The organism is Streptomyces sp. NPDC030840 (assembly GCF_055572015.1).
Window position 1 is genome coordinate 599,506 of record NZ_JBVIEE010000003.1, and the last position, 57,671, is coordinate 657,176.

45 protein-coding genes, 1 tRNA gene and 1 pseudogene (2 of these 47 only partly in view) are annotated in these 57,671 nt (G+C 70.6%); 20 read left to right on the top strand and 27 right to left on the bottom strand.

The genetic code is table 11. From position 1 onward, the window contains the following. The 3 genes in view from ACZ49J_RS10030 to ACZ49J_RS10040 are tightly spaced (each overlapping or abutting the next) and all read left to right on the top strand, a layout consistent with a single transcriptional unit that may run on beyond the window. Positions 1–1,430 carry the 3' portion of an MMPL family transporter gene (locus ACZ49J_RS10030; RefSeq protein ID WP_467447110.1) on the top strand. Its footprint begins 775 nt before the window's first position, so only the last 1,430 of its 2,205 coding nucleotides appear in the window; the start codon falls outside the window, past its left edge; the stop codon is at positions 1,428–1,430. Then, positions 1,427–2,341: a hypothetical protein gene (locus tag ACZ49J_RS10035; RefSeq protein WP_467447112.1), complete on the top strand. Its 915-nt coding sequence runs from the start codon at positions 1,427–1,429 to the stop codon at positions 2,339–2,341. The genes ACZ49J_RS10030 and ACZ49J_RS10035 overlap by 4 nt, the downstream gene beginning before the upstream one ends. Then, positions 2,338–3,555, top strand: a complete 1,218-nt coding sequence (locus ACZ49J_RS10040) for a lactonase family protein (protein ID WP_467447113.1) — start codon at positions 2,338–2,340, stop codon at positions 3,553–3,555. Before ACZ49J_RS10035 ends, ACZ49J_RS10040 begins: the two co-directional genes overlap by 4 nt. 317 nt (positions 3,556–3,872) lie before the next feature. Here ACZ49J_RS10040 and ACZ49J_RS10045 read toward each other — a convergent pair whose 3' ends face one another. The 6 genes from ACZ49J_RS10045 to ACZ49J_RS10070 form a co-directional block, all read right to left on the bottom strand. Then, positions 3,873–4,571 carry a 4'-phosphopantetheinyl transferase family protein gene (locus ACZ49J_RS10045; protein WP_467447114.1) on the bottom strand — a complete coding sequence of 233 codons (699 nt, stop codon included), beginning with the start codon at positions 4,569–4,571 and terminating at the stop codon, positions 3,873–3,875. Then, positions 4,568–5,398: an AfsR/SARP family transcriptional regulator gene (locus ACZ49J_RS10050; RefSeq protein ID WP_467447115.1), complete on the bottom strand. Its 831-nt coding sequence runs from the start codon at positions 5,396–5,398 to the stop codon at positions 4,568–4,570. The genes ACZ49J_RS10045 and ACZ49J_RS10050 overlap by 4 nt, the downstream gene beginning before the upstream one ends. Before the next feature lie 18 nt (positions 5,399–5,416). Next, positions 5,417–6,238 (bottom strand): UbiA family prenyltransferase, encoded by an 822-nt coding sequence (locus tag ACZ49J_RS10055; RefSeq protein WP_467447117.1) that lies wholly within the window; start codon positions 6,236–6,238, stop codon positions 5,417–5,419. A 274-nt stretch (positions 6,239–6,512) separates the two neighbouring features. Continuing rightward, positions 6,513–7,202, bottom strand: coding sequence for a response regulator (locus ACZ49J_RS10060; protein WP_467447118.1), 690 nt, complete (start codon positions 7,200–7,202; stop codon positions 6,513–6,515). Further along, complete coding sequence (locus ACZ49J_RS10065) at positions 7,168–8,304, bottom strand: sensor histidine kinase (protein WP_467447119.1); 1,137 nt, start codon at positions 8,302–8,304, stop codon at positions 7,168–7,170. Before ACZ49J_RS10065 ends, ACZ49J_RS10060 begins: the two co-directional genes overlap by 35 nt. A gap of 273 nt (positions 8,305–8,577) precedes the next feature. Continuing rightward, the gene (locus ACZ49J_RS10070) at positions 8,578–9,219 is read right to left on the bottom strand and encodes a MerR family transcriptional regulator (RefSeq protein ID WP_467447120.1); all 642 of its coding nucleotides are present in this window, start codon (positions 9,217–9,219) and stop codon (positions 8,578–8,580) included. A 353-nt stretch (positions 9,220–9,572) separates the two neighbouring features. Here ACZ49J_RS10070 and ACZ49J_RS10075 point away from each other — a divergent pair, with 353 nt between their 5' ends. Next, entirely contained in the window at positions 9,573–9,710 is a 138-nt protein-coding gene (locus ACZ49J_RS10075; RefSeq protein WP_467447121.1) for a hypothetical protein, read from the top strand. A 417-nt stretch (positions 9,711–10,127) separates the two neighbouring features. Continuing rightward, on the top strand, positions 10,128–11,993 hold the full coding sequence (locus ACZ49J_RS10080) for an alpha/beta fold hydrolase (RefSeq protein ID WP_467447122.1): 1,866 nt from the start codon (positions 10,128–10,130) through the stop codon (positions 11,991–11,993). Between the two features lie 523 nt (positions 11,994–12,516). On the opposite strand, the gene ACZ49J_RS10085 is transcribed toward ACZ49J_RS10080, so the two are convergent. The 4 genes and pseudogenes from ACZ49J_RS10085 to ACZ49J_RS10100 all read right to left on the bottom strand — a co-directional run bounded on the left by ACZ49J_RS10085 (position 12,517) and on the right by ACZ49J_RS10100 (position 18,397). After that, positions 12,517–14,352 (bottom strand): PA domain-containing protein, encoded by a 1,836-nt coding sequence (locus ACZ49J_RS10085; protein ID WP_468348610.1) that lies wholly within the window; start codon positions 14,350–14,352, stop codon positions 12,517–12,519. A 459-nt stretch (positions 14,353–14,811) separates the two neighbouring features. Further along, complete coding sequence (locus ACZ49J_RS10090; protein ID WP_467447124.1) at positions 14,812–16,275, bottom strand: hypothetical protein; 1,464 nt, start codon at positions 16,273–16,275, stop codon at positions 14,812–14,814. An 845-nt stretch (positions 16,276–17,120) separates the two neighbouring features. Further along, positions 17,121–17,272: pseudogene (locus ACZ49J_RS10095) on the bottom strand (IS5/IS1182 family transposase); the annotation flags it as partial. Positions 17,273–17,443: 171 nt separating this feature from the next. Then, a complete protein-coding gene (locus tag ACZ49J_RS10100) occupies positions 17,444–18,397 on the bottom strand; it encodes a LysR family transcriptional regulator (RefSeq protein WP_467447125.1) in 954 nt (317 codons plus the stop codon). A 171-nt stretch (positions 18,398–18,568) separates the two neighbouring features. Between ACZ49J_RS10100 and ACZ49J_RS10105 the strand changes: the two genes are divergently transcribed. From ACZ49J_RS10105 to ACZ49J_RS10125, 5 genes are all read left to right on the top strand, one after another. Next, positions 18,569–19,690, top strand: coding sequence for a PrpF domain-containing protein (locus tag ACZ49J_RS10105; protein WP_467447126.1), 1,122 nt, complete (start codon positions 18,569–18,571; stop codon positions 19,688–19,690). Positions 19,691–19,799: 109 nt separating this feature from the next. Next, positions 19,800–21,053: an SLC13 family permease gene (locus ACZ49J_RS10110; protein WP_467447128.1), complete on the top strand. Its 1,254-nt coding sequence runs from the start codon at positions 19,800–19,802 to the stop codon at positions 21,051–21,053. A gap of 67 nt (positions 21,054–21,120) precedes the next feature. After that, positions 21,121–21,657: a transposase gene (locus ACZ49J_RS10115; RefSeq protein WP_467447215.1), complete on the top strand. Its 537-nt coding sequence runs from the start codon at positions 21,121–21,123 to the stop codon at positions 21,655–21,657. Positions 21,658–22,188: 531 nt separating this feature from the next. Further along, positions 22,189–23,610, top strand: a complete 1,422-nt coding sequence (locus ACZ49J_RS10120; RefSeq protein WP_467447129.1) for a non-reducing end alpha-L-arabinofuranosidase family hydrolase — start codon at positions 22,189–22,191, stop codon at positions 23,608–23,610. Between the two features lie 994 nt (positions 23,611–24,604). Next, positions 24,605–26,005: a M1 family metallopeptidase gene (locus tag ACZ49J_RS10125; RefSeq protein WP_467447130.1), complete on the top strand. Its 1,401-nt coding sequence runs from the start codon at positions 24,605–24,607 to the stop codon at positions 26,003–26,005. Positions 26,006–26,023: 18 nt separating this feature from the next. Here ACZ49J_RS10125 and ACZ49J_RS10130 read toward each other — a convergent pair whose 3' ends face one another. Beyond that, positions 26,024–26,197, bottom strand: coding sequence for a hypothetical protein (locus tag ACZ49J_RS10130; protein WP_467447223.1), 174 nt, complete (start codon positions 26,195–26,197; stop codon positions 26,024–26,026). A 655-nt stretch (positions 26,198–26,852) separates the two neighbouring features. Between ACZ49J_RS10130 and ACZ49J_RS10135 the strand changes: the two genes are divergently transcribed. Then, complete coding sequence (locus ACZ49J_RS10135) at positions 26,853–27,944, top strand: SGNH/GDSL hydrolase family protein (protein WP_467447217.1); 1,092 nt, start codon at positions 26,853–26,855, stop codon at positions 27,942–27,944. Positions 27,945–28,061: 117 nt separating this feature from the next. On the opposite strand, the gene ACZ49J_RS10140 is transcribed toward ACZ49J_RS10135, so the two are convergent. Beyond that, a complete protein-coding gene (locus tag ACZ49J_RS10140) occupies positions 28,062–28,418 on the bottom strand; it encodes a helix-turn-helix domain-containing protein (protein WP_467447131.1) in 357 nt (118 codons plus the stop codon). A 647-nt stretch (positions 28,419–29,065) separates the two neighbouring features. Between ACZ49J_RS10140 and ACZ49J_RS10145 the strand changes: the two genes are divergently transcribed. The 4 genes from ACZ49J_RS10145 (at position 29,066) to ACZ49J_RS10160 (ending at position 33,153) form a co-directional block, all read left to right on the top strand. Continuing rightward, positions 29,066–30,361 (top strand): cation:proton antiporter, encoded by a 1,296-nt coding sequence (locus tag ACZ49J_RS10145; protein WP_467447132.1) that lies wholly within the window; start codon positions 29,066–29,068, stop codon positions 30,359–30,361. Positions 30,362–30,546: 185 nt separating this feature from the next. Continuing rightward, the gene (locus tag ACZ49J_RS10150) at positions 30,547–30,768 is read left to right on the top strand and encodes a hypothetical protein (protein ID WP_467447133.1); all 222 of its coding nucleotides are present in this window, start codon (positions 30,547–30,549) and stop codon (positions 30,766–30,768) included. A gap of 276 nt (positions 30,769–31,044) precedes the next feature. Continuing rightward, positions 31,045–32,850, top strand: a complete 1,806-nt coding sequence (locus ACZ49J_RS10155; RefSeq protein WP_467447134.1) for an ABC transporter ATP-binding protein — start codon at positions 31,045–31,047, stop codon at positions 32,848–32,850. A 108-nt stretch (positions 32,851–32,958) separates the two neighbouring features. Then, the gene (locus ACZ49J_RS10160) at positions 32,959–33,153 is read left to right on the top strand and encodes a hypothetical protein (RefSeq protein WP_468348620.1); all 195 of its coding nucleotides are present in this window, start codon (positions 32,959–32,961) and stop codon (positions 33,151–33,153) included. A 483-nt stretch (positions 33,154–33,636) separates the two neighbouring features. Here ACZ49J_RS10160 and ACZ49J_RS10165 read toward each other — a convergent pair whose 3' ends face one another. Together ACZ49J_RS10165 and ACZ49J_RS10170 are read right to left on the bottom strand one after the other, a co-directional pair. After that, the gene (locus ACZ49J_RS10165) at positions 33,637–34,776 is read right to left on the bottom strand and encodes a DUF418 domain-containing protein (RefSeq protein WP_467447136.1); all 1,140 of its coding nucleotides are present in this window, start codon (positions 34,774–34,776) and stop codon (positions 33,637–33,639) included. Between the two features lie 244 nt (positions 34,777–35,020). Continuing rightward, positions 35,021–35,548 carry a hypothetical protein gene (locus ACZ49J_RS10170; protein WP_467447137.1) on the bottom strand — a complete coding sequence of 176 codons (528 nt, stop codon included), beginning with the start codon at positions 35,546–35,548 and terminating at the stop codon, positions 35,021–35,023. Between the two features lie 353 nt (positions 35,549–35,901). Between ACZ49J_RS10170 and ACZ49J_RS10175 the strand changes: the two genes are divergently transcribed. Then, positions 35,902–36,405 (top strand): response regulator transcription factor, encoded by a 504-nt coding sequence (locus tag ACZ49J_RS10175; RefSeq protein ID WP_467447218.1) that lies wholly within the window; start codon positions 35,902–35,904, stop codon positions 36,403–36,405. Positions 36,406–36,465: 60 nt separating this feature from the next. Here ACZ49J_RS10175 and ACZ49J_RS10180 read toward each other — a convergent pair. Further along, a tRNA-Gly gene (locus ACZ49J_RS10180) sits at positions 36,466–36,539 on the bottom strand. A 701-nt stretch (positions 36,540–37,240) separates the two neighbouring features. On the opposite strand from ACZ49J_RS10180, the gene dcd reads away from it, so the two are divergent. Together dcd and ACZ49J_RS10190 are read left to right on the top strand one after the other, a co-directional pair. After that, entirely contained in the window at positions 37,241–37,816 is a 576-nt protein-coding gene (dcd, locus tag ACZ49J_RS10185) for a dCTP deaminase (protein WP_467447138.1), read from the top strand. A gap of 19 nt (positions 37,817–37,835) precedes the next feature. Next, a complete protein-coding gene (locus ACZ49J_RS10190; RefSeq protein WP_467447139.1) occupies positions 37,836–38,366 on the top strand; it encodes a phosphoribosyltransferase in 531 nt (176 codons plus the stop codon). Positions 38,367–38,686: 320 nt separating this feature from the next. Here ACZ49J_RS10190 and ACZ49J_RS10195 read toward each other — a convergent pair whose 3' ends face one another. From ACZ49J_RS10195 to ACZ49J_RS10210, 4 genes are all read right to left on the bottom strand, one after another. After that, entirely contained in the window at positions 38,687–39,700 is a 1,014-nt protein-coding gene (locus ACZ49J_RS10195; RefSeq protein WP_467447140.1) for a Yip1 family protein, read from the bottom strand. A gap of 25 nt (positions 39,701–39,725) precedes the next feature. Further along, a complete protein-coding gene (locus ACZ49J_RS10200; protein WP_467447141.1) occupies positions 39,726–41,189 on the bottom strand; it encodes an FG-GAP repeat protein in 1,464 nt (487 codons plus the stop codon). A gap of 108 nt (positions 41,190–41,297) precedes the next feature. Further along, on the bottom strand, positions 41,298–41,693 hold the full coding sequence (locus ACZ49J_RS10205; protein WP_467447142.1) for a nuclear transport factor 2 family protein: 396 nt from the start codon (positions 41,691–41,693) through the stop codon (positions 41,298–41,300). 82 nt (positions 41,694–41,775) lie between these two features. Continuing rightward, positions 41,776–45,780: an nSTAND1 domain-containing NTPase gene (locus ACZ49J_RS10210; protein WP_467447143.1), complete on the bottom strand. Its 4,005-nt coding sequence runs from the start codon at positions 45,778–45,780 to the stop codon at positions 41,776–41,778. Between the two features lie 220 nt (positions 45,781–46,000). On the opposite strand from ACZ49J_RS10210, the gene ACZ49J_RS10215 reads away from it, so the two are divergent. Beyond that, complete coding sequence (locus tag ACZ49J_RS10215; RefSeq protein ID WP_467447144.1) at positions 46,001–46,822, top strand: hypothetical protein; 822 nt, start codon at positions 46,001–46,003, stop codon at positions 46,820–46,822. A 32-nt stretch (positions 46,823–46,854) separates the two neighbouring features. Continuing rightward, a complete protein-coding gene (locus ACZ49J_RS10220; RefSeq protein WP_467447145.1) occupies positions 46,855–48,159 on the top strand; it encodes a copper amine oxidase in 1,305 nt (434 codons plus the stop codon). A 225-nt stretch (positions 48,160–48,384) separates the two neighbouring features. Here the strand turns inward: ACZ49J_RS10220 and ACZ49J_RS10225 are convergent, their stop codons facing one another. The 8 genes from ACZ49J_RS10225 to ACZ49J_RS10260 all read right to left on the bottom strand — a co-directional run. Continuing rightward, positions 48,385–49,815, bottom strand: coding sequence for an FG-GAP-like repeat-containing protein (locus ACZ49J_RS10225; RefSeq protein ID WP_467447146.1), 1,431 nt, complete (start codon positions 49,813–49,815; stop codon positions 48,385–48,387). A gap of 205 nt (positions 49,816–50,020) precedes the next feature. Then, complete coding sequence (locus ACZ49J_RS10230; RefSeq protein WP_467447147.1) at positions 50,021–51,499, bottom strand: VCBS repeat-containing protein; 1,479 nt, start codon at positions 51,497–51,499, stop codon at positions 50,021–50,023. A gap of 241 nt (positions 51,500–51,740) precedes the next feature. Next, positions 51,741–53,195 (bottom strand): FG-GAP-like repeat-containing protein, encoded by a 1,455-nt coding sequence (locus ACZ49J_RS10235; RefSeq protein WP_467447148.1) that lies wholly within the window; start codon positions 53,193–53,195, stop codon positions 51,741–51,743. Positions 53,196–53,260: 65 nt separating this feature from the next. Next, positions 53,261–53,410, bottom strand: a complete 150-nt coding sequence (locus ACZ49J_RS10240) for a hypothetical protein (RefSeq protein WP_467447150.1) — start codon at positions 53,408–53,410, stop codon at positions 53,261–53,263. Between the two features lie 205 nt (positions 53,411–53,615). Beyond that, positions 53,616–55,088: an FG-GAP repeat protein gene (locus ACZ49J_RS10245; protein WP_467447151.1), complete on the bottom strand. Its 1,473-nt coding sequence runs from the start codon at positions 55,086–55,088 to the stop codon at positions 53,616–53,618. A gap of 60 nt (positions 55,089–55,148) precedes the next feature. Continuing rightward, positions 55,149–55,550, bottom strand: coding sequence for a hypothetical protein (locus tag ACZ49J_RS10250; protein ID WP_467447152.1), 402 nt, complete (start codon positions 55,548–55,550; stop codon positions 55,149–55,151). A gap of 91 nt (positions 55,551–55,641) precedes the next feature. Continuing rightward, complete coding sequence (locus ACZ49J_RS10255; protein WP_467447153.1) at positions 55,642–56,964, bottom strand: FG-GAP repeat domain-containing protein; 1,323 nt, start codon at positions 56,962–56,964, stop codon at positions 55,642–55,644. Positions 56,965–57,047: 83 nt separating this feature from the next. Beyond that, positions 57,048–57,671 carry the 3' end of an FG-GAP and VCBS repeat-containing protein gene (locus tag ACZ49J_RS10260; RefSeq protein ID WP_467447154.1) on the bottom strand. 855 nt of this gene lie beyond the right edge of the window, so 624 of the gene's 1,479 nt are visible here — the last part of the coding sequence; its start codon lies beyond the right edge, outside the window; the stop codon is at positions 57,048–57,050.

Sequence of the window (57,671 nt, forward strand, 5' to 3'; positions counted from 1 at the left end):
AGGAACTCGACGGCGGCGCGGACGTCGAGACGGCGGTGCGCCGCGCGACAGCGATCGCGGGTCGTACGGTCGCCTTCTCGGGGCTCGCGGTCGTGATCTCCTTCGCGGGCCTCATCCTGTTCCCGTCGCGTTTCCTGTCGTCCATGGGCTACGCGGCGGTGGCCGTGGTCTCCTTCGCCGTGATCGGCTCGCTGACCCTGCTGCCCGCCCTGCTCAGCTACACCGGGCGCCGTATCGACAAGTGGCGCATCCCGCTGCCGGGCCGCCGGCGGGCCACCGCGCCGGGCTCCGCCACGCAGGGGCGCTGGTACCGCACCGCCCACGCCGTCATGCGCAGGCCGCTGCTGTCCTCGCTGGCGATCGTCGTGGCCCTGGCCGGCCTCGGAGCCCCGCTGCTCGGTGCCAACTGGGCGCGTCCCGGTGAGTGGGTGCTCCCCTCGGACGCGGACGCGAAGGTCGTCAGCAAGTCCCTGGCGGCCGACTTCGACACCGACCCCGGTCGCATCATGACGTCGGTCGTCCGCTTCGACGGCCCGGCCGAACGGAGCGAAGTGGCCTCCTACGCCCAGCGGTTGGCGGATGTCGACGGCGTGGTCTCGGCGACGCCGACGGCCTTCGAGGGCAACGACGCGCGCGTGACCGTCCACTACGGCCCCGAGCCCATGTCGAAGGCGGCGCAGGAGATGGTGCACGACGTGCGTGCCGTCACCCCGCCACGCGACGCCGAGACGCTCGTCACCGGCATGCCGGCGTCCCGGGTGGACATCGTCGGCATGATCGGCGAGCGGCTTCCCTGGATGGCCCTGTTCGTGGCCGTCGTCTCCTTCCTGGTGCTGTTCCTCGCCTTCGGCTCCCTGCTGCTGCCGCTGAAGTCCGTGCTGCTGAACCTTCTCTCGCTGCTCGCGGCCTTCGGGGCGATCAAGTGGATCTTCCAGGACGGACATCTGTCGGGCCTCCTGGGCTTCGAGCCGATCGGCGCGGTGGACGCCAACTTCCCGGTCCTCGTCCTGGCGATCGCCTTCGGCCTGGCCATGGACTACGAGGTGTTCCTGCTCTCCCGCGTCCGCGAGGAGTGGGAGCGCGGCGGCGACCCGATCGAGTCGGTGGCCGTCGGCGTCCAGCACACGGCGAAGATCATCACCAGCGCGGCCCTGCTGCTCGTCGTGGTGGTCGGCGGCTTCATGACCTCGTCGATCCTGTTCATGAAGATGATCGGCGTCGGCCTGGTCATCGCCGTGGTCGTCGACGCCACCGTCGTCCGAGCGCTGCTCGTGCCCGCGACCATGGCCCTGCTCGGCCGGTGGGCCTGGTGGGCCCCGGCCCCGCTGGCCCGCTGGTGGTCCCGCAACGGCCTGCGCGAGTCCGCCGCCGACATGTCGCACCGGCCGGCCGGCACCGGGGCGGCCGCGCACTCCGAGGCCGTGCGGTGACCACCGCCCGGTCGGCCGGGGCTCCCACGGACGAGAGCCCCGGCACCCGTCGCGACGGCACGGAGGCCGACACCCCCCTGAACACGCCGCGCCCCGGCCCCCCACACCCCCCGCCGGGGATCCGGGGCGCGGCGTCCCGCGTGGAACCCGCCACCACCTCGGCCGCCGACGCCGAGCGGACCGGGCTCGCCGCTGCCGTCGCCGCCTGTGTGACAGCTGTACTCGCCGCCCTCTTCGGTGACTGGGGGAGCTGGTCCGCTCCCCTCGGCGACGGCCTGCCGGGCTTCCCCCTGCCCTGGGGCGTCACCGCGGGCCCGCCGCTGCTGCTGGTCTCGCTGGCCGGCGTGTTCGTCGCCTGGGCCGGAGCGCCCTCCTTCGCGCGGACCTGGGCGCACACGGCCGCCGCACTGGCAGCCGCCACCGGCCTGTTGGCGCTCCCGAGGAACCCCGCAGGAGCCGAGGGACTGTGGGCCGCGCTGTCGGAGGCCGCGCACGCGGGATTCTTCGGTGTCGCCGCCGGGTGGGTACCCGCTCTCGCCGGTCTCGCCGTCACTCGACGCCGGGGCCCGCGCATGACGGGCCTGTCGCCCTACGTCTGGACAACCGCACTGACCGTCGCGGTTCCCTTCGTCCTTCTCACCGCCGGTGTCGCATGGTCGAACGCCGAGCCGGAGTCCGTGTGTTCGGCCGCCGGGTGCGCCACAGCCCGCAGCGGGCTCCAGTTCACCGGCGAGATCACGCTACGGCTGCTGCTCCCCGCCTGGGCCGGAGGCCTCGCCATCCTCGCCGCCGCCCGCCGCATCGAGCGGATACGAGGCCTGCGCACCGTGTGGCAGGTCCTGGCGGCCCTGGCAGTGGCCGGACTCATCGTTCTCCTCTCACCCGGGCTGGTCTTCGGAGCCGACGTATGAACGACACGACATCCGCCGCGGCACGTCCGCGCCCGCTGCCCGACCGCCGCCGAGTCCTCACCCTGGCGGGAGCCGGATGCCTGGCCGCCGTCGGCTGGACGGGCACGTCCGCTGTCGCGGGCGCGGCCCCCGGACCGCACGCGCGCCACGCCTACATCGGGGGCTTCACCATCGGTGAGTACGGGCTGCCCGGCCTACCCGGCATCGGTATCGCCTCCGTGGCCGCCGACGGGCGCCTGAGACTCGTCGGCTGGCAGCGGGACATCGAGAACCCCTCGTTCCTCACGCTCTCACCAAACCGCCGGCACCTGTACGCCGTCAGCCAGCTCCCCGGGGGCGCCACCGGAGCGATTCACGCCTATCGGATCGTCGGCGACCGGCTTCGGCCCGTCGGGAGCCCTCGATCCAGCGGCGGTGCGGCACCCGTGCACCTCGCGGTCCACCCCGGTGGCCGGTTCCTGCTCACGACCAACTACGACTCGGGGCACATCGCCGTTCTGCCGGTGCGGGCGGACGGCTCTCTCGCCGCCGCCGTGCAGGTCGTCCGCCACGAGGGCAGCGGCCCGCACCCCGTGGAGCAGCGCGGGCCCCACCCCCACATGATCGCCTTCGACCCCTCGGGGAGGAGAGTCATCGTCCCCGACAAGGGCGACGACCACATCTACGTCTACGCGTTCGACACGAACACCGGACGCCTGCGGCTCAGCGACAGAACCCGGCTCGGAAGCGGCATCGGCCCGCGGCACCTGGTGTTCCATCCCCGGGGCCATCTGGCCTACGTCACCAACGAACTCGGCCACACCGTGACCGTCCTCACCTACGACGCCGGCACCGGGGACTTCCGTCCCGTTGCCCACGCCGCGGTCGCACCGGCCGGTCTCGACCCGCGCAACGCCCCCTCCGCGGTGCACGTCACGAGCGACGGCACCTTTCTGGTCACCGCGGACCGGGGGCTCGACACCGTCGAGTCGTTCCGTCTGGAGAACGCCGGCCGCGGCCTCACCCTCGTCGAGTCGCAGCCCGTCACCGCCCTCGCCCCCGGGACCCGCTGGCCCCGGGACATCGCCCTCGACCGCTCCGACCGGTACGTGTACGCGGCGAACCAGGCCGGCCAGTCGGTCAGCGGTTTCCGGCTCGACCCCTCCACCGGCAGACTCTCCCCGATCGCACCCCCGCTGTCCGTGGCGAGCCCCAGCTGCGTCCTGCTGCGCTAGGTGTATTGATCACGAGCGTGGTTGACGCCTGCCGGGCTTGACCATGGCGAAGACCTCCGGTGTGGTGGAGCAGTCCAGGACTGCTCCGCCACACCGGAGGTCTTCGCGTCCACCGGACACACGGTGGCCGTGGCACCATCGCCCACGACGCCTGGCTCCCCACCCGATCCGTTGCCCCGCCCACGGTCGGACAGCGCCCCTCACCGAGACCCTCACGAGTCCTCCGGGGCCGCAACCGTGGGTCTCAGCACGGCTACGCCACCGGCCGACAGCCCTGAGAGCGGGCCGTCGGCCGGTGGCGTTCGTCCGGCTGGTGGTCAGGGGCGCCACCACGTCATGGCGACCCGGGCGTCCGCGACCGCGCTCGCGATCGAGGCGGCGTACCCGTCCGGCGCCCGCACGCTGCACACGTACCACTCGCCGTCCGACTCCGGCACCCGTGCCGCGCGCCAAGGCCCGAAGGCCCGGCCGGTGTAGTGCGGCGGAGTCCTGCTCAGTCCGGTACCGGCCGCCTTGACCAGGGCTTCCGCACGCGTCCACTGCTCGAAGCCGTGGGTGGTCCGGCCGCCCTGGACACAGGGGATCCCGCTCCAGTCCATGTGCGGTCGCACCCTCTCGATGTCCACACCGACCGGAACGCGGGGGTCGTCGCTGATCGCCACGAGTGCGAACGCTGCCGAATGGGACAGGCTGGCCGACAGGACGGTGCCGTCGGGGCCGCAGGGCACCGGCTTGCCGTGGTCCGCGCTCTCGCAGCGGGCGCAGCGGCGAAGGAAGCGGACTTCGGCCGGCGGGATCCCGAGACGCTCACCGAGCAGGGTGCGGTACACGTGGTGCACCGACAGGTAGCGGAGCCGGTCCCCGGCTCGCCCCAGACGCGCCAGCCGCTGCCGTTCCCGGGCGTCCAGAACGTCGTACGCCTCCTCGTACGGCACGACCGCTCCCGCCTCCGCGATCGGCACGGTCCAGATCCGCAGTGCGGTGCCGACGGCCGCCGACGCGATCGTGACGCTCATGCGGCCGTACCGCCCGCCAGGATGTGGGTCTGCAGGCGCCTCAGGTCCTCGGAGGGCTCCAGCCCCAGCTCCTCGGCCAGAACGGAACGCACGCGGTGAAAGGCCCGCAGCGCCTCGCCCCGTCGGCCGCTGCGGTGCAGGGCGTCGATGAGCCGCGCGTGCAGCCATTCGTTGAGAGGGTCCACTGCCACCAGCCGCAGCAGTTCGGGTACGACCTCGCGGTGGCGGCCCAGATCCATCGCCGCCTCGATGCGCAACTCCTCGGCGCGCGAGCGCAGTTCCTCGAGCCGCGTGACGTGCGCCGACAGAATCCGTCCCTGCAGCACGTCGGCGAGGGCACGGCCCCGCCACAGACTCAGCGCGGCGTCCAGCGTCTCCAGCGCGGCTTCGCGCCGGCCCCTGCGCAGTTCGGTACCCGCGTGTTCGTACAGCTGTGTGAACCGGTTCACGTCCAGCCGGCCGGGCGCGACGCGAAGGACGTAACCGGTCCCCTCGGTGGCTATGGCGTCACGTACGCGGTCATGGCCGAGCTCCCGCTCCAGTTCCTGACGGAGGTGGTAGACGTGCGTGCGTACCGTGCTGACGGCAGTGGACGGGGGAGCGCCGTCCCACAACTCCTCCATGAGCGTGTCCGTCTCGACGATGTCCCCCGCTCGCACCGCCAGCAGCGCGAGGACCTTGCGCACCTTGGGGCCTCGCGGGCGGTGTGCGGACACGGGGCCGACCGCTTCCAGAGGGCCCAAGACCCGGACACCGAACTCGTCGGAGGCTTTCCCGAGGAGGGCCGCGGGGCCCTGTGCTGTGCGGTGGTGCACGTGATCCGTCACTACTCTTCCCCGTTCAGTTCAAACAACTGGTTCTGCAACAGCGGCGAGATGAGCCAGGTACTGCGTGCCCATGAAGATCCGGTACGGAAGCCTCCGACGTGAGCGTGAGTCCCGGGGCCGCACGGTGAGGCTCGCCGCGGACAGCGCCACGGCCCCCGTGAGGAGGACGAGGCACACGGCCAGCAGCTCCCGGGCGTCCTGGACGAGGGCGCAGACGGTCAGCCCCGCACCGATCCCCACGGCGCAGACCGACACGATGCATGCCGTGACGGTGCTCCCCAGTTGCACCGTCCAGTTGCGTCGTCCGTGCCGGGCGTCGCCCGCCGCGTCGGAGAAGTCCTTGACCACCGCGCCGACCAGGCCCATCCAGAGGCACATCGCCGCGCAGAAGGAGACCAGCGCGGGCGACCAGGACGCGTCGCCGCACAGGGCCCCCGCCGCGTAGGTGAGGGCGCCACTGGCGATGACGGTGGCGATGGTTCCGGGAGTGTGGCTCTTGAGGGCGATGGCGGGCGCCGAGTACAGGTACCCGAGCAGGAGGAGAGCGGCGACGGCTGCGAACATCGCCACCCCCAGGAGGGCACTTCCCGCCAGGGCCAGCGCGGCCAGCGCTCCCGCGATGCGGCGTGCACAGACCAGCGGCATGGCACCGCGTGCGATGGGCCGTACGGAGCCGTTGGCGCGGTCCTCTCCGACATCGGTCGTCCCGTTGTAGAGATAGACGGCCGTGACGGCGAGGAACCACACCGCGGCCCCGGCCGGCAACGTCCAGGGCATACCCAGAAGCGCGGTTCCGGTCATACCGGCGAACAGGAAACGCAGCAGAAAAATGACTTGCACGGATACCCGGGCCTCCTGCAGGGAGAATCGGGCCAGGGTGATTCCCCGGGATAATATCCACCCGTTCCTGGGGACGTGTGATATCTGGGTGAGCGCGGTTCTGGTGGGATTCGAAGGCGCGACTGTCGGCATATGCGGGAATCTAGCCGTTCTCCGCCCGGTGAGGCAGCGTCGCTGGTGGCAGTGACGCTACCTCCTAAGGGACATGCGCTCTGTGCCCCCTGAGGTCGCACGAGTTCCTGCCCTGCACGGTTTTCATCACCTCAGCGTCGCCTCAGAGGTGACGCCCTGATTCCGATTCGGGGCGGCTTATGATTCTTGCGTCAATGGCTTTGTTGACGGCGTCGATGCGTGATACAGCCCCGAGTTTCTCGAATATGTTGCGCAGATGGCGTTTCACGGTGCCCTCGGTGATGCCGAGCCTGCTGGCGATCTGCCTGTTGCTCAGCGCGGCCGCCGCGTGTTTGAGGACCTGGCGTTCCCTCGGGGAGAGCGCCTGCACCGAAGCGGCGAAGCCGGACTCCGACACGCGGCTGCTGGGAAGGGCGATGGTGACGTGCGGGTCCCGGGCGGCGGTGTTCCGGATGGCGGCCAGGAGCGCCTCCCGGGGAACGCTCTTGTGCAGGAATCCACGGGCCCCGTGGGAGAGCATCTCCTGCACCAGTTGGGTGTCACTGTGCATGGTCAGCATCAGCACGTGCACCTTCGGAAAACGCGCCGTCAATTCCCGTACCACCGTGGGTGCGTGATGGCCGGGCATCTCGACATCGAGCAGGACGACATCGGGACCGGTGCGTTCCACCAGAGCGGCCAGTCCCTCGGAGCTGTCCGACTCGCCCACGACGCACAGATCGGGCTCCGCGGCGATGAGTTCGCAGAGCGCGGTCCGGAGCAGGGAGTGGTCGTCGACGGCGATGACGCGGATGGGCTCAGGTCCCGTGGGTGCTGAGGTCGTCGGGAACATGACCCTCCTGGTCGACGGGTATGGACAGTTCGATCGTCGTGCCTCTCCCCGGGGCGCTGTCGATGCCCAGGCGGCCACGCAGCATGCGAGTCCGTTCCGACAGAGAGGCAAGACCGTTTCCCTGCCGTGTGTGCGGAGTGAAGCCCACGCCGTCGTCCCGCACGGACGCCCGCACCCGACTCCGGTCGATCCGTACGTCGATGCGGATGTGTGAGGCCCGGGCGTGGGCGAAGGCGTTGCGCAGGCACTCGCGCAGCATCAGGTACAGCTCTTCGCACAGAACCTGTGACAGCAGATCCTCGGGGTCGTCCACCTGGATGTCCACGGTCGGGCTGTCCAGTGCCACGGCGGCCACGAACGTCGTGAGGGCGACCTGGAGGGAGCGCATCGTGTGGGTGCGCGTCCGCAGGTCGGAGACCACATCGCGGGTGACGTGGAGCGTCTCCATGATGGCCTGCTTCAGGCTTCCCAGCCGGGGGTCCGTGTCCGAGGAGATGTTGTGCGTCAGCTCGTACAACTCCAGTTGGCGCAGGGCGAGGCTGGCGGGGCTGCCGATCCGGTCGTGGATCTCGCGGGCCATGCTGTCCCGGCTGCTCTTCGAGGTGTCCCGCACGATGTCGAGCAGGAAGAGGTCGTGCCCGATGGATCCCTCCTCCAGGCGCCGGCTGATGGAGAACTGCAGCGCCGGCAGGGCCTTGAGCAGACAGCGTTCGGCTCCGGGGCGCTGATCGGCGATCTGGGCCAGGAGGGTCATCGTGACCTGGAAGAGCAGAGCTGCCGCGCGGACGGAGTGGATCGGGGAGATGCCCTGCGAGACGCGGGCCCCACCGATCCTGCGCGTCTTCAGCGCGTGCCGGGGCTCCAGGGACGCCTCGGTGCCGTTGAGTATGGCGTCACGGCACTCGGCGAGTATGTGCCGTGCCTGCTCCGCACAGGTGGCCCACGCTTCCGGGTTCCGGCCCAGTGGGTTGCGCTGATCGACCAGGGCGTTGCGGTAGGTCTCGAGAAGGCCGGCCTGACATGCTCTCAGCTGCTCGGCGAGCCACAATTCATCGCTGCTCCGCTTCTCGGATAAGTCCTCTTGCGCCCACGCACCCGACACGCTCTCAGCTCCCCCGGTCGACACCGAGGCTCCCCTCTCACACGTCGCGTCCTATGGCAAGAGGCAGGACGGACGGACCTCGATGATCTCCTGAAGAATGCGTGTTCGGCGACGGAGTGTCAAGCTTCCGTCACCTGACGGATATTGAGTGGACTGCGTCGGCGTCGTGTGTACTCTCGGTGAATGTCGCGCATTCCCCCGGGGCGGGGGAGGCAGTGGCCGTGCCGGTCGGCCTGCGGCAGGCCGGGGACCGGGTCGGCTCCCGTCGCCGCGTCAGGGGTCGGCCGTGGCCGGCGCATCGTAGGGGCGCTGCGGGAGGAGCGTGGTCAGTGTGTGTTCGTGCAGGAGGCGTCGCAGGGCGGACGTGACGACGTCACCGAGAACCGTCCAGACGACCAGCTCCGCCGCGGCACTGTCCGGATCGTGGTGTCGGGTGATGTGCTGTAGCTCCGCCGTGACGGCGGTCTCCAGCGATCCCGCGTAGTCCTGGATGAGCCGCTGGGGGGCCTGCTGGCCCAGCCAGTTCAGGGCCACCAGGGCTTGCGTGAGCGGTTGCCACCCGGGGTTGGTGTCGCTGACCTTCCAGGCGCGGGCCTCCACCAGGGCGTGCGCCTGTTCTCGGGCCCGCTCCCACTCCTGGTCGTCCGGGGTCTCGGAACCCGCGACCGGCAACGCTCGCTGGACGGTGTCGAACAACTCGCTCAGGGATGGCCGCGACGTGTCCATGAACCCCACGAGGTTCCGCGTGGTCGAGTAGGACAGCCCACCGACTTCGATGAGCGTCCGGACGAGCAGTGCCCTGCGCGCGTGACACTCTTCGTACTCCGGCAGGGAGGGAAGCAGGTCCATGCGCTGGTACAGGCGTAATGTCTTCAGCGGTATGTCTGCCTGGCGGCTCAGGTCGACGAGTCGCACGTGGTGTCCTTCCTTGGCCGGCTTCGTTGCCGTGCTGGCAGTCCAAGGCGTGCGGCTCGGCCATGGCGAGACTGTAGACAGGGGGAGAAACAGCTCACAAGGCGTCTTCGATGTGTCAAAGGATGTAATCGTCAGCAATTCGGCTGTGCTTCGGCAGTGAGGCCGTGGTCGACCTGCCTCCACGCAGGGAGGGGGCGACGGTGCCTGCGGTACAGGACAAGGTCCCCGCTCCTGAGGTTGGTCGCTTCTGGCAGCGCGAACGTCTCCTCCAGCAGGGAGTCGCGCATGACCCTGCCCTGGAACGGGCTTCGTGAACCGTTCGAGGTCCGCCGTGGCGGAGGAGGCCGCAGGAAGTGGTCCTCGTCGCGGAGGTCGCGGTGTCGTTCGAGGCTCTGACCGAGGAGGACTGGGACAGTGCCGAACAGGTGGAAGACGCCATCGACATGCCGGCGGCCACGGGACCGACGCCGGGTCGTGGGCTGCGCCTGTGACGAGGGCGGGCGCGGATGCGGGTCTGTGTGTTGCGGCGTTGTTCCGGAGCCGACGGTCCCCGGCTCACACGCCCGTCGGCCTACGGAGGTGGCGCAGGGCTCGTGCGGCGGCGTGGGCGCCGCACATTCCGTGGGCGCCGGGGCCGGGTGGGGTGGCGGCGGATGTCCGCCGCTGGCGGTGATCGCCCTCACCCCACTCGCGCGATCGACGTCGGCGACGAGTTCACCGGGTCTCAGGCCCGCGGAGTGGACGAAGCCGACCGGTTTCCTTGTGGTTCCTGTATGACTCCATTGGACGTCTCGGCGTGCGGTGCACGCGTGACCTCCACAGGGTGGTGGCACAACCACTCAGCCCGTGGTGCCGCGTGCGGTCCTGTGTGTCACGTCGCGTGGCCACGCGGCGTCTCGGAGGGTGACATGCCCATACGCAGCAGGCCCACGGCACGTACAGCCGCCGCGGCCGCCATGTTCCTGACCAGCCTGACAGTGCTGTGGGCGGCCCCGGCCCACGGCACGGATACCGCCCGCACAAAGCCCGCCGCGCGGGAGGACGGCCCCGCGCCCGGCGTCGGCCCGCAGCCCGAGCTGTCGCCGGGCCGAACGACCGGCGACACCACGCCAGGACACCTGAGTTCCGCTACGCACCCCGTCGCCCCCGGGGACACCCTGTGGCGTATCGCCCATCAGATCCTTGGCGACGCCGGGCTGTGGGACAGCGTCTACGCCGTCAACCGGCAGACGATCGAGGATGCGGCCCGCCGGCACGGACACGCTTCCAGTGATCAAGGGCACTGGATATTTCCCGGAACCGTACTCGTCCTGCCTCAGCCGTCGAAGGCGCGGACTCAGCCGTCGTCGCGGTTCGTACCCTCTGCCTGCCCGGACGAGCCCGAGGAATTGAACAACGCTCGCTGCGGGTTCCTCGTCGTACCGGAGAACCGAGCCCGCCCGGAAGGGCGCACACTGCGCCTGGCCGTGGCGATCGTTCCCTCCGTGTCGCCGAGACCCCGCCCCGATCCGATCGTGTTCTTCACGGGTGGCCCCGGCTCGGACGCCATCGGCGACGTTCCCCTGCTCACCGAGGCCGGTCTGAACCGTGACCGCGACCTGGTCGTCATGTCCCAGCGCGGGACGCTCTCGTCCCCGCCGGCGCTGACCTGCCCCGAGATCGACCGGTTCTACCAGCGGCGCGTCCACCTGCGTTACGACGCTCCCTCCACGGGGCGCGGGTATGCCCAGGCGGCTGCCCGGTGCCGCGCTCGCCTGACAGCCCAGGGAGTCGATCTCGCGGCCCACAACACCCGCGAGAGTGCCGCGGACACGGCGGATCTGCGCAGAGCACTGGGCATCCAGCAGTGGAATGTCTTCTCGCACTCCTACGGGACGGCCTTGGCGCTCACCTACATGCGCATGTTTCCGGAGGGCACCCGCTCCGTGACCCTGGACGGCGTCGTACCGCCGTCCGTGGCAACACCCGGGTGGACGTGGAGCAGCGCGAAGGAGGCGTTCGACAACATCTTCCGCGCCTGTGCGGCCCAGCCTTCCTGCCGGCAGCGCTACCCGGACCTGGAAGCAACGTTCAGCCGCCTGGTGCGTCGGCTGGAGGCCCGTCCGGTCACCACGCACGTGACGGTGCCCCAGGTCGGGATGGTGAAGGTGGTGCTCGACGGCGGGGCGCTGGTGAACTGGATGATCCGTGCCAGTCACGAGCCCGCCGTCATCCCGTCGGCCATCGACGAGCTGGCCCACGGCCGCCCCCAGCGCATCGCCGAGCAGTGGGCGGCCATCCGTCTGCCCGGCACGGTGGGGATGTTCGCTCACGGGTTGTCGCTGAGCGTGTGGTGCAGCGAATGGGTCCCGTTCGAGACCCCGCGCGAACAGCTGGCCCACGGGCAGCGCGCCTTTCCTCAGTTCCCCCGCTCGGTCCTGGCCCAGCCGCCCCAGCTGGCGTTCCTGCGGCAGGCATGCCAGTCCTGGGACGTCCCTCCGGCGCCCGCCTCCATCCGGCAGGTCACGCGCAGCAGCATCCCCACCCTGGCCATCTCCGGCAGCTTCGACGCCCAGACCGGCGCGCAGTGGGGCCGCTACGCCGCCCAGACACTTTCCCGCTCCAAGGTGGTAGCCCTCCCCGGTGTCGCCCACGGGGCGTTCTTCACCGCTTGCGGGGCAGAGGTGATCACCTCGTTCTACGACAACCCAGACAAGCCCGACACCGGGTGCGTGGCCTCCATGAAACCGGAGCCGTTCGTCATCGGCCCCGCGGGAGCTGACAACGATGACTGAGACCCTCGACTGAAACCCTCTCGTCCACCGGCTCCGCACTGTGGCCGCGGCGCGGGTCTCTGAGAGGTTTCCTCCGTGGTGTCGACGACGCCGTGCACCGGTTCTACGCCACGGTGGTGGCCGCGAGGGACGAGGCAACAAGGAACCCCCGGGTCTCCGACCTGGGGGTTTCGCGTGGAGCGGGTGACGAGAATCGAACTCGCGCTCTCAGCTTGGGAAACAACGGCGCTTGGGTGGCCGAATGGCTGCTGACCTGCGCGGATTCGTCGTGTCGGCACCGTTGCGCGGGCTCGTTCGCACCGCTGTTGACCGTGGTTGTCCGCTCTTACGGGCACGCTGTGGGCACGCGGCTTCGGCGAGCGGGGCAGAAGTCCTGCGCGAAAGGGTTTCGTGCCCGACTCGGCTGGTGCGGAGGCCCAGCTTGGGGATCCTCCGCGAGTGCGAAGCGCGACCGCGCGGGGCCGCGCTCGCATCGGCGCGGCCCCACGCGGTCAGCGGCCCCGTTCCCGGCCGCGTCCGCTGATCAGAGTCCTCCGGTGTACTCGAAGATGTAGAGCCCGTGGTCTCGGTCGGAAGCGGCGACGTATTCCCTGCCACCGGACTCGAAGACCTGGGCGCCCCAGAAGTTGTTGCCGCCCGCGTCGATGTAGTGGCCCACCTCCACGATCTCGTCGTCGACGATCTTGGCGACGCGCAGACCGGCTGCGTAGTACGAGAAGTAGAGCAGGTCGGCGCGCTTCTCGGAGACGGCCACCTCATGGATGGAGAGGTCGCCGGATCCCGACGCGTGGGCGGGGTCGTGCGCCTCGGGAACGGCGTAAGTGTCCAGCTCGGTGAGCTTGCCGCTCTCGTTGCGGTAGAGGTGCGCGTAGCCCCAGCCGTCGAAGTAGGACGAGAAGGTGAGCCGGTCGCCCTTGGTGCCGAGCGCCACCGGCAGCTGCGCGGGGCCCGTTCCGGCCAGGCAGGCCGTGTCGTCGTAGGGCTGTCCGAAGATGGCGAAGCCCTGGCCGCGCGGTGCGACGCCGAAGGTGGGGATGTCGCCCTCGACACTCATCCCGAGCGTCTGGTCGCAGGCGTCCGTGCCGGTGCGGTTGAAGACGAGTACGGCGTCGTAGCCGCCGGCCGCGATGACGTTCGCGACCTTCTCGGTGAAGGTGCACACGCCCCGTTCGACGACGGCGACGTCCACGGCGTTCGGGTCGCCGGCGGGGACCGCCGGGTCGCCCGGGCAGGCCCTACCCGCGAAGACGGAGTCGCCGGTGATCGTCTGGCCTTCTTCCAGACGCGTGGCGTTGCTGCCCTGGCTCGCCGTCAGCTCGGTGCCGTCGGTGAGGTTGCGGGCAGTGAGCGCGTAAGGACCGAAGTCCTCGTCGGCGCCGACGACGTACTTGTTGTCGAGGGTGAACTCGGCCTGGTGGGCGTTGCCTTCGGGCGCGACCTCGAATCCGCTCTCCAGCGCCTCGGGGTCGAGTGCGGCGAAGTCGGTGTCACCGAGGTAGGTGGCCTTGGTCGGGTCGGTCACGTCGAGGGTGACGTAGCCGCCGTCCCAGTAGGAGGCGAGCATGACTTGCCGGCCGCCGATCTCCTTGACGACCATGTCGTGCAGGAAGATCTCGCTGAGGTTGGCGGGGATGTCCTGGACGATCTGGGGGAATGCCTCGTCGAGGTCGTACTCGGCGATGACCTTGGCCTTCTTGGGATTGGTGATGTCGACGATGTCGACGTCCGGGCCCTCTTCGTTGTCGACGATGACGGCGTACGCCTTGCTGCCCGCGTCCCAGGCGTAGACGCTGTGGATCTCGTTGGCGTCCTTCTTGCCCTGCCCCATGACCGTGTGGTCGCCGACGCCTTCGGCGAGCGGGGTCGGGTGCGCCGGGTTGCTGACGTCGTAGATGTTCATGCCGCCGAAGCCAGCGGTCTCCTTGCACTTCTCGTTGTTGCTGACCAGCACGTCCCCGTTGAAGTACGGGGTGTCGATGTGCAGGGTCTGGATGCCCTCGCCCGGTGCGCTGCCCTCCTTCGCCTGGATGAAGGCGACCTCCTTGGGCGCGGCGGGCTTGCGGATGTCCACCACATGAACGCCGTTGTACTTGCAGGTGGCGCCGCCCCAGGCGGCGAGGTAGGCGTACCCCTTGAAGACACCGACGTCGGCGATCTTCTCCGGCTCGACGTTCTTCAGGCCGAGTTTGCTGACGAGGCGGACGTTCTCGCTGCCGGCGGGGAGGTGGCCCTCGTCACCACCGTGCTGGTGGCTGTGGTGATCGTGAGTGGCCTTGGCGTTGTCGATACCGCCGTCTTCGGCGGAGACACCGTCATGTGCTCGGGCGGAACCGGCGAAGGCGCCGGCGATGAGGCTCACTGCGGCGAGACAGCTTGCGGCGCGCACACGGAGCCTTGCTCTGCCCATGGCTCTTCCCATGGCTCTCCTTGGTCTGAGAGTGAAGAGGGCATGGGGGGTAGCGAGGGGAATTTACTCTGTGCGTGGCCTGTGAGAGAAGGGTTGCGGAGCCGCGTTGGCGTGGATCGTATCCGTCGTCGGTGCCGGACGAGGTGTCAGAAGTCCTGGCATTTCTGGAAGTTCCGTCCACGCGGACCGTGTCGGGCGGGGCCCACCGGCGTGACTGCTGCCGGGTTCGACGCGACCCCACGCTGCGGGCGGGGAGTTGTCCAACAAGCGGGGCCAGGCGGCGGTGGAGGCGGTGAGCCTCTCGGTTCGTGCCCTTCCGGCGCGGCGGCCGGGCGCCACCACACTCGTCGGCATGAGCCAATGGCGGTTCCGTAGTGACGCGTGTCCGGGTGGCATCGCGAGGGAACGCCGTCAGCCGCGCCTGTTGAAGCGGCGGATACCGTAGGGGGCCGCTGCCGCCAGAGCGAGGACACCGACGGCCCCGGCGCCCGCGGCGAGGCTCCACCCGAGTCCCCCGCTCCGACCGTCGTCAGTGCGGTCCTCACCGTCTTCCGCACCAGCGCCATTCACCGTGATCTTTGTGACGTTGTTCCCCTTGTCGGAGTCGCGCGCCGGATAGCCGCCCTTGAGGACAGCCTTCACATGGCCGGTATCCGTGGTCCTCTCGTCGATTCGGAATCTCAGCACCTGTGTCTCGGAAGCGCCGGGCCCCAGGCTCTTGCTCCCGCAGGTGTACCGTTCCTCTCCCGGTTCCCAAGGACTGCAGATCCAGTACGGCGACTCGTCGGCCTCCGGGTCCGGGGACGGCTTCTCGGGCGGGATCAGGGTGACGCCCTCAGGCGGGACGATCTCGTAGCGGAGGTAGCGGGCGTCGATACGCCCCGGGCCCTCGTTGCGCAGACCCACCTCCAACTGGACTGTGTCACCGGGCCGTCCCTGGAGGTCCCCGGCCACGGCCCGCACGTCGACTCCCTGGTCGGTGTCGATGGGGATATGACCGGACCACCGCGCGAAGCCCCTGGGCTCGGTCGGCTTCAGGCCGAGCTTCGGTCCCGTCCCGGGGGCCGTGTACTCGTCCTCGTCGAAATACGGTCCGGCGTCCTGACCGGGCGCGAAGATCATCATGCTCACCGAGCCCTTCGTCAGCTCCTCCCGGCCCTCCACGATGAACGGTGCGTCGAACGCGTAGGCCTCGCCCGGCTCCACGCGGGTGTCGAAGAAGCAGTACGCGCGGGACTGGCCGCTCGCGGCATAGCGGCAGTTGCCGTATCTGCGGTCGAGCTCCATCCGCGAGCCCGTCACCGTCACCCCGAATCCGTTCGCCGCGATGGGCCCGCGGTTGAGGACCCCACCCCATATCTCCACGGGCTTGCCGGCCGGAGCACCTTCGATGGAGAGCTTCTTGCCCCAGAGCTCCGGCGTCCCCGCGGTCATCACCGTCTCGGTCTCGGCCCGCTGCCCGTCCGGGCCGGTGGCGGAGAGCCGCACGGTACCGCGCGCCCCCGGCTCGGCCGTCTTGTCGGCCCCGAGGACGACCAGATCGTAGAGCCGGTAGCGCTGGCGGGACGAGGTGAGGCGGCAGGTGAAGACGTAGTCCGCGCCCTCCGTACAGATCCGCTTGGCGTACAGCCGCACCTTGCCCTTGACCTCCGAGGCATCCACGGTGAGCGTGACGCCGCGCACGGACGAGCCGCTCCCCGCGTCGACCGTCACCGGCAGTTCGACGCGGGTCGGGTCCGTCACCTGGGTGTAATACGTGGCCGGGGCCTCGACCGTCACCCCTTCCCCGTCGGCCCTGGACGCGCCCACCGCTCCCGGTGCCGACGCCCCCACCAGCGCGACGGCGGCCGCCACAAGCCTTAGCCATCGCCTCATCCCTCGATCATGGGCAGAACAGGACACGGAAGGATCACGCCACCGCCTCAGTGCCGCTCCAGTACGTCCGGCACCGGGAAGCCCGCCGGATCGCCCGCATCGACCTGCCGGCACCGCCATGACGTCCGTCATGCCAGAGCAGGCGTGAGTGCTTGGTGGCACCTTTGTTGACCGTGGTTGTCCGCTCTGAAGGGCACGCCATGGGCACGGCGCGGTGAGGCGGGCGAGTGGCGTGCCTGTGCCATTTCCTTCCGAGCCGGGGGCCGCGTCGACGTGAAGGCCGACGATGGAGGCGTTTCGCCTGCACATGGATGCCGCTCCCCGCTCTGATCTGCAAGATCACAAAATGCCGGTTTTGCCCTGCGGGCTTTGATCTCCATGACGGGCAGCCTGGTGTCCGAGGCGGTGGTCGCGGCGCGATACCGCGACTCAAGATCGAGAGATTTACCTCTCCAGAAAGACCTCACCCCTTCGTGGTGAGGAACCTGCTGCCCGAGGTGAGGAGGCAGCCAGATGGAGTGGATCATCGCAGTTCGGGGCGCCGTCGTAGGACTGTTGGTGCTGCGTGTGCTGCTCCGTCAGGTGCGAAGACTTTTGAGGGTTGGACTTGGTTGCCGACTTCGTTGATCACACGCTGCGGATGCCGGCAAGTGGCGATCAGGGCAGCGCGGCGGCGTAGCCGGCCCGATGGCTTGGGCTGGTGCCGTGCGTCGCACCGTCCGGCAGCGGTTCTACGGGAACAGCAGGCTGAGGGCTTTCCTTGTGTGATCTTGTGCTGCGCAGGGTGAAAACACTGCCGACCAGGACGGCAGATAGCGCCACTGGCAACCCGTCCGCTTCTGCTAGAAGATCGCGTTCACGACCTCCCGAAGGTCACACGTTCCGGGGCCTCCGGTCGCCGAACGAGCCACCCGGTCCGCTTCCAGGCGGTGATCACCGGCTCGATCAACAGTCGCTGCTCGTCCGACAAGTCGCTCGGACACGACTCTCGCTCCATGCCTCGCATCTCGGCATAGACATGCCCGGCAGGCGGCCTGCGCGACGGTCAGTCCCACGAACGAGCGATCACCAACCGAGGAAGTCCGGACTTGACGTCCACTCAGACCCGGCGCCGGATTCGCCGACCAGTGCGAACCTCTGCTTGAGAACGCGGCTTCCGGCCGCACCGTCAGCCCCGCCGTACCGCCCCGAGCTGGGCCCGGTGCAGGCCCGGGGCGGTGAATCGCTGTGCCACCGTGCGCAGGACGCGGGCCATGGCCTGGGCGGGTGGGGTGGCGGGGCGTGCCGCGGCGCGTGCGAGGAGGATGCGGCGGGTGGGGGCCGGGACGTCGGAGGCGAACGGCAGGAGGCGTACGTCGCTGCGTCGGCTGGTGAGGGCCAGGCGGGGTGCGAGCGCGATACCGAGACCGGCGGCGACCATGGCCTGCGCCTCCTGATAGTCGTGCGACGAGTAGGCGATGCGCGGCTCGAATCCCGCCTGGCGGCAGCTTCGGCGCAGGACGTCGGCGACGGGGTGGTTGTCGGCGCGGATGATCCACTCCTGGTCGGCGAGGTCGCCGAGGCGCACGGAGGGATGGGTGCGCAGGGGTGAGTCGGCGGGGACGACCAGCACCGTGGGGTCGTCCAGGAGGTGGGTGAGGGTGAGCGCCGGATCGTCGAGGCGGTTCCATTCGTAGTCCCAGAGCAGACCCTGCTCCACCTCGCCGGTGTGCAGCATCTCCCTGAGCTTCGCGAGGACTCCGGCGCGTACCTCGATGCGGATGCCGGCGTGGCGACGCCGGAAACGCGTGAGCGCCAGCGGCAGCAGGGACGCGCTCGCCGTGGGGAAGGAGCCGAGCCGCAGGGTGCCCTGGTCGAGGGCCGTGAAGGAGTCCAAATCGGCTTGGGCGGCACGGAGTTCCCGGCGGATGGCCTGACCGCGTTCGGCCAGCGCGGAACCCGCCGGGGTGGGGCGGATACCGCGTGGCAGCCGCTCGATGAGGGGCTGCCCCGCCTCCTGCTCCAGCAGGGACATCTGCTGGGAGGCGGCGGAGGTGGTCATGCCGAGGGCTTCCGCCGCGGCAGTGAGTGAACCGCGCTCGGTGGCCTCGGTGAGCAGCAACAGACGGCGCACGTTGAGCATGCCGATGACTTTAGCTGAGCTAAACCCAGGTGAAGCGAACTGCGATTGTTCCGAAGTCATGCCTCTGCGAAGGTCTCCGCAATCGCCGGGCGGTCACCGGACCGCAATGCGCCCCTGACCGCCTCCCGGCCTTTCTCCTTCCCCTCCGCTGACCCAGAAAGAGCCTCAGACGTGCACATTCCTGCGACCCTGGTGCGTGGCGGCACGAGCAAGTGCTGGCTGTTCAACCAGGTCGAAGTCCCTGCCGACCGTGGCGACCTCGAAAGGCTGCTGGTCGCCGCGTACGGCGCCACCGACCCCGTGGAGCTGGACGGGGTGGGCGGGGCGACCCCCACCACCTCGAAAGCGGCCGTGGTCAGCGCCTCGCCCCAGCCCGGCGTCGACGTCGACTACCTGTTCGCCCAGGTCGGCATCGGGACGGGCACGGTGGAGTGGACGAGCAACTGCGGCAACTGCGCCACCGGCGTCGCCCTGTACGCGGTGACCAAAGGAATGGTCCCGGTCACCGGCGACCGCACGCGCGTCGTGATGCACAACACCAATACCGGCGCGGTCCTCGAAGGGATCGTCGACACCCCCGGAGGCGTGGTGCACCACTTCGGACGCCAGACGGTACCCGGCACCCGGGCCGGCGGGGTCGCGGTCGGCCTCACCTTCCGCGACCCGGCCGGTGGCACCACCGGCTTACTGCTTCCCACCGGCCGCACCGCTCAGGACCTGCGGGTCGGCGCCGCCGAGCCGGTACGCGTCAGCATGGTGAGCGCGGGAGCGCCGGTCGTCCTTGTCGACGCCGCCAGTGCCGGGCGTACCGGTGCCGAGTCACTGGAGCGGATGGGCACGGACGTCCCCTGGCTGCGCACCGTCCGCCATACCGCCGCACCCCTGATGGGGCTGCTCCAGCCGGGCGAGGAACCGGGCGACGCGGTGCCCAAGGTGGGCCTGGTAGGCCCGCCGGTGCCGTACACCACCACCCTCGGTGAACCGATCGGTGCCGAGGACTACGACGTGTCGGTGCGCATGCTCAGCATGAACGCCCCGCACCCCGCGATCGGCCTGACCTCCGCCGTCGCCGTCGCGGCGGCCGGGCTGCTGGAGGGGTCCGTGGTCTCCCGGACCACGGGCGGCCCGACCGACGGGTGGTTGCGCCTCGGCACGCCCGCCGGCGTCGTCGCGGTCCGCTGCACCGATGTGAGGGACGGCCTGCCGCACCGGGTCACCGTGCAGCGCGCGGCCCGTCTGCTCGCCGACGCCCGCATCTACGTACCGGAAGCAGGCAGCCCGCAAGCCGCCTGAACCGCGACGAACATCACCTCGGTCAGGCCGGCTCCCAGCCGTCCGCCCCCGGATACCCTCGCGCCCTCGGGGCGCGCGCCACCCCGTCCCCACCGCACCAAGGACAAAGATGTCTGCTGAAGTGATCTCCATAGGCGCCCTGCTGGTGATGTTCGTGGTCGGCACCGTGCTGCCGATCAACCTGGGCATCCTCGCCTTCGTCGCCACCTTCGCGGTCGGCACCGCCTCGCTCGGCCTCACCGAGGACGAGATCTTCGAGGGGTTCCCGGCGAAGCTCTTCGTCACCATCGTCGGAGTCACCTACCTGTTCTCCGTCGCCCGCCGCAACGGCACCATCGACTGGCTCGTCGCGGCCGGGGTGAGACTGGTACGCGGCAAGGTGGAGCTCATCCCCTGGGTGCTGTTCCTGGTGGCCGCCCTGCTGACGGCGTTCGGTACGTTCACCCCGGCCGCGGTCGCGATCCTCGCGCCGATCGGCATGAACTTCGCCTACCGCTACAAGCTCAACCCGCTGGTCGTCGGCATGATGGTGATCAGCGGCGGGCATGCGGGCGCGTTCTCCCCCCTGGCCGTCTCCGGCGCGCTGGTGCTCGGTCTGGTCGACGAGACCGATCTGCAGGTCTCCGCCGTCGCGCTGTTCAGCGCCAGCTTCGTGATCAACCTGGTGCTCTCGATCCTCACCTACGCCCTGCTCGCCAAGCGTCCCGCCCCGCTGGTCGAGGGCGCCGCGGAGGCAGCCGACGACGAGGACCTCGATGTCTCCGGCATGCCCGACTGGCGGCAGTGGCTCACCCTCGCCTCTCTGGTGGCCCTCGTCGTCGGCGCGCTCGGCTTCCACCTGGAGATCGGCTTCCTCGCGCTGGCTGCCGGCGCCCTGCTGGCCCTGGTGGACATGAAGCGGCAGGAGAAGGCCGTGGACGGCGTCAGCTGGTCCACCCTGCTTCTGGTCGCGGGCATGATGACGTACATCGCGATGCTGGAGAAGGCCGGCATCATCGAGGAGATCTCCGAGCACGCCGCCAACCTCGGCGCCCCAATCGTCGTCGCCCTGCTGCTGTGCTTCACCGTGGCCATCACCTCCGCCTTCGCGTCCTCCACCGCGATCCTCACAGCGATCATCCCCATCGCCGTACCGCTGCTGCTCTCCAGCCACCTCAGCGCCGCCGGACTGATCGCCGCGCTCGCCGTATCCACGACGATCGTCGACACCTCTCCCTTCTCGACCAACGGAGCACTCGTCCTCAGCAACGCCCGTGGGGTGGACACCCGCCGCTTCTACCGCCAGGTCATCGGCTACACCGGCGGAATCGTCGCCCTCGGCCCCGTCGTCGCCTGGGGCGCCCTGATCCTGCCCTGGTCATAGCGCAAAGACCGACGAAGGACAGCGGAGGGCGCCGAGCTGAGCCACGCATGGCGCCCTCCCTGCTGATCTGGGTGCACGCAGTCGGCGACGGGCAGCGTGCACCGAAGCGACGCTCACACGAGCGCATCAGCCGTCTCACCCTGCGCGTCAGGCATCTGGAGCGGCGGCTCTCGCAGACCCTGGGCGAACAGGTCTGGGGCTGGCCGTGGATGGTCTGGGGCTGGTCATCGGCGTTGTGGTGCCGGCCGCCTCCGCGCACGACAACACCGTCGGCGCCGCCCTGCTCGACCAGGCCGCCGAAAGGTGCGGGATGCGTCTGGGGAAGGCCCTGGTGGACCAGGGCTTCAAGAGCCAAGTCCTCGTCCGCGGCGTCCTGTTGGACATCGACGTCGAAGTCGTCCGCCGCAACCCCGACGATCAGGGCAAAGGCTTCGTCCCGCAACCGAAAGGGTGGATCGTGGAGCAGGTCAACGGCACCGTGCTCCTGCACCGGCGCCTGGCCCGCGAGTACGACCACCGCCCCGACACCTCCGCCTCACGCGTCTACTGGGCTGGCCGGCATCCAGGCACAGCACGACGAGAGGACCACCGTCCGGGCCGGTGAACTACGCGGTCAGATCGAGCACTTGACGGCCACCCTGGCCGAGACCGAAGCGCGACTCGCGAACCTGGCGACCACCGCCAAGGTCATCGCGGAACTCGCACCGGCCCAAGACGCACCCGAACCGCCTGAGACGAGCACCGCATACCAGGCCATCGTGAACGCCTTCAACCAGCATCCCGACTTACAGCTCCCGACTGCCTGCCGATGCTGTTCGCACTGCCGAGAAGGCAGTGGCTGCGCGCGGGGCTGTGGTGCGCGGGCCTGGTCGCGGGCGACCCGCGGCCTGATCCGCCTGGCCTTCGTCGCCGCCTCCACCGCATACGTCCTGTTCTGCCCGGTGCGAGACCGACGCCGTCGGCGCTCTCTGTCCCGTGGCGGGCGGGTGAGCGGGGGCCCTGCGAACGTTGCGGGGCGCGAATCGTGTGAGAAGTATTGACGCCGTTCGCCGGGTCTCTCATCATCCACTCTGCTCGATATGTCGACTTCGGTTCGAAGTATCGAACGTGCCACTTCTCAAGGATGAGAGGTCCCATGCGCGGACGTAGTTTCATCCGCAGACGGCTGTCTGCGGTGTTTGCAGTTCCGGTTGCGGTCCTGGCCTCGTTGGCGGCGATGCTCGTCGTCACCCCGGCTCAGGCGGCAACCACCGGCGCCGTGCGCGGCGTCGCTTCCGGCCGGTGTCTGGATGTGCCGGGCGCGAGCCAGACCGAAGGCACGAACGTGCAGATCTGGGACTGCCATGGCGGGACCAACCAGCAGTGGACGCTGACGGACAGCAACCAGCTGACCGTGTACGGCAACAAATGCCTGGATGTTCCAGGCCACGCCACCACGGCCGGCACCCGGCCGGTGATCTGGTCCTGCAACGGCGGTACGAACCAGCAGTGGCGGGTCAACTCCGACGGCACGATCGTCGCCGTGGAGTCCGGGCTGTGCCTGGATGTCTCGGGCGCCGGTACGGCCAACGGCACGGCGGTGCAGCTCTGGAACTGCACCGGCGCCGGCAACCAGAAGTGGACCGGCCTGTCCGGGACGTCCAACTCGTGCTCTCTTCCGTCGACGTACCGGTGGAGTTCGACCGGTCCGCTGGCGCAGCCGGCCAACGGGTGGCTCTCGCTGAAGGACTTCACCACCGTGACGTACAACGGCAAGCACCTGGTCTACGGGACGTACTCCGACGGCAACTGGCACTCGATGGGCTTCGCTCCCTTCACGAACTGGTCGGACATGGCGACAGCCGGACAGACCGGCATGAGCCAGTCCGCGGTGGCGCCCAAGCTGTTTTACTTCGCGCCCAAGAACATCTGGGTGCTGGCCTCGAACGGGTGGGGTACCCAATGGCCGTTCGTCTACCGCACGTCGAGCGACCCGACCAACCCCAACGGCTGGTCCGCGCCGCAGCCGCTGTTCACCGGCAGCCTCCCCACCGGCGGCCCGATCGACCCGACCCTGATCGCCGACGACCGGAACATGTACCTGTTCTTCGCCAATGACAAGGGCAGCATCTTCAGGTCGACCATGCCGATCGGGAACTTCCCCGCCAGCTTCGGCTCGTCGTACACCACGGTCATGACCGACACGGAGAAGAACTTGTTCGAGGCGCCGGAGGTCTACAAGGTCCAGGGCCAGAACCAGTACCTCATGATCGTCGAGGCTCGTGGTGTGAATGAGGACCGCTTCTTCCGTTCCTTCACGGCCACCAGCCTGGACGGTCCGTGGACGCCGCAGGCCGCCACCGAGTCCAACCCCTTCGCGGGCAAGGCCAACAGCGGCGCCACCTGGACCAACAGCATCAGCCACGGTGACCTGGTCCGCAACAACCCCGACCAGACCATGACCATCGACCCCTGCAACCTGCAGTTCCTCTACCAGGGCCTGCCCACCAACACACCGGCGAACACCCCCTACCAGAACCTGCCGTACCGGCCGGGCCTGCTCACCCTGCAGCGCTGACCCGTGGAGGAACCCCAGCCGCACGGCGGCTGGGGTTCCGTCGGCGCTTGCCGTTCAGCCCTGCGGACCGGGCTACTGCCCGTCGGCGACGACGTCCCAGTGCTCGATGATCTTCCCGTCGACCACGCGGAAGAGGGTCCACGACGACGTAGTGGGAGCTGCAGACCCACACCAGGTCCCCGTCGGCGCCGGGTGTTGCCGAGCACGAGCGCCTTGTTCCGCTCCTCGGAGGCCGACGACGAGCGGGCCGCGGCGGACGTCGTCGACGGGGCGGCCGCGTCAGTGCCGGAAGTGCTGCTGCAGGCCGTCGCGAAGCAGGCCACGGCAGCAAGCCAGGGCAGAGTCCTCCGGTATCTCACTCGAGTCTCCTGTGTACGGCCCTGCTTGGGGGGAGTTCCACCAGGTGCGGTTGGACAGGGCCCCTCCCGCACGGCCATCCCATCGCGTCAGCCGCAGACATCCACTCCGCCGACCAGTGGGACCACCCCGCGGACTGGCTGGATTCGGCCCATCCGAAAGGTGCACCCCGCATCCGGCGGATCAGTCCGTCGGCAGCCGCAGCTCCGTCTCCGCGCCCCCTCCGGACGGTTACGGAAGGTCAGGCGGGCGCCGAGCAGGCGGGCTCGGTCGAGGATCGCGGAATATGTCGAGTCGCCGAGCCTGCCTGAGGGCACCGCCGTGCCAAAGTAACGGCCGCCGCCGGCCGCGGCGTCGGCGGCCACGGTCGGCGTGCCGGCGTTCGTCGTGAGCGCGGCCTTGGCGACCAGCGGTACGGCAGCACCCGCGGCGGGGAGAACCACGGCGCCGAGCAGGCGGCGGGTCGCCGGGCGGCGGCGATGGCGATGGAGGGGGTTCTGATCTGACAACAGCTTGTCCTCAGTGGAGCAGCGGGCCTTGGTTCAGGTCCCGGTTGTCTGCCAGTTGCCGCCACGCAGACAAAGGTTCACAGGAGAGAGAAACCGCGATGGTCATACCTGTGGCATGCTCCGCTGCCATGTCGTCGTTACGCGTACCCGCGTGGTGGTCCAGGGCCGGTCGCCGTCTGCTCGTTGTCCCGCTCGCCTTGCTCGTGGCGGCGGGCGCCACCGGTGCCGGTGCCGTGCCGGCCTCGGCAGCAAAGGCCGAGGCCAAGGCCGCGACGCCCGATCGGCTTCGCTACGACGTGTCCCTGCACGGCGACGCCGACGGCTCCCACTGGACGGGCCGGCAGCGGGTGTCGTTCCGCAACGCCTCCGACCGGCCCCTGCGTGAGGTGTACGTACGGCTGTGGGGCAACGGCGACGACAAGTGCGGCACGCCGGGCAAGCCGCCCCCGGTCAAGATGTCCAGGGTGCGCGGCGGCACCGCGGGCCGCCTCACCGTGAACTGCACCGCACTGCGCATCACCCTGCCGAAGCCGCTCGCGCGGGGCGAGCGGACGGCCGTCTCCTTCGACGTGTCCATCACCGTGCCCCAGCGCAACGACCGCTTCGGCCGCGAGGGCGCCTTCCGCTTCCTGGGCAATGCGCTGCCGGTGCTCGCCGTGCACGATGCGAAGGGATGGCACCTCGATCCGTATGTGTCGATCGGCGAGAGCTTCTACGCCCTGGCGAGCGACTTCCGTGTGCGTCTCGACCACTCGTCGGCCCTCAAGGTTCCCGCGACGGGCCGCACTTGGACCAGCCCCGGCAAGCCCGGGCGCACGGTCACGCACAGCGTCGCGCAGCGGGTGCGGGACTTCGCGTGGGCAGCGGGTCCGTTCCGCACAGCGACGGAGACCTCGCCGGGTGGGGTGCGCGTGAAGTCGTACTGGGCGCCGAACACACCTGCGGCGGGTGTGCAGCTCAACCGCAAGGACGGCGTCGCCGCCGTCGACCGGTTCGGCAAGGAGTTCGGCCCCTATCCCTACGGCGAGATCGACCTCGTGATGACCAAAGACTTCGGCGGCGGTATGGAGTACCCCGGCCTGGTCATCCTCGGCACCACCGAGGAGGGCGGTGCCGTCGTCCACGAGGTGGCCCACCAGTGGTGGTACGGCATCGTGGGCAACGACGAATACGGCGCACCATGGCTGGACGAGAGCTTCGCCCAATACGCCAACGCACGTTTCTACGGCTGGGACACACGCGACTGCTGGTCGGACGACGACTGGCCGAGCGAGCACACCGCACTCACCAACTCGATGGCCTACTGGAGCAAGCACCCAGGCGAGTACCACCTCATCTACACGGCCGGCCCCTGCGCCCTGTCCCGCCTGGAGCGCACCATCGGAGCCGGCACGATGGGGCGGCTCCTCAAGCGGTACGCCCACGATCACTGGTACGGCGTCTCCACCACCGCCGACTTCAAGAAGGCCGCACAGTCCATGACGGACACCGACCTGGACCCCTTCTGGGTCAAGCACCGCATCCGGTGAAACCGCTTGGTGCCGTGGTCAGTGCTGCAGTGCCGGTGAGTTGGCGGGCGCAAGCCGACCGGCGCTGCGGTAGGCGGAAACGCCCAGGGCGAGCAGCCAGTAGCTGAGGACCGCGCCCATCAGGGCGGTGGTGCCCGGCCGTTCGCCGCGTAGCAGTGTGCGGGGTCGTGGTGCCCTGGAGAACCCCGGCATGGCATCGGGATCCCTCGACACGCCCGCAGGCCCGGCCCCAGGCGTATCGCGCCTGTGCTGTCCAATTCCGCTGAATGTTCGGCCCGGATTAACCTCCATCGTCTGCGTTCTGTGATCGGGGTCATTCGGCCCGCCGAACACGAGGCCCGATGCCATTCGACTCCTCGAACAAAAAGGGTCGACTACTACGCTCACCCATCAGCTCCGGCCGACAGTTGGACCTCAGCCCGCGCAGGTGGGGCGGCCTGCGCACAAGGACTGTTCACCGCCCAGTAGATCACTCAGCGAATGGCTACCAACGGGTCCTGTCACCAATTCCCGGCCGACCCGGGCCTTTTTGACGATTACACGTGTCGTCGTGACCATGGATTTGTCAGCGCCCCATATTCAAGGCGGTTTTCGGCCTGATAGATTGACGCCCGCGTCTCAGAGACGAAGTCGGGCAGACCCGGCAATCTCGCGGAGGCGAAGACCCCCTATGCCTTCACCAAGGCCGTCTGTCGGATGCCCGGAAACCGCTGCGGATGAGATTCGCTGCTTCCCGCCATGTCTCACGCCGACGCTTTTCGGCATCCAACCCCCCCAACCCACTGGAAAGCGCACGTAAGTGATGAGATCCCTTCAGCGTTTCGGCCCCGCTCTGGCCGTCTCCGCCATGGCGGTCGTGCTGAGCACGCCCGGCCCGGCCGCCGCCGACGAGGCTGGCGACGGCAAGGACACCACGTACTACATCTCGCTCGGCGACTCCCTGGCCTCCGGCTACCAGCCGGACGTCGACAAGGACACCGACGTCGCCTACACCGACCAGCTCTACGCGCAGCTCAAGCAGCGCACTCCCGGACTGAAGCACATACGCCTGGGCTGCACCGCCGAGACCACCGAGTCCTTCATCGGCGGCGGAAAGTGCGACTACCCCAACGCCAAGTCCCAGCTGGACGCCGCCCTGAAAGCCATGGCCCAGCACAAGGGCAAGGTGGCCTACGTCACCCTCAGCGTGGGCGCCAACGACATCCTCCTCAACTGCGTCAGCCGCCCGGCCGGCACCCTCGACGGCGCGTGTCTGAACAGCAAGAGCCAGACCATGGCGAAGAACCTCGCCCAGATAGCGGGCGCGCTGCGTCAGGCGGGCACGGACAGCACCCAGTTCGTGGGCTCTGACTACCACAACCCGTTCCTGGCGGCCTGGCTGCAGGGTCCGGCGGGGCAGCAGGCCGCCAAGGAGTCGGCGTCCCTGGTCAAGGCCGCCAACGCGGGGATCGCCCAGGTGTACAAGTCGACCGGCTTCAAGGTGGCGGACGTGGCCGGGGCCTTCTCCTCGGACGACTTCACCACCCAGGTGAACGTGCCCGGCGCGGGCGAGGTGCCGGCGAACGTCGCCAAGATCTGCCAGCTGACCTGGGCGTGCACAAAGCAGGACCCCCACCCCAACGCCGACGGCCACAAGCTGATCGCAGGCGCCTTCGCGGCGGTGCTCGCCGAGAACGAGGCGCCCGGTGGGGGCGCATCCCCGACCCCCACCGCGCCGACCACCCCCGGTACGGGCGAGTCCCCGGCCCCCAGCGACTCGGCGACCACGCCCGAGCCCGGCGAGGACACGGGGGCGAACACCCCGGCCCCGAACGGAGACCTCGCCGAAACCGGCGCGTCGAGCACCCCCGTCATCGCGGGTGCCGGTCTCGCGGTCGCGGCGGTCGGCGCCGCCGCGGTGTACTTCGCGCGCAGGCGCCGTACAGGCGAGGAGAGCTGACGGTTAGTCAGTAGAGCCCGGCAAAGCCGGCAGGCCGCTCGCGGGGTCGTGGGCGGCCTGCTCGGCTCGGCCATCTGCTCCGGCAGGCGCTGACGGCGCTGATCGATGCGCGTCTCCTCACCGAAGGGGCGAGGATGCGGTGATCCGCCGGTGTGTGCCGACGGTTCGGTACTCGATTTCTCCGGACTCGAGCAGCCCGATCAGGAATGGCCGCGACACGTTGAGCATGTCCGCTGCCTGTTGTGTGGTGAGCTCGGCGTCGGACGGGACGACCGAGACGGCGCGGCCTGCCCCCGGGTGGGCCAGCATCCCGGCGAGCAGTTCCACGGCCTCGCGGGGCAGGGCGAGGGGCTCACGCTCTCCGTCCTTGACCGTCACGGTGATCTCTGCGAGGTCTTGGCGTGCTGCCAGGTAGCTGCGGACCTGTGCGAGCGCGTGCGCTGCGGCCGCGGCCTTCTCAGGCGGCAGCTTCACGGGTCGGATTGGTTCGGGAGGCTATCGAGCCTGCGGTACTCCGAACATCCGGCCCTCTTCGCCAAGGGAACGGCAAGCTGATGGCTTCGGCCGCGCGTCTTGCCAGGGCTCCGTGCACCAAGGGACGTACCAGGCCGCGCCGTTGAGGAGGGAGGGGCCACCGTGTTCGCGGCGGTCCGGTCCCGCTTCTTCCGCCGCGGCCCCCTGGAATACCTGCTCAACAACGCCACGAAACTGGCACGTCGCGTCCGACGAGCCTCGGGTGGGCACCCCGGGAAGTCCGAGCGTTGGTCGGCTTCCGGCGTGCGGGCGCCGGAAGCCGTAGCCCCGCGGCTCCCGCGCAGCCTTCCGCCTCTCACCTGCCGTTCGGCACCTCACGGCTCGACGGTGACGGCTACTACGCACAAGGGCTGCGCGGGGCACGACGCCTCTGACCGCGCTGCGGCCCGGTCGACGCCCTGGCTCCCTCAAATCTGCGGGGCGCTGGTGCAGGCTCCGGCGGTATGCCGGAGCCAGGCGCAAGGGCCGGGGCTGTCTGCCGGCCCTCCTCCGATGTACCGTCTGCCTGTGCTCACGCCGGTCGACCCCCGTGTGGAGGTCCCGGTGGGGCGGCCGGTGGTCCGTCCCGAGTTCCGAAGCGGAATCAAATGATCTCTGTCCTGATTGTGATCACCACGGTGGTGGCCGGGTGGTCGCTGGTCGCCGGCCGGCTGGAGCAACGGCATGTGCGGGCTCCTCTGGTGCTGGTGCTCGCGGGCGTGGTCACGGGCGTGTTCACCCACAGCCATATCGCCGTCACCCTGAACTCCGAGGTTGCCCAGCATGTGGCCGAGGTCATCCTGGCCGTCCTGCTGTTCGTCGACGCCACCGAACTGCCGGGCGGGCGACTGTTCGGCAACGACCCCGGATCCGCCGCGCGGGCGCTGCTGGTGGCCCTGCCGCTGAGCCTGATCACGATGGTGCTGATGGGAACGCTGCTGCTGCCCGGGCTGCCGGTGGCGCTGTTGCTGCTCATCGCGTGCATCGTCGTCCCGACCGACTTCGCTCCGGCCGAGACGCTGGTCCGCGACCGGCGTATCCCGGCGAGGGTGCGCAGCGTGCTCAACGTGGAGAGCGGCTACAACGACGGCATCGTGTCGCCCCTCTTCCTGTTCGCACTGATCCTCGTCGGCACCGACTCCGTCACCCGGACGCCCGAGCAGGCCCTCGGCACGGCCGTGCCGTTCGCGCTGAAGGCCCTCGTGGCCGGCTTCGTGCTGGGGGCACTGGTGGCGTGGCTGATCAATAGGGCCGACCGCGCGGAGTGGATGACGGAGCAGTCCCGGCGGATCGTCGTGCTGGTCACACCGCTGCTCGCCTACACCGTGACCACGGCGATGGACGGCAATGGCTTCGTGGCCTCGTTCGTGTGCGGGATCGCCTTCCGCTACGTCAGGCAGGCGCCGGTCCGCCGACGGGGCGCCTCGGCTCCCCACGCCTCGGACTTCCAGCTCATCGAGGACACCAACTCGATGATGACGATGTGCATGTGGTTCTTCTTCGGCAACGCCGTGGTGCTCGCCCTGGGCGAGGGCGTCGACTGGCCCGCCATCGTGCTCTGCGTCGCCGCGCTCACCGTCGTGCGCATCCTTCCGATCATGCTCGCCTTCCTCGGCTCGACGTTCACCTGGCGAGAACGGCTCATGGTCGGCGCGCTCGGACCACGCGGCACCACCTCCATCGTGTTCGGCCTGCTCGCGTTCAACGCTCTGCCGGACGGGCAATACGCCGACACCGCCCTGTACGCCATGACCCTGGCGGTGCTCGGCAGCGTTCTGCTCCACGGCGGCGGTTCGGTGGTTATCGCGCGGTCTTTGACCGGCCCGCCCCCGTCGGCCGGCGGCGGCCCCGGCTCCCCGGGGACCGACGAGCCGGACTCATCGGCCGTCGCCATACAGAGTTGATGTGCCTGGCGGTCGCTGCGTGTCTCGCGGTGCTGCCGTGCCATGCGGTGCTGGCGTGCTGCAGTGCGTCCGCCTCGCGGCCGCGACGGCTACTACCCCAGGCCGGTCATCTCCAGCCACTCGGCGGGGGTGGCCCCGAAAGTCGCCGGATGTGCGGAGAACGGCCGGGCGCCCAGGCTGGAGGCATGACACAGCCCGTTCGTGACAAGGAGCCAGAGACCGCCCCCGGGGCGTCGGCCGACATCGACGTGCCAGGCCGCGACGTCACACTTCGCGGAGGCCGGTCGCTGGAACTTCTCGGCCTCACGCTGGTGGCGGGCGCCGGTGTCCTGTTCGCCGTCCGTCCTGAGTTCTACGAGGCAGGGGCGCACATCCTCGCCACGCGGGCGGCCTCACTGGTCCGCTGAGCCGACGACCGGCCATCTCCTTCGGCGAGGGCGTCTGCGCGGTCACCAGCGCCCTGGGCCTGCTCAGCGAGGCGGCGAGCACATCCGCCCAGGGGCCCCTGAGTGGCGCCATTTCCGCCTGGCCGTCGTAGGCCCTGAACTCCGCGATGCGGTTGTGTACACGCTCGCCACGAGGGCCGTCGAACCGGCCCGTTGACTCGACCCCCAAGGCCCCCGCGGGCTGGTGCCCGCAGCCGCTGACGCGGTGCGTGGCCGACCACGTAGGAAGGGAATTCTGTGAACACCGCATCCGCCCCGGAGGCGACGGGTGCCGAGTCCCTGCGCACCAGCGAGACGCTCAAGGCGCTGTACGGGTATGTCCGCCCGCACCGGTGGGCCGTCGTACTCGGTCTGCTGTTGGCGCTGGCAGGGGCGGCCGGCGGGCTGCTCCAGCCCCTGGCCACGAAGGCGCTGGTCGACCGGCTCTCGTCCGGTGGCACGATCGGCACCATCCTGCTGGCAATGACCGTTCTGGTCCTGCTGGGCATGGTGGCCGAGGCGTTCGGCGCCTATGTGCTGGAGCGGACGGCGGAGTCGGTGGTGCTCGCCGCCCGCCGCAGCCTCATCGGCCGGTTGCTGCGGTTGCGCCTCGCGGAGGTGGACCGGATGCAGCCGGGCGACCTGATGTCGCGGGTGACCTCCGACACCACGCTGCTGCGGGCCGTCAGCACCCAGGCGGTGGTCTCGGCGGCGACGGGGGCGGTGACGCTGGTCGCGGCGGTCGTGGTGATGGCGTTCCTCGATGCCGTCCTGCTGGGCGTCACGCTTGGCGTGGTCGCGGTCGTCGGTGTGGGTGCCGTGCTGGTGATGCCCAAGATCGGGCAGGCCGCCGAGCGTGCGCAGGCGGCTGTCGGGGAGATGTCCACGGGCCTGGAGCGGGTCTTCGGCGCGTTCCGCACCGTGAAGGCGTCCGGCGCCGAGGAGCGGGAGACCGCTCGCGTCGAGGCGGCGGCACGCAGGGCTTGGCGCCACGGCGTGCGCAGCGCGAAGTGGGAGGCCGTGCTGGGTTCGGCGGACAACCTCGCCGTCGAGCTGGCGTTCCTCGCGGTACTCGCCGTCGGCGGGGCGCGGGTGGCGTCCGGGGACATGCCCGTGTCCACGCTCATCGCGTTCCTGCTGTACCTCTTCTTCCTGATGGAGCCGGTGTACCAGCTGGTCGAGGCAGCGACCCACTACCAGGAGGGGGCGGCCGCGATCGCCCGGATCGCGCAGGTGGACGACCTGGCGACGGAGCCGCAGGACCGGCACCGGTCGGCGCGGCCCGCGGCGACCAAGTCGGTGCGGCCGCGTCCGGCCTCGGTTCGCTTCGAGGAGGTGTCCTTCCGGTACGGGCCCGGGTTGCCGGACATCCACCAGCGGGTGGACTTCGAGGTGCCGGGTGGCGGGATGACGGCGTTCGTCGGCCCCTCGGGCGCGGGCAAGTCGACGGTCTTCGCGCTCGTCGAGCGGTTCTACGAAGCGACCGGCGGCCGTGTCCTGGTCGACGGCAAGGACGTGACACAGTGGCCGCTGTCCGAACTGCGGTCCGTCATCGGATACGTCGAGCAGGACGCGCCGGTGCTGGCCGGCACGCTGCGGGAGAACCTGGTCTTCGCCGCGTCCGGCGCGACCGACGACGAGATACGCGAGGTCCTCACCCGGACCAGGCTCGACGCCCTCGCCGAGCGTCTCCCGCACGGCCTGGACACCCCGGTCGGGCACCGCGGCACGAAACTGTCCGGCGGCGAGCGCCAGCGCATCGCGATCGCCCGCGCGCTGCTGCGCAGGCCCCGGCTGCTGCTCCTGGACGAGGCGACCTCGCAGCTCGACGCCGTCAACGAGCTGGCTCTGCGGGACGCCATCGCCCAGACCGCACGCGAGACCACCGTGCTGGTGGTGGCCCATCGCCTGTCGACCGTCACGGACGCCGACCGCATCGTCGTCATGGACGCGGGCAAGGTCCGCGCGGTCGGCACCCACGAGGAACTGGTGGCCAAGGACGAGCTGTACGCGCAGCTCGCGGCGACGCAGCTCCTGACCTCGGCGGGACGCCCCGGCGAGTGAGACGGGCCTGCGCCGCCGAGGACCTCCTGCAGGCCGCCCTCCTGTACACGCAGGCGGGCGGCCTGCATTCGTGAGGAGGCGCGGGCCGGCGCGTACATGCGCCGAGCCGTGATCAACCCGAGCACCGAGTGGGGGCGTGCGCGCGAAGCGGAGGAGATACCGCTGGAGCACCTCCCGGACGCCGGACACGACGAAGTCCGCGTGCAGCGACTGCTGTGCCAAGAGCAGCTGCGGGAGGTTCTTCCCCTGCTCGGGGAGCGGCAGCTCGGCCACCACATCGCGCCCGATGACGGGCGCTCTTGAGCTTGGAGCTCTCGGGCGAGTCGGACCACATCGACGTCGCGGCTGTCAGCTACGTCGTCGTGGACGCGGTCGAGGAGGACGGTGTCCGCGACCGGACGGGTTTCCCCGGCGTTGTCCGGTGCGACGCCGCGGGTCTTCACACCTGCCTGGGTGGCCGTCGTGGTCTCAGCCGCACCGGCGGCCACCGTCTCCTGACCCGCACCAGCCGTTGCCCCGGGCCCCGCCGGCATCATGCCCACGCATGCCCACGCATGCCCACGCATGCCCACGCATGCCCACGCATGTCCACGCATGCCCACGCATGCCCACGCATGTCCCGCAGTCGCACGGACCTTGCCCATGGACGGCCGGTCGGCGACGAACGGAGCTGACAGCGGTCGGCCGGGACCACGGCCGAAGCCCGCAAGGGCGATCCCCTTGCGGGCCGGGCAGGCCGTCCAGGCCGGGGTGGGGCGCGTGGAGGCGTCCCACCCCGGCCGGACCTCACCGGATGTACTTGGCCGGCTTGGTGGCGACGTTGAGGAGGTACTCCAGGGGGCCGCGGCGGAAGAAGCGGGACCAGATCGTGGCGAACACGATCGCCCCGAGGACGAACATGATCAGGGGCACCCAGGACTGCTGGGTGTCGGCCCCGGCGGGCACGGGCAGCATGGGCTGTACGACGAAGTGGCCGACGTAAGCGGTCAGCGACATGGTGCCCACGGCGATGACCGGTTTCGCCAGGCGGCGTAGTCGCGGCAGACGGTCCATCAGCACGGTCGCGCCCACGATCACGAGGATCGCGACGCCCACGCTGCCGATGATGTCGAACGTGGTGCCGCTGTGCGGCCCGGCTGTCAGCAGCAACGACGCCGGCATGTCGGGCAGGGACCCGCTGTCGAGGGGCACTGATCCGGAGCCGCCGGACGACGACCCGCCTTCCGCGAGGCTCCGCAACGCGCCCTTGCCGGCCAGCAGCAGGGACATGCCGTACGCGACCACCGTGAGGGCGGCACCGAAGGCGGCCAGGCGCTTCTGAACGGTGCCGGAGGACAGGTCGAGGCGGCCCAGGGCCATGCCCGCGATCACGAACGACATCCAGGTGAGCGCCGGGTAGAAGCCGGTGAGCAGCAGGTCGAGCACTCCCACCTCGCTGAGGCGGCGGAGCGGGTCGTAGGCGTTGATGCTCTCCTGGACCGAGGGCGTCAGCAGCGAGTTCAGGAGGAACGCCAGCTGCGGTGTGACGAGGGCGAACGCGGCCGCGGTGATCGCGAGGGTCCTGGCGCTCAGTCGCACCAGGGGCAGGGCGAGGAGGAAGTAGACGCCGTAGAAGCCGAGGATGATCACTCCTCCGTACTCCATCGCCATCACGGTGCCCAGCGCCAGCAGGACCACGGCGCGGATCGCGATGCGGGCCTTCGCCTGCCGGCCGGCCAGGCCGGTCTTGGGCTCGCGGCGGCCGGCGAGCAGCATCAGGGAGAACCCGGCGAGGGTGGCGAACAGGACCGACGAGTGACCGTCCGATATGTACCGGATCCAGCCGGCGACGCCGTGCGTGGCGGACAGCGGGGGGCCGATGTGCACGACGTACATGCCGAACACCGCCAGCGCGCGGGCCAGGTCCACCCCGACGAGGCGTCCCATCGAGGGACCGGGCGAGGCCGGCGCGGCGGACTCGGGGGAGGTTCGCGGCGGCGGAGGCGAGTTCTCTGGCGGAGCTGACGTCTCCTGTGGCGGCTGTGTCTGTGTCATACGGAGAACCTCGCGCGGAGCTCAGGGGGCGGGCCATCCGGCAGGCTTCGGTAACGCCCCCGCCGACCGGCCGGTACCGCCCCGCCGACCGGCGGAACAGCGCCGCGGCGGCCGGCGGGCCCGGACGGCCAACCGCCTACTTGATGATGGCGTTGGCCACCACGACCGCCAGCCCGAGCAACGAGTCAACGGCGCCTATCATCAAGGCGGAACTCCACGTGCGACCGGCAGCGCGGGCCGCGAGCAGGCCCCAGACGAACAGCAGCACCACGTTCACGGCGAAGGCCACGTACTCGATGCCCGCCGAGGGCCACCACCCCCAGCCCGCGCCGAGCAGCAGGACCACCGTCGGCACCGTCGCCACCACCAACGGCCACTCGGACAGCAACAGCCGCACCGCGGCGCGCACACCGTGATGGGTCCGGTCGCCGCGCAGGGCGATGAGATGCGCGTAACCGTGCGCCAAGGCCGATGCGGCGGCCGTGATCAGGAGCCACTGGGCGCTGATGAACCGGTCGGCGGGCGCCGTCTCACCCTGCTCCGTCAGGGCGGCCACCATGGAGCTGGCCAGCACCGCCCCGTACACGCCTCCGAACAGCACATGGGGCTGCGCCGCACAGCGGCGCAGAGCACGGACAGGCTGACGAAGGTTCAACTCGGGCATGGCTGGGTGATCCTCGAACGGTTCGGAAAACGACTGCGGCCGGCAGACCCGGTCGGGCCCACGGACCGATCCCACCGGACGAGAACCGCCGACACCATCCGCCGGACCTCGCCCACCCGCCCGCCGACGGGCCGGAGCGCTCCCCCCGAACGGCTGGAACCAGCCTGCCGGGTGGAGGGAGTCCACAGTGGCCGCACCGTCCCGCACCTGGCCGGACGTACTGTCCACAGTGAGCGATCACCGTACGGGAACGTGAGCGCCCCGACGCGGGGCGTACGGGCGTACAGGGACGTCGAGAAGCTGGACAGAGCAGACGCGTGTGGGGCGGAACGCCGGTGATCCGGGTAGTGGTGGTGGACGACGAGGCGCTGGTGCGGTCCGGGTTCGAGCTGATCCTGAACGCCTCCGACGGCATCCAGGTCGTGGCGACCGCCGAAGGAGCGCAGGCCGCCAACGTAATCAAGCGCGAGCACCCGGACGTCGTGCCCCTCGACATCCGCATGCCGGACGTCGACGGCCTGACCGTCCTGAGGGAGATCGTCGGCATGCCCGAGGGCTTCCGCTTCTACGATCTCCGGCACACGGGGCACACCCTCTCCACCCGATCCGGCGCCACCCTCAAGGACACGATGGTCCGCGCCGGGCAGTCCTCCGAGAAGGCCGCGCTGATCTATCAGCACTCCGACGACGAGCGACAGCAGGAAGTTGCTGCCGGACTCGACGCGACCGTCCGCAAGGCACGCCAGGAAGCACAGCCGCAAGCGAAGCAAGCGCAGGAAGCTGCGGCCGTGCCAGATGACGACACCGATGATCCAGACGATCAACGTTCTGGCACGAATCTGGCACGCGGCGTTTGACCAGCGACTGATCACCACGCACAGCAACAAGGCCCAGGTCTCTGACCTGGGCCTCAATCATGGAGCGGGTGACGAGAATCGAACTCGCGCTCTCAGCTTGGGAAGCTGATGTTCTACCATTAAACTACACCCGCGTAAGACGCCGGTCTGTGCCGGTGTCGGAACGCGTCGTCACTCTACCTCATGTCGGGCCCCCGGTGCTGAAGCCGCGGGGCCCGTCTCTGTTGGGGCGGGGTGGACGGGGCTGCGCCGGACGGGAGTTGGGGCGTACGGTGGGGGAGGGGAAGAGGGTCTGTGTGTGGTCGGGGTGCCGCCTGGAGGGCCGTCCCTTTCATCCCGTAATGTGGCTTTCGTCGTCAGGGCAGTTAGCCAGACGCGGCTCTTGGGGAAGGGACTCTTGGACTTGATGGAGCGCACCGTCGTCCGCTGTGCCGATGGGCACGTGTTCAGCACCGCTTCGTTCCCGATGCAGCAGGCCGAGCGACTCGGCCCCGGCCGGTTGATCCGCTGTCCGCGGTGTGCCCGGCTTCGCAGTGTCGTGCCTGTGGCGTTCGAGAAGCGATAGCCAGGCGCGGCCAGGCGTTCGAGGAGCGACAGCCGGGCGTGGGCCGTGCGGGCCGGGTATGTGCCGTACTGCCGTACGAGCGGTGGTTCGGCGGGCGGTCTGGCTCGGTGGTCCGCGGCGGTCCGGCTGTAAGCGGTAGGGCGTAACCGGCAGTACCGGCAGTACCGGCAGTACCGGCAGTACCGGCAGTACCGGCAGTAACAGATAGTGGGCAAGCGCGCGGGTCGTCCTCGTTGTGGGCGGTCCGCGCGTCTTGCGTATCCTCGGGGCGTGCTTCTCTCTGACAAGGACATCCGGGCCGAGATCGACGCAGGTCGGGTACGGATCGATCCGTACGACGAAACCATGGTGCAGCCGTCGAGCGTCGACGTGCGGCTCGACCGCTACTTCCGGGTGTTCGAGAACCACCGGTACCCCCACATTGATCCGTCCATCGAGCAGGCGGATCTGACGCGGCTGGTCGAGCCCGAGGGGGACGAGCCGTTCATCCTGCACCCCGGGGAGTTCGTGCTCGCCAGTACCTACGAGGTCATCAGCCTCCCCGATGATCTAGCGTCGCGGTTGGAGGGGAAGAGTTCTCTCGGGCGGCTCGGGCTCGTCACCCACTCCACGGCCGGGTTCATCGATCCCGGGTTCTCCGGGCACGTGACCCTGGAGCTGTCCAACCTCGCCACCCTGCCGATCAAGCTCTGGCCGGGGATGAAGATCGGGCAGCTGTGCATGTTCCGGCTGACCTCGCCCGCCGAGTCGCCGTACGGGAGCGAGCGGTACGGGTCCCGGTACCAGGGGCAGAGGGGGCCCACCGCCTCCCGGTCCTTCCTCAACTTCCACCGGACGCAGGTCTGAGAGGGAGGGTCGGCTGAGCATGTCTGACGCTTCCGCTGCCGGCTCGCCCGCGCGCGAGAACCTTTCCTACGAGGTCTTCGGTCGCGCCGTCCGTGAGCTCGCCCAGGTCATCGCCGACGACGGGTACGAGCCCGACGTCATCCTCTCCATAGCCCGCGGAGGAGTGTTCGTCGCCGGCGGGCTCGCCTATGCGCTCGACTGCAAGAACATTCACCTGATCAACGTCGAGTTCTACACCGGTGTCGGGACCACCCTCGACATGCCCGTCATGCTCGCGCCCGTGCCCAACGTCGTCGACTTCTCCGACAAGAAGGTGCTGATCGCCGACGATGTGGCCGACACCGGCAAGACCCTCAAGCTCGTCCGGGACTTCTGCCTCGATGCCGTCGCCGAGGTCCGGTCCGCCGTCATCTACGAGAAGTCGCAGTCGCTGGTGAAGTGCGAGTACGTGTGGAAGCGGACCGATGAGTGGATCAACTTCCCGTGGAGCGTGCTGCCTCCCGTGCGCCGGTCCGGCGAGCCGGTCACTCCGTCGAAGGACGCGCTCTGAGGAACCGCTCTCGGCGAGTGCGGGGTGCCCTCCGGACGTTGCCTGCGGATACGGGCTCTGGGTGGCGCATCTGCCCGGCTCCGGCGCAGTGGCGGCCCCGAGTCCGCGGACAGCGCGCTGACGAACCTCGAACCGACCGGCGCGGGCCGATCACTCGCGGCTCCCGTGAAGGGAGCCTTCCGGGGCGACGAGTACCGTGTGACGCGCACGGGCAGGATCACCTGCTCCTGCCAGAGAAGTCCGGAGCACGTGAGGGCGCGTGACGGCATGAGGAAGGGGCTCCCGGGGCTGTGCCGGGAGCCCCTTCCGGGGACGTACCGCTAGAACGTGCCCAGCTTGATCAGCGACAGGATCGCGACCAGCTGGATCGCGGAGGCGCCCAGGGCCTTCGGCCACGGCAGGTCGTGGGACCTGGAGACCATCAGGGTGAGCAGGACGCCCGCGGCGACCCAGGTGGCCCAGCCGAGGATCTGGACGAAGGGGGCGTCGCCGCCCGCGAACATGGCGACCACCAGGCGCGGTGCGTCCGTGATGCACATGATCAGCATGGAGAGGCCGGCCGTGGGCTGCCAGGCGCCGTCGCCGCCGAGCTGACGGGCCAGGGTGTGGGTGACCACGCCCAGGATGAGGAAGCTCACGACCATGGCGACCGCGGTCGTCAGGACGATCGGGATCGCGTTGGACAGGGTGGCGTTGATCGCGTCCTCGCGGGCCGTGTCGAAGCCGAAGACCGCGAGCAGGCCGTAGACGAAGGTGACGATCAGGGCCGGGGCCCACATCGCGTAGTCGCGCATGACCAGGAAGGTCTGGTTCGGCGACATCACGATGCCGCTCAGCAGCGCCTTCCAGTGCAGACGCGGGCCCGCGGGCGGGGCCGGGGCGTGGCCCGCGCGGTACGTGCCGCTCTGGTGGTACGGATCGTCGTCGACGGAGAACGCCTGGGTGTGGCCCGGGTTGTTCGCCGCGTACGGGTCGTGGCCCGGGCCGCTCTGGGGGTAGCCCTGGCCGCCGCCGTCGCCGAAGTACTCCGGCTCGCCGTGGTGCCCGCCGTTCGCCTGCGGCCAGCCCGACGAGCCGCCCGGACCGCCCTGGGCGCCGTACGGCTGACCGCCGCCGTACTGAGGGCGCTGAGGCGCCTGCGGGTAGCCGTACGACGGGCCGCCCTGCGGCGGCTGCTGTCCGTACGGAGGGGTGTGCGGTCGCGCTTGAGGAGCGCCGTTGTTCCGGCCGCGTCCGATCCTGAATCCAGCCACGTCTTCGAACGTACCTGGTCCCCGTGTGTGACGTGGTGGGCACCGGGCAACGGGGACACGTTTGCGGCCGAGCTGTGACATCCCCTAAGGGACAGTCAGATGTGACTCAGTGGCTGCTCAGGGTTCTGCCGTACGAGAGTGCCGTTGACGAGGAGGGGAGGCCCAGGCTGACCGGGGTGATGGCGTAGGGCTCCTTCGAGCTCAGGTCCGGGAGGAGCCAGACTCCGCCCCTGCCGGTGTTCTCGCCGGGGACGCCGATCGCCATGTCGGGGGTGCCGTCGTGATCGTAGTCGCCGGTCGCCACCGCCGTGCCGAAGGCGTCTCCCGCCTCCGCCGCGCCCGGGACGTTCGGGGTGCCCTGGTTGTACGCCACCGAGGTCGCCTCGCCGTACTCGTCGACCAGGCCGTCGGCGTGGCTCATCAGCAGCGTGGCCGCGCCGGCGCCCGCGCGGGTGCCGATCGCCTCGCCGGGGGCGCCGACGATCAGGTCGTCGCGGCCGTCACCGTTGCGATCCAGTACGGCGAGGGAGGCGCCGAAGCGGTCGCCGTCCTCGGCGCGGCCGTACACGCCGACCGTGTCCTGGTTGAGGGTCTGGGAACGGGCGCCGAAGCTGTTGCCGTCCGACGCGTTGCCGTAGTGGACGTGGATGCCGCCGCCCTTGGCGTACTCCTGCGGGCCGCACGGGTCGTCGATGTTCTCGTCGGCGATCTCCCGGCACTCGCCGAGGGCCAGGTCGTCGTGCCCGTCGCCGTCGAAGTCGCCGGAGGCGAGGGACGAGACGCCGGCGTTGTCGGTGTTCCAGAAGTTGATGAGGCCGGCCTCCGGCGGGTACCAGCGGTACAGGCGGACGTGGGAGCGGGTGTGCGGCTGGTTGATCGTCCAGTAGGCCAGTGCCAGGTCCGCCGTGCCGTCGCTGTCGAAGTCGCCCGTGGCCAGGACGGGGGCGCGGCCGCCCATCGCGTCGGTGACGACAGTGGAGCGGGGCCCGCCGTCCGGCGCCAGCACCACCTTGTCCGTCGCGCCTATCGCCACGTCCGTCGACCCGTCGCCCGTGAGGTCGGCCGCGGCCAGGGACTTCCCGTACGCCGCCGAGGCCGCCGGCCCGTTCGCCACCGTACGGCCCGCCGTGCTCAGGCCGCCCTTCGCTCCCCGCAGTACGGCGACCGTGCCCGCGTTCGTGCCGGAGCCGGTGACGTCCTCGCCGGGGGCGCCGATCACCAGGTCCGCCGCGCCGTCGCCGTCCGCGTCGGCCACGGCCACGGCGGCGCCGAAGCGGTCGCCCGCCTCGGGGGTGCCGGGGACGCCGGGGCGGGCCTGGCTGACGCGGGTGTTGCCGTGGGCGCCGAGGCCCTTCGGGCCGCCCCAGACGACGTTGACGTATCCGGCCCGGGTCCTGCCGTCGACCGTGGCGTCGGGGACGCCGACGGCCAGGTCGGCGTAGCCGTCGGCGTTGACGTCGCTGACGGTGGGCGCGGGTGCGGCGGCCGTGGCGGGCGGGGCGAGGGTGAGGGCGGCGGCGGCCGCCGCGACGACGGTTGCGGCGGCCAGGGTGCGGGTCCGTATGGGCACGAGGGCTCCAGGGGCTCCAGGTGGGTGCGAACCCCGGGAATCGGATAATCAGGGGGTCCGTTCCGTTCACCTGTGTGACACCTGAAGGTCGTGCGGGGTTGTGCGGAGCTACGACCAGAAGTCGTTGAGCTTGTCGAGGTCCTCGGAGCACTCGTCGAGGTCGGTGATCTTGTCGCCGACTATGCGGAAGACGATGCCCCCGTTCTCGTCGAGCTGCTTGCCCTGGCGCTCGGCCGTGAAGCGGTGCGTCGCGATCACGTGGCCCCTGCCGTCGACGAGGAGCCGGCCCAGTTCGACGCGCAGGGTCCTGTTCGTCTCCTCGGCGAGGCGGCCGTACAGCTCGATGATCGCGTCCTGGCCCTTGTAGTCGCCCGACAGGAGGTTGTCGCCGGGGACGTGGTGCGTGGCGTCCCCCGCTATCAGGGTGCGCAGGGCGTCCATGTCGCCGCGCGAGAAGGCCTCGTACCCCTTGCGGACGAGTGCGGCGTGCGGGTGTTCAGCCATGGTGGTTCACCTTCCGGCTGATGCGGGTGGTGTGTCACTTACATAGGCAATTATCGAACTTCACCCCTTCTGGTGCATTCGTTCAGCACGTGCGTACGTACGGCAGGTCCGGGATGTACGTCTTCCAGTCGGCGGGGGAGAGGCCCGAGCCGGCGCGTGCGCAGACCTGGCGGGCCACGTGGGTGGGAGCGACGTCGTACGTCCGGAGCGGGACGTGTTCGCCGGCGAGGTACAGCGTGGAGCCGTCGCGGTCGAAGGCGAGCGAGAGGGGCTGGTCGCCGGGGGTCGGGAGGGCGGAGCCGAGGGGGCGGCTGGAGGTCACGTCCCAGAGCTGGACCGTGCCCTCGGCGCCGGCCACCGCCAGGGTGCGGCCGTCCGGGGAGAAGGCGAGCGCGTTGACGGCGCCGGCCGGTCCGGCCGTGGCCAGCACTCCGAGGCGGCTGCGCACATCGCCGTCCCACACGGTCACCTGGCCCAGTTCGTCGCCCACCGCGAAGTGGGTTCCGTCCGGGCTGAAGGCCAGGGAGCCCGACTCGTTGTCACCGAGGGCGCGGTAGCCGGCGCGCCCCGTACGGAGGTCGGCGACCCGGTTCTGGGAGGTGACCAGGACGCGCTGGTCGTCCCGCACGGCCATGCCCATCGCGGGGAGGTCGTTCAGCCTCCGGACGAGCCGCCCGCGTCGCACGTCCCAGACCTCCACCACCTGCCGGTTCGCTTCCCGGGAGACGAACAGGGTGCGGCCGTCGGCGCTGAGGGCCAGCCCGGCGACTCCGGTCACGTCGCCCGCGTCGGGGCGGACGGCGAGGGCCGCGCGGCGGCGGCCGGTGGCGACGTCCCACACCGTGACGCGTTGGCCGGAGGGGGAGGTCGACAGGGCACGGCTCGGCGCGAAGGCGAAGGTGCGGCCGTCGGCGCTGAAGGCCGTCAGGTTGACGCAGTCGAAGGTCGCCTGGACGACCTCGGCGTTTCCGGGGCCGGTGACCTTCGGCGGTGGCACGACGGTGATCGCGCCGGAGGGCGGGGTGTCGTCTGGTCCTGCGTCTGTCTCCGTGTTCGTGTCTGTATCCGTCCCCGCGTCCGTGTCCGTGTCCGCGTCCGCGTCTGTCTCCGTGCTCGCGTCCGTCTTCGTACCCGCGTCCGCGTCCGCGTCTGTCTCCGTGCTGGCCTCTGTCTCCGTGCTGGCCTCTGTCTCCGTGCTCGCGTCTGCCTCCGTTCCCTCGCCCGGCCCCGTTCCCTCGCCCGTCTCCGTCCCCCCGTCCGTCTCAACGGGCAGGTCGCCGGAGCACGGCTTCTCCGGCAGGGTCAGGACGGTCCTGCCCGTGCGGGTGTCCCGGAGGCGCACACTCCTCTCACCGCTTCTCCCCGTGCTGCCGCGCACGGTGGCCAGTGTCCGGCCGTCGGGTGACAACAGGGCGTTGTCCACAGCCTGTTGATGCCAGCGGGAGGTGGCGGCCGGGCCCAGCCGCAGGGAGCGTACGGCCGTGCCCGAGCCGTTCAGATAGCGGATCTCGCCCGCGGTGAAGTCGGCCTCGTACTGGTGGACCGCACCGCCGGCCGGGGCGTGGCGGAACACCGGGGCGGTATCGGGTGACGTCAGGCGCCACATCAGGACCTCCCCCGTCTCCTCGGTCGCGGTCATGAACGCGCCGTCGGGGCTGAACCGCACATCCGTCGGCGTCTCCCCCTCCGTCGAGGCGAGTTCGTCACCCGTGGTGATGTCCCGGACGGTGATGCCGTCCGTGGACGTGAGCGCGATGTCCGTGCCGTCCGGCGAGAAGGCCAGCTCGGTCTGATCGCACAGAGCGGACCCGGACTCCTTCACCCAGGGCAGGGGCAGGCGGCTGCGACGGGCGGTGTCCCAGATCCGCAAGGAACTTGCCGCGCCGCACATCGCCAGTCGGCGGCCGTCGTCACTGAGAACCGCGTCCCAGGACCCGTCCTCCCCGCTGGACAGCCGCATCAGCTGTCTCCGGCTTCGTACGTCCCACACGTGCCAGCCCGCTTCGGCCTCCGCCAGCAGGGTGCTCCCGTCGCGGCTGAACCGGACGGACGGCATGTCCATCCCGCGCAGCAGCCCGGTGATCCGCCCGGCGCGGATGTCCCAGAGCGCCACGCCGTCCGTTCCCGACAGCGCGATCGTCCGGCCGTCGGGGCTGATCACGTCGTTCAGCGGCCCGGTCAGCCGCTTGCCGGGGCCCGGGTAGCTGTGGGTACGGCGGTGGGTGCGCAGGTCCCAGACCCGGACGTGGTCGCGTGAGGCCGACACCAGCGTCCGTCCGTCGCCGGTGAGGGTGCGGACCGTGGTGTCGGCGTCGCCCTCCGGGACGGTGAAGGCGTCCTGCTCGTGGTTGTTGAGCGCGGAGAGCAGGGCCGAGCGGGTCTCGACGGTGGAGGCGAGCTCCCAGGCCGCGACGCTCAGCCGGGCCGCCGTAACCGGGTCGGTGGCCCGCATGCTGTCCGCCACGGCCGCGATCCGCCGCGCCTCGGCCTCGCGGTGGCGGCGGTCGCTCGTGCGGGACTGCTGCCACGCCGTGAGGCCGGCGACGAGAGCGAGGGCGACCACGGTGGCGAGGACGGTGAACAGCCCTCGCCGACGGCGGAGTTCCGTGGTGCGCGCGGACCGGCTCGCGGTGAGGAAGGCCTCTTCCAGCGGGTTCAGGGGCTGGTCGGCGAGGTGCTCGTCGGCGGTCGCGAGGCGTGTGCCCCGGTAGAGGGCGCCCGGGTCGCGGCCCAGGTCGTCCCAGGCGCGGGCGGCCTCGGTGAGGCGGCGGTGGGTGCGCAGGCGTTCGCGGGTCTCCTCGATCCAGGAGCGCAGACGGGGCCAGGACGTGATCAGCGCCTCGTGGGCGAGGTCGACGGTGTCGTTGTCGAGGGTGAGGAGACGGGCGCGGGCCAGCCGTTCCAGGACCAGGGTGACCTCGTCGGCGGGTGCGAAGCCGAGTTCGGCGCGGTCGACGGGGCGGCGGGTGTCCTGGGAGCCCTCGCCCGGGGTGATCAGGCGAAGGAGGAGCCGGCGGGCCAGGGCCGCCTGGGACGGGGAGAGGGTCCCGTAGACGTCCTCCGCCGTCTTCGCGATCGCTCCCCGGAGGCCGCCCGCCGCCTCGTACGCCGCCATCGTCAGGGCCCGGCCCCGGCGGCGGCGGGATGTCTCGCGCAGGGCGTGGGAGAGGAGGGGCAGGCCACCGGGTTCGCCGTCCACCTCCGCCACGAGGTGCGCGGTCAGCTCGCGTTCGACGAGCAGGCCCGCCGACTGGGCGGGCCGGACGACCGCCTCCCGCAGTTCGGCCCGGGTCATGGGCCCCACCAGGAGGCCGGCCTCGCTCAACGCGTCCGCGAGGCCGCGGTGTTCGGCGCAGTGGCCGTAGAAGTCGGCCCGGACCGCGATGACGACGCGCAGTCGGCTGTCCGGGTCGGTGCGTGCGGTGAGGAGGCGGTCGATGAAGGCCGTGCGTTCGGCGCGGTCCCGGCAGAGCGTGAACAGCTCCTCGAACTGGTCGACGACGACGATCGTGTCGCCGGGCGTGCCCTCGCTCTTCGGTTTCAGCGCCTCTTCATGCGTACGGAGGGGGTGTTCGCCCGGGGTGAGGATGCGCAGGGCGGCCACGCGCGTCTCGCGGAGGGCCGGTATCAGGCCCGCCCGCAGCAGGGACGACTTGCCGCTGCCCGAGGGGCCGAAGACCGCCGTGAAGCGGTGCGCGGCGGTCAGCTCGCGGAGCGCCTCCACGAGTGCGTCGCGGCCGAAGAAGCGGTCGTGGTCGGCGGGTTCGTAGCGGGACAGGCCCTGGTACGGCGAGTCGGTGTCGTCGTCCGGGCGGGCCGTCGCCGACTCCTCGGACGCCTCGTGCCAGCGGCGCTCCCACTCCTCCGGGTCGCCGCCGCAGGCCTTCACGTACGCCAGGGTCAGGGGCAGGGACGGCAGTTGCTCACCGGCGGCCGCCTGGGAGAGGGAGGTGACGGAGTAGTGGGCCCGGCGGGCCATCTCGCGGTAGGTGAGGCCGCCCGCCTCCTGGCGCAGCTTGCGCAACTCGTACGCGAAGCGCTGGACCGGGCCCGCCGCCGGATCCACCGGAGTCTCGCGACGCCCCATGTTCAGGTCTCCCTCTCGTCCCCCGTGCCCCCCGTGTCCCGGTCACGGTAAGGAGCCCTGCGTGCTGCCCGCAAGCGGGCTCACCACCCCCCAACTGGCCTTACGCCGTTGTTCGGTGTGACGGAAGGGGCCTGCCGAACAACCCTCGGGCCGGGTGGACTTGAGGCACCGGAGACCACGGGGGCATCCGGGACAGCCCGAGACACCACGGGGGAACCACATGAACGAACGAGCACGTGAGCGAGCGAGGGAACGCCGCACGGCCCTGCGCCGGCTGGTCGCGGGTACGGCGCTGGCGGTCGCCGGTACGGCGGCGATGGTGGCCGTGACGCTGCCGATGAACGCCACCGGGGACGAGGGGGAGGGGGCGGGGCGTACGGGGGTCGCGCCGTCCACCTCCACCTCCACCTCCGCTTCCGCGACGCCGGGGCCGGAGTCGTCGCCGTACGCGGCGCCGCCCGCGACCGGCACCGGCACCGGCACCGATCCGCTCACCGACGACGAGATCGACCGCGCCCGGCAGGCCGCCCTGGCCGGGGACCGGACGCTGCTGAAGGCGAGCGAGAACGTCCGGGGGAAGGACGGGACACCGCAGTTCCTCACGGCCGACCTCGCCGAAGGGGCGATCGACGTGGCGCGGAGCGCGGACGTGTTCTTCTACGACTACCGGGACGACCGTTTCGTGAGGAAGACCGTCGACCTTGGTACGGGGAGGGTCGTACGGACCGAGTCCGCCACCGGAGTGCAGCCGGCTCCCTCCGGTCAGGAGTCCCGCGAGGCCCTGAAGGTGCTGTTGGCCAGTCCGCTCGGGGACGGCGTACGGCAGGACTTCGAGGCGGCGACCGGCCAACCGGTGGGCGACGGCGACCGGTTGACGGTGCAGGGGCTGGCCTACGAGCGCCGTGGCGCGGCCGGGCCCACCGACTGCGACGGGGCGCACCGCTGCGTGCGGCTGTTCACCCGGGTCAAGGGCGGGCCGTGGATCGACACCCGGCAGTTCGTCATCGACCTCAGCGCCCGTAAGGCGCACCAGCTCCCGTGAACGGGAAAGACGTACGGAAGGACGTACCCGGCATGAGCAAGTTCCGCAGATTCGCCCGCAGGACCACGCCCTTCGGCGTCTGGGCCGTCGTCGGTTCGGCTGTCCTCTTCTCCCTCCCCGGAGACGCGGAGGCAGACGGCAGGAACGCCCCGATCGCCCCCGCCGCCGCCCAGCCCTGCACCGGCAACTCCCTGATCACCAAGAAGCTCACGGGCGGCACCACCTGGCGCATGTGCTGGCGCAACAGCCCCACCGCCGGGCTGGTCCTCACCGACATCAGCTACCAGCCGCGGCACGAGAGCGAGCCGATCGAGGTGCTCGGCAGCGCGCGGCTCGGGCAGATCAACGTGCCGTACGACAACGGTGCGTACGAGTACAACGACGTCACCGACGTGCGGCTCGGCGAGGGCGCGCTGCCCATCAAGGCGGCGGACTGCCCCGGAGGGACGGTCCGGAGCTTCCGGGTGGGCGGCGCGACGGTCAAGGGGCTGTGCGTGACGACGCAGCCGCGCGGGTTCGCGTACCACGGGGACAGCGGTGACGTTGGGGAGGAACCGTCCCGTACGGACTCGGCGCAGGGCCAGGACCTCGTCGTCTACACCATCCACGCGGTCGGCTGGTACCACTACGTCACTCAGTGGAACTTCTCGGACGACGGCACGATCACCGCCAAGGAGGGCGCCACGGGCAACCTCTCCGGGGGCGACTTCAGGGCCGACGACGGCACCGGCTGGCCGGTCGGCAGGAACGGTGCGGCCAAGGCCCTCAGCCACCAGCACAGCGTCCTGTGGCGGCTGGACTTCAAGCCGGGCGGCTCCTGGAAGTCGAAGGTCGAGCAGTACGACACGAGGACGGACGGCGCGGTCGACGGGATCGGGCGGCTCAAGACCACCCGCAAGCAGATGACCAAGGAGTTCGCGGGGGACAACGCCAACGACCGCTGGTGGCGCGTGGTCGCGTCCGCGAGCAGGAACAAGGACGGGCACGCGCGGTCCTGGGAGATCGTCCACAACCGCACCGACAAGTACACGCGGCACCCCTACACGCGGCACGACGTGTACGTCAGCCAGTACAAGACCTGTGAGCAGTACGCCAACGACAACCGCCGCCTCAACCCCGACTGCCGCGGCAGCGTGGACAAGTACCTGAACGGGGAGAACCTCACGCGTCCGGTCGTCTGGGTGAACGTGGGCTTCCACCACATCGCCCGCGACGAGGACCAGACCCCGATGCCGGTGCACTGGCAGGGCTTCCAGATCGTCCCGCGCGACGTGACGGACATGAGCCCGCTGACCCCGGACCGGCTGCACAAGCCCGAGTTCAACGGCCACAACTGAGTTCGCACCAGTCGGAGGTGTCGGACCGGTGTCCCACGCCCCGAGGCGGAACGAGGGGCCCGACTGCCTGATCTTCAGGGCAGCGGGCCCCTTGGTGTGCCCGATGGCGTTGGAGAGCAGCTCGGAGGCGGGGAGCTCCGCGGGTTCGATGAGGGCGGGGAGGTCGTGGATGGTGAGGATGTCGCGGAGCGTGCGGCCCCATCACCGCAGCGCTCCCAGGAGGGGTCAGCCCGCCAGGACGTCGCCGAAGAGGGTGTCGCCCGAAGGACCGCCCAGGGTCGTACCGTTGAAGGACTTCGCGCCGGTGGCGGTGATGCCGGAGGTCGTGGACTTGAAGAGCCAGACGGCGCCGGCGCCGGAGTTCTCGTTCGGGGCGCTGGTGACGAGTTCCGCGCGGCCGTTGCCGTCGGTGTCGGTGAGCTGGGCCGCGCCGCCGAAGTGGTCCAGGCGCTCGGCCGTACCGGGGACCCCTGTCGTGTTCTGCGTGAAGACCTTGGCGCCGCTGCCCGTCAGACCGGACGCCGAGCCGCGCAGGACCGCGAACGAACCCGCCTTGTACACCGAGCCGACGGCCTCGTTCTCGATGCCGACCGCGATGTCCGCGTAGCCGTCGCCGTTCACGTCGCCCGCCGACAGGCTCCAGCCGAACCCGTCGCCCTTCTCGGCGGCGCCGGGCACGCCCGTGGTGTCCTGGGTGATGCGGAACGGAGTGCGCGAGCTCAGGCCGGTGGACGCGCCGTAGGTGACCGTGACGGCGCCGCCCAGGCCGCCGTTGGGCTCGCTGGTGGACTTCTCCAGGAAGTTGCCGGTGACGATGTCGCCGTAGCCGTCCTTGTCGACGTCCGCGATGACCGCGTCGTAGCCGCCCGCGACCTTGCTGCCCGCCGTCAGGCCGGAGGCCGAGCCCTTGTAGAGGACGCTGCGGGTGCGGTACCCGTCGGTGATCTCCTGCTGGCCCATGACGAGGAGGTCCGACTTCCCGTCGCCGGTGACGTCGCCCGCGACGAGCTTGTCGGAGTTGATGCCGGTCTGCTCGTAGGTGTCGATGCCGACGAGCCCCGTCGCCTGGCCGGTGCGGGAGATGGGGCCCTTGAAGACGTTCAGCTCGGGGAACGCGATGTTGGCGGCGGCCAGGTCGGTGTCGCCGTCGCCGTCGAAGTCGCCCGTGGCGACGGACCAGCCGAGTTCGTTGCGGTTCTCGGGCAGGGGCGAGGCGATGTCGGTGGCGGTCTTCAGGCCGTCCGCGCCGCCCCAGACGACCGTGATCGCGCCCGACTCGTCCGTGGAGCCGATGTGCTCGCCGTGCACGCCCACGATCAGGTCCGTGTACCCGTCGTCGTCCAGGTCGCCCGTGGTCACGCGGTCCCCGAAGTAGTCGTACGACTCCGGGGTGCCGGGAACGCCGGTCGTGGCCTGGCTGATGATCTGGCGCTCGGTGGTGTCGAGGCCGCTCGCCGTGCCGTAGACGACCGCGACGTACCCGGCGCCCGACCTGCCGCCGACCGTGGCGAGGGGCGCGGAGATCGCGACGTCGCGGTAGCCGTCGCCGTTGAAGTCGCCGGACAGGCCCGAGGGCGCGGCGGTGGCCGTGGCCGGGAGGGCGGTGAGGAGGCCGGTGGTGAGGGTGGCGGCCAGGAGAAGGGTGCGCTTGCGCAAGGAATGCTCCAGGTGGGGAGGGGTCCGCAGTCCGCGGGGAACACCGGCGGCGCGTCCGTCGGGCGGGACCAATTGGCTTCCCGGTCCCGGTGACACGCCGCGTTCACGGTGTGTCGCCGGGACTCCGGAGCCACTTGGCGACCGACGGCAGTGAGGGCGCCGCAGCACCCCGGGCGGGTGTGGGCCCGGCTCACAGGTCGTTGGGTCAGTTGGCCGCGTTGCCGCCGAACACCGGCGACGCGTCCGTGGAGACGCCGACCGAGGACGTGGACAGCGAGCGCGACCCCGTCGTCGTGATCTTTGTGTCGTTGGAGGGCAGGTAGGTCACCGAGCCGTTGCCGCCGTTCTCGCCGAACGCGCCGACCGTCAGGTCCGCCTTGCCGTCGCCCGTGACATCGGCGAGCTTCACCTCGGAGCCGAAGTAGTCCTCCTTCTCGTCCGAGCCGGGGACACCGGGGGTGGACTGGGCGAAGTACTGGTATCCGGAGCTGGTCCTCAGGCCCGCGGACGAGCCGTAGAGAACCGTCACCGCGCCCGTGTCGACGACGCCGTTCAGGTTCTCGCCGGCCGCGGCGATCACCAGGTCCTGGAAGCCGTCGTCGTTGATGTCACCGAGGGACAGCTCGTTGCCGAAGAAGTCACCGCGCTCGGAGGTGCCGGGCACGTTGCCGGTGTTCTGGGTCACGGCGCCGGCCTCGGCCGGGCCGTCGGCCGAGCCGCGGATGACGTGGACCTTGCCGCCGGTGGCGGACTCGGGCACGGACGGCTCCTCCGGGTCGCTGGACGGGTCCCACTCCTCACCGGTGACGATGTCGCCGTAGCCGTCGCCGTTGACGTCACCGATGCCGGTGATGACGCCCGGCTTCAGCTTCCGCGCCGAGGCGGTGCTCAGCCCTGAGGCCGTTCCGGGCACGTAGTAGTTGGCGTTCCAGCCCTCGGCGCTGTCGGTCTCGTAGCCGTCGACGACGAGGTCGGTCCGCTTGTCGTTGTTGACATCGCCCGCCGTGAGCATGAACGGGCCCGTGCCGCTGCCGGACATGATGGGCGGCTTGACGGTGTAACGGCCGCCCGCCGTGCCGGACCTGCTGATGCCGTCCCTGAAGACGTGGACGGTGCTCGACGTGGAGCCGACCGCGAGGTCCTCCGTGCCGTCACCGTCGAAGTCGCCCGCGGCCAGCGACTTGCCCCACCGGTCGTGGGCGGAGGGCGCCGGGTCCGCGAGCGTCGTACCGCCGGACAGGCCGCTCGACGAACCCCACAGGATCGCGACCGTGCCGCCGTCCGTGTCGCCGCTGACGTCCTCCAGGCTCGCGGACACGGCGAGGTCGTCGTAGCCGTCGCCGTCGAAGTCGCCGTACGCGCTCATCCAGCCGAAGGCGTCGTTGGTCTCGGCGCTGCCGGGCACGCCGGTGGTGTTCTGACTGACGGTGGTGCGCTGGGCGGACGTCACACCGCTCGCCGAGCCGTACAGGGCGACGATCTGGCCGGCGCCCTTCTTGCCGCCGACGGTGGCGTAGCCGGCGGAGTACGCGACGTCGCCGTACCCGTCGTTGTCGAAGTCCGCGACCGGGTGGTGGACCGAGTCGGCCGCCGTGGCGGTCGTGGCCGTGAACGTGAGCAGACCGCCCGTCAGCGCGGCCGCGGTGGCCGTCGCGAGGGCGAGTCGCACGTGCTGCTTGTGCATGCGGGAATCTCCTGCGGCATGCGGGACGCCGGTGGGCGTCCCCAGTCAAATGGGGTGCCGGTTGCCCGAGTTCGCCCGGAGTTTGACGGGCCGTCACGTGACGGTCGGCTAACAGGAGACCCACAGGGGGGTGGGAGGGTTGTACGCGCACTCGATGGAGTTCCGGGAAGGGTGAGGACCGTGGGGCGTACGGGGCTGGTGCCCGTCGCGTACGCCCCACCGTGCGTGCCTGAGGTCCCGGTCAGCCGAGCAGGTTCACGCCGAACGCGCCGTAGGAGGACGACAGACCCAGCGAACCCGGGCCGAAGGCGCGGTCGCCGTCCGGGGAGATGCCCGTGCCGTTGGACAGCATGGCCGTGACCGCGCCGACGCCCTCGTTCTCGAAGGCCGCGCTGACCGTGTAGTCGGCCTTGCCGTCGCCGGTGAGGTCCTTGAGCAGGACGTCGGAGCCGAAGTAGTCCAGCGCCTCCGAGGTGCCCGGGACGCCGGTGGAGTCCTGGGTGAGGGTGCGGGCGCCCGTGGTCGTGAGGCCGGTCGCCGAGCCGTACATCAGGACCGTGGAGCCGGAGTCCTCGGTGGTGGAGCCGTCCTCGAAGATGGCGCCGACCGCCAGGTCGCCGCGGCCGTCGCCGTTGATGTCGCCGATGGAGACGGCGCTGCCGAAGCCGTCGCCCGCCTCGTTCGTTCCGGGGACGCCGGGCGAGGCCTGGGTGAGGGTGGTGGCGGTGGCGGTGTCCGGGCCGCTCGCGGTGCCGGGCACGACGGTGATCTTGCCGCCGAAGGAGCCGCTCAGATCGTCGTCCTTGGTGAAGACGTTGCCGAGGACGATCTCGCCGTAACCGTCGCCGTTCATGTCGCCGACCGTCGCGGAGACGCCGCCGCCGGGGAGCGTGGTGGGCGCGACCGAGCCGGGGTTGGTGGCGGCGCCGGGGTAGTACCAGGCGGTGGAGCGGGTGGTGCCCGGGTCGTTGGCGTCCGGCTCGATACGGCCCGCGAGCACCAGGTCGTCCTTGCCGTCCTGGTTGACGTCGCCGGACCTCAGCGTGTCGGGGCCGTACTGCAGCCTGCTCGGGGCCGTGAACTTGACCGTGCCTCCGGTCGTCCCGTCCTTGGTGAAGCCGCCCTCGACCACGTACACGGAGGCGTTGCTCGCGCCCGTCGCGAGGTCCTGCGTGCCGTCGCCGTCGAAGTCGCCCGCGGCCAGCAGACGGCCGAAGGCGTCGTGGGCGGAGGCCGCCGGGTCCTTCACGGCCGTACCACCGGAGACACCGGTCGAGGAGCCCCACAGGATGGTGACCGAGCCGCCGTCCGTGTCCGTGCCGACGTCCTCGCCGGAGGCGCCGACGGCGAGGTCCGCGTAGCCGTCGCCGTCGAAGTCGGCCACGGCCAGGGCGTCGCCGAAGGTGTCCTCTTCCTCGTTGGTGCCGGGCACGCCGGTCGTGTTCTGGCTGAACACCTTGTACTTGGCCGTGTTCGTCGGGTTCACCCCGGTCGGGCTGCCGTACATGACCACGACGCGGCCGGCCATGGAGACGCCGCCGACGGTCGCGTACGGCGCGGCGAAGGCCAGGTCGCCGTATCCGTCACCGTTGAAGTCGCCCTTCAGGCCGGAGGGCGCGGCGGTGGCCGTGGCCGGGAGGGCGGTGAGGAGGCCGGTGGTGAGGGTCGCGGCCAGGAGGAGGGTGCGCTTGCGCAAAGGAGTGGCTCCAGGGGGTTGGCAGGGCCCGCGCGGCGCGGGCCCCGAGAGGGGGGACTGTGGGGTCAGTCGGCGAAGTCGGCGAAGTCGGCGCCGAAGTTCGGCGTGCCCGTCGTCGAGACGCCCGCGGAACTCGCAGTGATGACCCGGTTCACGGATGTGGCGATCTTCGTGCCGCACGCGGCCGCGCTCAGTGGCCGGTGTTGCTTGTGCATGCGGGGCTCTCCTGCACCATGCGGACGCCTGGCAGGCGTCCGCAGTCGTTGGGGGGCCGCACCGTCCGCGCTCGCCAGGGGTTGGCCTGAACTTTGCGGTCGGTCGGCGAAAAGGAGACCCACGGAGGGGCGGGAGGGTTGTACGGGGCTTCGAGAATCTTTCTGCGACTGACGAGGGCGGTTGTGACTGACGGGACTGGCGGGCCTACCTGCCGAGCACCCCTCCGTACCCGTCGGCCCCCGGCAGCTCCAGCTTCGCCGGCGTCAGCGACACGGCCGGAAGGAGCGGGTCGTCGCCCGCGGACGGCCGGTACCAGACGCCACCGGGGCCTGCCGCGGTGGAGCCGCTTCCGGACACGGTCTCGCCGGGCGCGCCGATCACCTCGTCCCCGTACCGCGCACCGTCGTACGACGCCGACGTCACCGCCGCGCCGAAGAGGTCGCCCCTCTCCGCCCTGCCCGCGACGCCGGAGCTGTTCTGCGTGAAGGACGGGCCGGTGAGCATGCCGTCGGAGCTCGCCCGGAGTTCCCAGTACGCGCCCGCCCTGGCCGCCGACCCCACCGCCTCGTGGCTCGCGCCCGCGAGGAGCCCGTCGCGGCCGTTGCCGTCGAGGTCGGCCACCGCGAGGGCGGCGCCGAAGTTGTCCTCGGACTCCGCGGTGCCGCCCACGCCGGGGGAGGACTGCGCGGTGCAGGTGCGCCGGCCGCCCAGCGTGCTGCCCGGCTCGCCGTACACCACCGCGATCGCGCCGCCGAGGACGTCCTCGCAGTACGTGCCGCCGGTCTCCGGGTCGGAGTGGACCTGGCCGATCGCGAGGTCCGCCCGGCCGTCGCCGTCGAAGTCACCGGCCGCCAGGGCCGTACCGAAGTCCCCGGAGAACCACAGCGTCTTCCAACCGCCGGAGGCCAGCGTGCGGACGCGTGTGCCGGAGCTCTCCAGGCCCTGGTACGTCACCGCCAGGTCGTCCGTGCCGTCGCCGTCGAGGTCGGCGCTGGTCAGGGCACGGGCGTCACCGAAGTCGTAGCCCTCGACCAGGGCCAGGGGCGCGTCCGTGGTGAGCGGGCCCGTGCGCAGGAGGGTGGAGTCGCCCTCCTCGCCCTCGACGCTGAGCACCAGGTCCTGGTCGCCGTCGTCGTCGTAGTCCCCGGCGGTGAGCAGCCGGCCGAGCTGCTGTTCCTCCTGGCCCTTGGCGACCGTGAGCCCCGACTTCAGGCCCTTCGCCGAGCCCCACAGGACGTAGGCGGCGCCCTCGTGGGTGGTCGAGGTGTCGGTGACCCGCTCGCCGGGGGCCGAGACCGCGAGGTCCGCGAACCCGTCGTCGTCGAAGTCAGCGGCCTGCACCGCGTACCCGAACCGGTCGGCCGCCTCGGCCGTGCCGGGTATGCCCGCCGACGCCTGGCTGACCTTGGTGGCGGAGCCGCCGAGCCCGTCCGCCGATCCCCACAGGATGTGGACGAACCCGGCCTTCGCCCTGCCGTCGGCGGTGCCGCCGGGGACGCCGACCGCGAGGTCCGCGTAGCCGTCGCCGTTGAAGTCGCTGCGGACACCGGGGGCGGCGCCCGCCGAGGGGGCGGCGACGGTCACGTACAGGGTGATGGCCGTGGCCACGCCGAGAACGGCGACGGGCACGGCTCTTCGTACGGGGACCCTGAGCGGGCTGCGCTTGTGCTGTGGCACGAGTGGGGCTCCAACTCGGTTACGGGTAGGGGCGGTGAGAAGGGCCTGCGGGGTGGTCGGTCAGCGGAGGACGGTGCCGAACCGCCGGCCCGCGCCCCCGAGGCCGAAGTCCGAGCCGTTGAACGAGGTCGCGGCGGACGTGGTCAGTCCGGAGGTGGTCCCGCGCAGGACCCACACCGCTCCCGCGTCCGCCGTCGTGCCAATGTCCTCGCTGTTCGCGCCGATGGCAAGGTCTGCCCGGCCGTTCTTGTTGATGTCCTTGAAGCGGAGCGAGAAGCCGAAACCGTCGTCGGCCTCCGCCGCGCCTGGCACACCGGACGTGGCCTGGTGCCAGGCGCGCCCCGTCCCCAGAACGCCCCCGCCGGCCCGCAGCACGGCCACGCTGCCGGTCCCGGCGACACCGTCGACGGTCTCGCCGGCACGCCGACCGCCACGCCCTGCGCCGACGCCCCGGTCCTTCATGGTCCGCGGCGGCGCGCCCCTGCCCGCCGGGGTGCGGAAGCCGGTGGACGGACTGGAGGAGAAGCACCGGGGCCCGGACTCGGACTGAGCGTCATCCGGCGTTCAGGAAGTCCCGGGTGGAGAAGGTCAGGCGCGGTTTCGTGGCCACCGGGCCGCGCTTCAGGCCCGGGTACACGGCGATGGTGTCCTTCGTCTCGCCGCGGTACGTCCGTACGACCAGGTCGGCGCGCCGGTCCCCGGTGAAGTCGGCGACGGCGAGGACGCGTGTGGTGCCCCTGGCGGGCGGCTCGACCGTGGTGAGGGCGGAGGCCGACAGACCGGCCGTGCGGCCCTGGAAGACCCGCAACCGTGTACCGCTGGAGACCAGTTCGCTGAGCCCGTCGCCGTCGAGGTCGCCCGCGTCGAGCACCGTGCCGGGGACGGCGAGCGTGGCGCGTGACGTCCCCGGCACGTCGTAGCGCAGGGCGGTGCCGCCCTGGGAGCCGATCGCGGCGTCCAGGGCCGCCTCGCCGTTGCCGAAGCGGCCGAAGGCCACGTCGGCGCCCTCCGGCAGGTCGAAGCCCGTGCGGGTGGGCCCGGCCGGGCCGCCGTACACGACGCTGGACGGTGAGGCGTCGCCGTCCTCGCGGACGAGGAGGTCGTCGTAGCCGTCACGGTTGACGTCGACGGCGGGGGCGGTGGGCGCGCTGCCCGGGGAGGCGAGCGGGCCCGCGGCCGCGCGCGGGGCGCCCTTGCGGGTGAAGGGGCCCCGGAGGTAGGTGAGCCGGCCGCCCGAGGCGTGCAGGACGAGGTCCTCGGCGCCGTCGCCGTCGAAGTCGCCGCAGACGGGCTGGTCGGGCCAGTCGTTGCCGACGCGGGCGCCGGCGGGGACGGTGAGCTTGACCGCCTTGCCCGCCAGGCCTTCCGGGGAGCCGAAGAGGATCTGGAGCGGGACGGGCGGCTGCCCCTGGCCGTCGTAGGGAGGGTCGGTGGAGACGACGAGGTCGGTGAAGCCGTCCTTGTCGAGGTCGCAGCTCTCCTCGGCGTCGAAGACGGACGGCACCTGCCCCTTGGTGGCGGCTCCCTGCTTGGCCGGTTCGATCAACTGCCGTGCGCCGGGCGCCAGTCCGGTGGCCGTCCCGTAGATGATCCCGATGCCCGCGTCGTCGGCATGGCTCTCCTTCTTGACGAGGTCGTTCAGCACCAGGTCGCGGCGGCCGTCACCGTTGAAGTCGCGGTCGAGCTCGCTGCCCTGGCCCTCGGGGACGGGGACCAGGGCCGGGACGTCCGCGGCCTTCACGGGCTTGTGCTCGGTGGCCCCGGCGCCGTTGGTGGTGCCGCAGGCCGCGAGCAGCAGCACGCTGCCGATGGCCGCCGTACACAGTCCGGCTCGTCCACCACTTCGCACGTGCACCATCCACCTCGGCAGTCTCATGGACAACTACTCAGTAATGATGCACATGTTCGACACGTGATGGCACCCCGGTGTGTGTCACGTGAGGGCGGCGGCTCTCGTGGTCAGTTGGCCGCGTTGGCGCCGAACTGGGGGTAGCCCGCGGTGTCCACGCCGATGCCGCCCGGGTAGAGCACCTTGGCCCCGGTGGTGATGATCTTCGTGCCGGAGGAGGGGAGGTAGGTCACGGCGCCGTTCCCGTCGTTCTCCCAGGGCGTGGAGACGACCAGGTCGGCCTTGCCGTCGCCGTTGACGTCGTCCAGCTTGAGCTCGCCGCCGAAGCCGTCGCCGTTGTCGTTCTGGTTGGGAACGTACGGCGTGTTCTGGGTGAAGTACTGGACGCGGTCGGTGGTGCTCAGCCCGCCGCCCTCCTCGCTGCCGTACAGGACCGTGACCGCTCCTGCGTCGGTGGTGCCGTCCAGGTCCTCCCCGGGGGTTCCGATGGCCAGGTCGAACACGCCGTCGCCGTCGATGTCACCGAGCGACAGCTCCGCTCCGAAGGCGTCGTCGGTCTCGGAGGAACCGGGGATGTTCCCGGACTCCTGGTGGATCTCCTCGGTGGCGATGGGGCCGTCCACCGAGCCGTACGTGACGAAGACCTGCCCGCCCTTGTGGGCCTCCGGGATCGCCTGGCCGTCCTCCACGGCGTTCCACTCGACGCCCGTCACGATGTCGCCGTAGTTGTCACC

Coding starts and splice junctions, on each gene's coding strand:
- ACZ49J_RS10045 (WP_467447114.1), bottom strand. CDS start 4,571: ATGAGCGTCACGATCGCGTCGGCGGCCGTCGGCACCGCACTGCGGATC.
- ACZ49J_RS10080 (WP_467447122.1), top strand. CDS start 10,128: ATGCCCATACGCAGCAGGCCCACGGCACGTACAGCCGCCGCGGCCGCC.
- ACZ49J_RS10205 (WP_467447142.1), bottom strand. CDS start 41,693: ATGGCTGAACACCCGCACGCCGCACTCGTCCGCAAGGGGTACGAGGCC.
- ACZ49J_RS10090 (WP_467447124.1), bottom strand. CDS start 16,275: ATGAGGCGATGGCTAAGGCTTGTGGCGGCCGCCGTCGCGCTGGTGGGG.
- ACZ49J_RS10190 (WP_467447139.1), top strand. CDS start 37,836: ATGTCTGACGCTTCCGCTGCCGGCTCGCCCGCGCGCGAGAACCTTTCC.
- ACZ49J_RS10230 (WP_467447147.1), bottom strand. CDS start 51,499: ATGCACAAGCAGCACGTGCGACTCGCCCTCGCGACGGCCACCGCGGCC.
- ACZ49J_RS10215 (WP_467447144.1), top strand. CDS start 46,001: ATGAACGAACGAGCACGTGAGCGAGCGAGGGAACGCCGCACGGCCCTG.
- ACZ49J_RS10100 (WP_467447125.1), bottom strand. CDS start 18,397: ATGCTCAACGTGCGCCGTCTGTTGCTGCTCACCGAGGCCACCGAGCGC.
- ACZ49J_RS10220 (WP_467447145.1), top strand. CDS start 46,855: ATGAGCAAGTTCCGCAGATTCGCCCGCAGGACCACGCCCTTCGGCGTC.
- ACZ49J_RS10135 (WP_467447217.1), top strand. CDS start 26,853: ATGGCGGTCGTGCTGAGCACGCCCGGCCCGGCCGCCGCCGACGAGGCT.
- ACZ49J_RS10250 (WP_467447152.1), bottom strand. CDS start 55,550: ATGAAGGACCGGGGCGTCGGCGCAGGGCGTGGCGGTCGGCGTGCCGGC.
- ACZ49J_RS10120 (WP_467447129.1), top strand. CDS start 22,189: ATGCGCGGACGTAGTTTCATCCGCAGACGGCTGTCTGCGGTGTTTGCA.
- ACZ49J_RS10195 (WP_467447140.1), bottom strand. CDS start 39,700: ATGTCACAGCTCGGCCGCAAACGTGTCCCCGTTGCCCGGTGCCCACCA.
- ACZ49J_RS10040 (WP_467447113.1), top strand. CDS start 2,338: ATGAACGACACGACATCCGCCGCGGCACGTCCGCGCCCGCTGCCCGAC.
- ACZ49J_RS10125 (WP_467447130.1), top strand. CDS start 24,605: ATGTCGTCGTTACGCGTACCCGCGTGGTGGTCCAGGGCCGGTCGCCGT.
- ACZ49J_RS10210 (WP_467447143.1), bottom strand. CDS start 45,780: ATGGGGCGTCGCGAGACTCCGGTGGATCCGGCGGCGGGCCCGGTCCAG.
- ACZ49J_RS10060 (WP_467447118.1), bottom strand. CDS start 7,202: ATGTTCCCGACGACCTCAGCACCCACGGGACCTGAGCCCATCCGCGTC.
- ACZ49J_RS10170 (WP_467447137.1), bottom strand. CDS start 35,548: ATGCCCGAGTTGAACCTTCGTCAGCCTGTCCGTGCTCTGCGCCGCTGT.
- ACZ49J_RS10110 (WP_467447128.1), top strand. CDS start 19,800: ATGTCTGCTGAAGTGATCTCCATAGGCGCCCTGCTGGTGATGTTCGTG.
- ACZ49J_RS10240 (WP_467447150.1), bottom strand. CDS start 53,410: ATGCACAAGCAACACCGGCCACTGAGCGCGGCCGCGTGCGGCACGAAG.
- ACZ49J_RS10130 (WP_467447223.1), bottom strand. CDS start 26,197: ATGCCGGGGTTCTCCAGGGCACCACGACCCCGCACACTGCTACGCGGC.
- ACZ49J_RS10145 (WP_467447132.1), top strand. CDS start 29,066: ATGATCTCTGTCCTGATTGTGATCACCACGGTGGTGGCCGGGTGGTCG.
- ACZ49J_RS10255 (WP_467447153.1), bottom strand. CDS start 56,964: ATGAGACTGCCGAGGTGGATGGTGCACGTGCGAAGTGGTGGACGAGCC.
- ACZ49J_RS10150 (WP_467447133.1), top strand. CDS start 30,547: ATGACACAGCCCGTTCGTGACAAGGAGCCAGAGACCGCCCCCGGGGCG.
- ACZ49J_RS10165 (WP_467447136.1), bottom strand. CDS start 34,776: ATGGGACGCCTCGTCGGGGTGGACCTGGCCCGCGCGCTGGCGGTGTTC.